Source organism: Streptomyces sp. NPDC001606 (assembly GCF_053596835.1).
Window position 1 is genome coordinate 53,427 of the sequence record NZ_JBSFHC010000019.1, and the last position, 53,470, is coordinate 106,896.

59 protein-coding genes, 1 tRNA gene and 1 pseudogene (2 of these 61 only partly in view) are annotated in these 53,470 nt (G+C 71.9%); 38 read left to right on the forward strand and 23 right to left on the reverse strand.

Going from position 1 to position 53,470, the window contains the following annotated elements:
• The 4 genes from ACWCV9_RS28950 to ACWCV9_RS28965 all read right to left on the reverse strand — a co-directional run.
• Positions 1–269: the 5' portion of a DUF1416 domain-containing protein gene (locus ACWCV9_RS28950; protein ID WP_385845536.1), read on the reverse strand. It extends 22 nt beyond the left edge of the window; the window shows 269 of its 291 coding nt (coding positions 1–269); its start codon is at positions 267–269; the stop codon falls past the left edge of the window.
• Positions 270–305: 36 nt separating this feature from the next.
• The gene (locus ACWCV9_RS28955; protein ID WP_450790899.1) at positions 306–1,151 is read right to left on the reverse strand and encodes a sulfurtransferase; all 846 of its coding nucleotides are present in this window, start codon (positions 1,149–1,151) and stop codon (positions 306–308) included.
• A gap of 145 nt (positions 1,152–1,296) precedes the next feature.
• Entirely contained in the window at positions 1,297–1,377 is an 81-nt protein-coding gene (locus ACWCV9_RS28960) for an Ms5788A family Cys-rich leader peptide (RefSeq protein ID WP_350751515.1), read from the reverse strand.
• A gap of 202 nt (positions 1,378–1,579) precedes the next feature.
• A complete protein-coding gene (locus ACWCV9_RS28965) occupies positions 1,580–2,323 on the reverse strand; it encodes an LmeA family phospholipid-binding protein (protein ID WP_450790900.1) in 744 nt (247 codons plus the stop codon).
• 132 nt (positions 2,324–2,455) lie between these two features.
• Here ACWCV9_RS28965 and ACWCV9_RS28970 point away from each other — a divergent pair, with 132 nt between their 5' ends.
• Positions 2,456–2,719, forward strand: coding sequence for a DUF3099 domain-containing protein (locus ACWCV9_RS28970; RefSeq protein WP_385845539.1), 264 nt, complete (start codon positions 2,456–2,458; stop codon positions 2,717–2,719).
• A gap of 4 nt (positions 2,720–2,723) precedes the next feature.
• On the opposite strand, the gene ACWCV9_RS28975 is transcribed toward ACWCV9_RS28970, so the two are convergent.
• Positions 2,724–3,086 carry a DsrE family protein gene (locus ACWCV9_RS28975; RefSeq protein WP_450790902.1) on the reverse strand — a complete coding sequence of 121 codons (363 nt, stop codon included), beginning with the start codon at positions 3,084–3,086 and terminating at the stop codon, positions 2,724–2,726.
• Positions 3,087–3,305: 219 nt separating this feature from the next.
• Here ACWCV9_RS28975 and ACWCV9_RS28980 point away from each other — a divergent pair, with 219 nt between their 5' ends.
• Positions 3,306–4,148 carry a helix-turn-helix domain-containing protein gene (locus ACWCV9_RS28980; protein WP_450790904.1) on the forward strand — a complete coding sequence of 281 codons (843 nt, stop codon included), beginning with the start codon at positions 3,306–3,308 and terminating at the stop codon, positions 4,146–4,148.
• Complete coding sequence (locus ACWCV9_RS28985; RefSeq protein ID WP_450790906.1) at positions 4,130–4,411, forward strand: DUF397 domain-containing protein; 282 nt, start codon at positions 4,130–4,132, stop codon at positions 4,409–4,411. The genes ACWCV9_RS28980 and ACWCV9_RS28985 overlap by 19 nt, the downstream gene beginning before the upstream one ends.
• Before the next feature lie 14 nt (positions 4,412–4,425).
• Here the strand turns inward: ACWCV9_RS28985 and ACWCV9_RS28990 are convergent, their stop codons facing one another.
• On the reverse strand, positions 4,426–4,830 hold the full coding sequence (locus ACWCV9_RS28990; RefSeq protein ID WP_450790908.1) for a hypothetical protein: 405 nt from the start codon (positions 4,828–4,830) through the stop codon (positions 4,426–4,428).
• Positions 4,831–4,966: 136 nt separating this feature from the next.
• The gene (locus ACWCV9_RS28995) at positions 4,967–5,485 is read right to left on the reverse strand and encodes a SixA phosphatase family protein (RefSeq protein ID WP_450790910.1); all 519 of its coding nucleotides are present in this window, start codon (positions 5,483–5,485) and stop codon (positions 4,967–4,969) included.
• A 303-nt stretch (positions 5,486–5,788) separates the two neighbouring features.
• On the opposite strand from ACWCV9_RS28995, the gene ACWCV9_RS29000 reads away from it, so the two are divergent.
• The 3 genes from ACWCV9_RS29000 to ygfZ are packed head-to-tail and all read left to right on the forward strand — an operon-like array spanning position 5,789 to position 7,794.
• Positions 5,789–6,364 carry an FABP family protein gene (locus ACWCV9_RS29000; protein WP_385845544.1) on the forward strand — a complete coding sequence of 192 codons (576 nt, stop codon included), beginning with the start codon at positions 5,789–5,791 and terminating at the stop codon, positions 6,362–6,364.
• A 16-nt stretch (positions 6,365–6,380) separates the two neighbouring features.
• Positions 6,381–6,818 (forward strand): Fur family transcriptional regulator, encoded by a 438-nt coding sequence (locus ACWCV9_RS29005; RefSeq protein WP_385845545.1) that lies wholly within the window; start codon positions 6,381–6,383, stop codon positions 6,816–6,818.
• A 10-nt stretch (positions 6,819–6,828) separates the two neighbouring features.
• On the forward strand, positions 6,829–7,794 hold the full coding sequence (ygfZ, locus tag ACWCV9_RS29010) for a CAF17-like 4Fe-4S cluster assembly/insertion protein YgfZ (protein ID WP_450790913.1): 966 nt from the start codon (positions 6,829–6,831) through the stop codon (positions 7,792–7,794).
• Positions 7,795–7,808: 14 nt separating this feature from the next.
• Here ygfZ and dtd read toward each other — a convergent pair whose 3' ends face one another.
• Entirely contained in the window at positions 7,809–8,234 is a 426-nt protein-coding gene (gene dtd, locus ACWCV9_RS29015) for a D-aminoacyl-tRNA deacylase (RefSeq protein ID WP_450790914.1), read from the reverse strand.
• 157 nt (positions 8,235–8,391) lie between these two features.
• Between dtd and ACWCV9_RS29020 the strand changes: the two genes are divergently transcribed.
• From ACWCV9_RS29020 to ACWCV9_RS29050, 7 genes are all read left to right on the forward strand, one after another.
• Positions 8,392–8,988 carry an RsiG family protein gene (locus tag ACWCV9_RS29020; RefSeq protein ID WP_385845548.1) on the forward strand — a complete coding sequence of 199 codons (597 nt, stop codon included), beginning with the start codon at positions 8,392–8,394 and terminating at the stop codon, positions 8,986–8,988.
• Positions 8,989–9,382: 394 nt separating this feature from the next.
• The gene (locus ACWCV9_RS29025) at positions 9,383–10,222 is read left to right on the forward strand and encodes a winged helix-turn-helix domain-containing protein (RefSeq protein ID WP_450791101.1); all 840 of its coding nucleotides are present in this window, start codon (positions 9,383–9,385) and stop codon (positions 10,220–10,222) included.
• Positions 10,223–10,317: 95 nt separating this feature from the next.
• On the forward strand, positions 10,318–11,202 hold the full coding sequence (locus ACWCV9_RS29030; RefSeq protein ID WP_450790916.1) for a winged helix-turn-helix domain-containing protein: 885 nt from the start codon (positions 10,318–10,320) through the stop codon (positions 11,200–11,202).
• On the forward strand, positions 11,199–11,924 hold the full coding sequence (locus ACWCV9_RS29035; protein WP_450790917.1) for an HAD family hydrolase: 726 nt from the start codon (positions 11,199–11,201) through the stop codon (positions 11,922–11,924). The genes ACWCV9_RS29030 and ACWCV9_RS29035 overlap by 4 nt, the downstream gene beginning before the upstream one ends.
• A 137-nt stretch (positions 11,925–12,061) precedes the next feature.
• Positions 12,062–14,311, forward strand: a complete 2,250-nt coding sequence (locus ACWCV9_RS29040) for a phosphotransferase family protein (protein WP_450790919.1) — start codon at positions 12,062–12,064, stop codon at positions 14,309–14,311.
• Between the two features lie 9 nt (positions 14,312–14,320).
• Entirely contained in the window at positions 14,321–14,935 is a 615-nt protein-coding gene (locus tag ACWCV9_RS29045) for a TetR family transcriptional regulator (protein ID WP_450790921.1), read from the forward strand.
• Positions 14,936–15,015: 80 nt separating this feature from the next.
• On the forward strand, positions 15,016–17,064 hold the full coding sequence (locus ACWCV9_RS29050) for a HelD family protein (protein ID WP_450790923.1): 2,049 nt from the start codon (positions 15,016–15,018) through the stop codon (positions 17,062–17,064).
• 10 nt (positions 17,065–17,074) lie between these two features.
• Here ACWCV9_RS29050 and ACWCV9_RS29055 read toward each other — a convergent pair whose 3' ends face one another.
• The gene (locus ACWCV9_RS29055; RefSeq protein ID WP_450790925.1) at positions 17,075–19,438 is read right to left on the reverse strand and encodes an ATP-binding cassette domain-containing protein; all 2,364 of its coding nucleotides are present in this window, start codon (positions 19,436–19,438) and stop codon (positions 17,075–17,077) included.
• 162 nt (positions 19,439–19,600) lie between these two features.
• Here ACWCV9_RS29055 and ACWCV9_RS29060 point away from each other — a divergent pair, with 162 nt between their 5' ends.
• From ACWCV9_RS29060 to ACWCV9_RS29070, 3 genes are all read left to right on the forward strand, one after another.
• Positions 19,601–20,074 carry a helix-turn-helix domain-containing protein gene (locus ACWCV9_RS29060; RefSeq protein WP_450790927.1) on the forward strand — a complete coding sequence of 158 codons (474 nt, stop codon included), beginning with the start codon at positions 19,601–19,603 and terminating at the stop codon, positions 20,072–20,074.
• An 81-nt stretch (positions 20,075–20,155) separates the two neighbouring features.
• Entirely contained in the window at positions 20,156–20,749 is a 594-nt protein-coding gene (locus ACWCV9_RS29065) for a hypothetical protein (RefSeq protein ID WP_450790929.1), read from the forward strand.
• A gap of 124 nt (positions 20,750–20,873) precedes the next feature.
• On the forward strand, positions 20,874–21,221 hold the full coding sequence (locus tag ACWCV9_RS29070) for a DUF2516 family protein (protein WP_385845692.1): 348 nt from the start codon (positions 20,874–20,876) through the stop codon (positions 21,219–21,221).
• Between the two features lie 34 nt (positions 21,222–21,255).
• Here the strand turns inward: ACWCV9_RS29070 and ACWCV9_RS29075 are convergent, their stop codons facing one another.
• From ACWCV9_RS29075 to ACWCV9_RS29085, 3 genes are all read right to left on the reverse strand, one after another.
• Positions 21,256–22,557 (reverse strand): PP2C family protein-serine/threonine phosphatase, encoded by a 1,302-nt coding sequence (locus ACWCV9_RS29075; RefSeq protein WP_450790931.1) that lies wholly within the window; start codon positions 22,555–22,557, stop codon positions 21,256–21,258.
• 281 nt (positions 22,558–22,838) lie between these two features.
• Positions 22,839–23,918, reverse strand: a complete 1,080-nt coding sequence (locus ACWCV9_RS29080; RefSeq protein ID WP_450790933.1) for an NlpC/P60 family protein — start codon at positions 23,916–23,918, stop codon at positions 22,839–22,841.
• Positions 23,919–24,080: 162 nt separating this feature from the next.
• Positions 24,081–24,899 carry a class I SAM-dependent methyltransferase gene (locus ACWCV9_RS29085; RefSeq protein WP_450790935.1) on the reverse strand — a complete coding sequence of 273 codons (819 nt, stop codon included), beginning with the start codon at positions 24,897–24,899 and terminating at the stop codon, positions 24,081–24,083.
• 161 nt (positions 24,900–25,060) lie between these two features.
• Here ACWCV9_RS29085 and mshA point away from each other — a divergent pair, with 161 nt between their 5' ends.
• Both mshA and ACWCV9_RS29095 read left to right on the forward strand, forming a co-directional pair.
• Entirely contained in the window at positions 25,061–26,398 is a 1,338-nt protein-coding gene (gene mshA / locus ACWCV9_RS29090; RefSeq protein WP_450790937.1) for a D-inositol-3-phosphate glycosyltransferase, read from the forward strand.
• Positions 26,391–26,894: a YbjN domain-containing protein gene (locus ACWCV9_RS29095; protein WP_450790939.1), complete on the forward strand. Its 504-nt coding sequence runs from the start codon at positions 26,391–26,393 to the stop codon at positions 26,892–26,894. The genes mshA and ACWCV9_RS29095 overlap by 8 nt, the downstream gene beginning before the upstream one ends.
• On the opposite strand, the gene ACWCV9_RS29100 is transcribed toward ACWCV9_RS29095, so the two are convergent.
• Positions 26,863–27,687 (reverse strand): AraC family transcriptional regulator, encoded by an 825-nt coding sequence (locus tag ACWCV9_RS29100; RefSeq protein WP_450790941.1) that lies wholly within the window; start codon positions 27,685–27,687, stop codon positions 26,863–26,865. The two genes, ACWCV9_RS29095 and ACWCV9_RS29100, sit on opposite strands and share 32 nt — an antisense overlap.
• A 49-nt stretch (positions 27,688–27,736) precedes the next feature.
• Between ACWCV9_RS29100 and ACWCV9_RS29105 the strand changes: the two genes are divergently transcribed.
• Complete coding sequence (locus ACWCV9_RS29105; RefSeq protein ID WP_450790943.1) at positions 27,737–28,162, forward strand: DUF2000 family protein; 426 nt, start codon at positions 27,737–27,739, stop codon at positions 28,160–28,162.
• Between the two features lie 22 nt (positions 28,163–28,184).
• Here ACWCV9_RS29105 and ACWCV9_RS29110 read toward each other — a convergent pair whose 3' ends face one another.
• Together ACWCV9_RS29110 and ACWCV9_RS29115 are read right to left on the reverse strand one after the other, a co-directional pair.
• Positions 28,185–28,658 carry a carboxymuconolactone decarboxylase family protein gene (locus ACWCV9_RS29110; RefSeq protein ID WP_450790945.1) on the reverse strand — a complete coding sequence of 158 codons (474 nt, stop codon included), beginning with the start codon at positions 28,656–28,658 and terminating at the stop codon, positions 28,185–28,187.
• Positions 28,659–28,806: 148 nt separating this feature from the next.
• Positions 28,807–29,412 carry a hypothetical protein gene (locus tag ACWCV9_RS29115; protein ID WP_450790947.1) on the reverse strand — a complete coding sequence of 202 codons (606 nt, stop codon included), beginning with the start codon at positions 29,410–29,412 and terminating at the stop codon, positions 28,807–28,809.
• A gap of 319 nt (positions 29,413–29,731) precedes the next feature.
• Here ACWCV9_RS29115 and ACWCV9_RS29120 point away from each other — a divergent pair, with 319 nt between their 5' ends.
• Complete coding sequence (locus ACWCV9_RS29120; RefSeq protein ID WP_450790949.1) at positions 29,732–30,028, forward strand: ribosomal protein L7/L12; 297 nt, start codon at positions 29,732–29,734, stop codon at positions 30,026–30,028.
• An 80-nt stretch (positions 30,029–30,108) separates the two neighbouring features.
• Here ACWCV9_RS29120 and ACWCV9_RS29125 read toward each other — a convergent pair whose 3' ends face one another.
• A complete protein-coding gene (locus tag ACWCV9_RS29125) occupies positions 30,109–30,870 on the reverse strand; it encodes a phosphoglyceromutase (protein ID WP_385845565.1) in 762 nt (253 codons plus the stop codon).
• A gap of 189 nt (positions 30,871–31,059) precedes the next feature.
• On the opposite strand from ACWCV9_RS29125, the gene ACWCV9_RS29130 reads away from it, so the two are divergent.
• From ACWCV9_RS29130 to ACWCV9_RS29155, 6 genes are all read left to right on the forward strand, one after another.
• Positions 31,060–32,316, forward strand: a complete 1,257-nt coding sequence (locus ACWCV9_RS29130; protein WP_450790951.1) for an MDR family MFS transporter — start codon at positions 31,060–31,062, stop codon at positions 32,314–32,316.
• 88 nt (positions 32,317–32,404) lie between these two features.
• Positions 32,405–33,298, forward strand: coding sequence for an AAA family ATPase (locus ACWCV9_RS29135; RefSeq protein WP_385845568.1), 894 nt, complete (start codon positions 32,405–32,407; stop codon positions 33,296–33,298).
• Between the two features lie 122 nt (positions 33,299–33,420).
• Positions 33,421–34,158, forward strand: a complete 738-nt coding sequence (locus tag ACWCV9_RS29140) for a VOC family protein (RefSeq protein WP_450790953.1) — start codon at positions 33,421–33,423, stop codon at positions 34,156–34,158.
• A 175-nt stretch (positions 34,159–34,333) separates the two neighbouring features.
• Positions 34,334–35,263, forward strand: a complete 930-nt coding sequence (locus ACWCV9_RS29145) for a GAF and ANTAR domain-containing protein (RefSeq protein WP_450790955.1) — start codon at positions 34,334–34,336, stop codon at positions 35,261–35,263.
• On the forward strand, positions 35,263–35,997 hold the full coding sequence (locus ACWCV9_RS29150; RefSeq protein WP_450790957.1) for a GAF domain-containing protein: 735 nt from the start codon (positions 35,263–35,265) through the stop codon (positions 35,995–35,997). Before ACWCV9_RS29145 ends, ACWCV9_RS29150 begins: the two co-directional genes overlap by 1 nt.
• A 96-nt stretch (positions 35,998–36,093) precedes the next feature.
• The gene (locus tag ACWCV9_RS29155; RefSeq protein WP_450790958.1) at positions 36,094–37,299 is read left to right on the forward strand and encodes a GAF domain-containing protein; all 1,206 of its coding nucleotides are present in this window, start codon (positions 36,094–36,096) and stop codon (positions 37,297–37,299) included.
• A 64-nt stretch (positions 37,300–37,363) separates the two neighbouring features.
• Here the strand turns inward: ACWCV9_RS29155 and ACWCV9_RS29160 are convergent, their stop codons facing one another.
• Complete coding sequence (locus ACWCV9_RS29160) at positions 37,364–37,519, reverse strand: hypothetical protein (RefSeq protein WP_385845583.1); 156 nt, start codon at positions 37,517–37,519, stop codon at positions 37,364–37,366.
• A gap of 157 nt (positions 37,520–37,676) precedes the next feature.
• Complete coding sequence (gene phoU / locus ACWCV9_RS29165; protein ID WP_450790960.1) at positions 37,677–38,369, reverse strand: phosphate signaling complex protein PhoU; 693 nt, start codon at positions 38,367–38,369, stop codon at positions 37,677–37,679.
• A 213-nt stretch (positions 38,370–38,582) separates the two neighbouring features.
• On the opposite strand from phoU, the gene ACWCV9_RS29170 reads away from it, so the two are divergent.
• A complete protein-coding gene (locus tag ACWCV9_RS29170; RefSeq protein WP_450790962.1) occupies positions 38,583–39,830 on the forward strand; it encodes a sensor histidine kinase in 1,248 nt (415 codons plus the stop codon).
• Positions 39,827–40,507 carry a response regulator transcription factor gene (locus ACWCV9_RS29175; RefSeq protein ID WP_046419660.1) on the forward strand — a complete coding sequence of 227 codons (681 nt, stop codon included), beginning with the start codon at positions 39,827–39,829 and terminating at the stop codon, positions 40,505–40,507. The genes ACWCV9_RS29170 and ACWCV9_RS29175 overlap by 4 nt, the downstream gene beginning before the upstream one ends.
• Before the next feature lie 97 nt (positions 40,508–40,604).
• Here ACWCV9_RS29175 and ACWCV9_RS29180 read toward each other — a convergent pair whose 3' ends face one another.
• Positions 40,605–41,297, reverse strand: a complete 693-nt coding sequence (locus ACWCV9_RS29180) for a DUF461 domain-containing protein (protein ID WP_450790963.1) — start codon at positions 41,295–41,297, stop codon at positions 40,605–40,607.
• 660 nt (positions 41,298–41,957) lie between these two features.
• Between ACWCV9_RS29180 and ACWCV9_RS29185 the strand changes: the two genes are divergently transcribed.
• From ACWCV9_RS29185 to ACWCV9_RS29215, 7 genes are all read left to right on the forward strand, one after another.
• On the forward strand, positions 41,958–42,440 hold the full coding sequence (locus tag ACWCV9_RS29185; RefSeq protein ID WP_003953493.1) for a CarD family transcriptional regulator: 483 nt from the start codon (positions 41,958–41,960) through the stop codon (positions 42,438–42,440).
• Between the two features lie 279 nt (positions 42,441–42,719).
• On the forward strand, positions 42,720–43,472 hold the full coding sequence (gene ispD, locus ACWCV9_RS29190) for a 2-C-methyl-D-erythritol 4-phosphate cytidylyltransferase (RefSeq protein ID WP_450790965.1): 753 nt from the start codon (positions 42,720–42,722) through the stop codon (positions 43,470–43,472).
• On the forward strand, positions 43,462–43,995 hold the full coding sequence (ispF, locus tag ACWCV9_RS29195) for a 2-C-methyl-D-erythritol 2,4-cyclodiphosphate synthase (protein WP_450790967.1): 534 nt from the start codon (positions 43,462–43,464) through the stop codon (positions 43,993–43,995). Before ispD ends, ispF begins: the two co-directional genes overlap by 11 nt.
• 177 nt (positions 43,996–44,172) lie before the next feature.
• Entirely contained in the window at positions 44,173–44,577 is a 405-nt protein-coding gene (locus tag ACWCV9_RS29200) for a PPOX class F420-dependent oxidoreductase (protein ID WP_450790969.1), read from the forward strand.
• A 114-nt stretch (positions 44,578–44,691) separates the two neighbouring features.
• Positions 44,692–46,092, forward strand: coding sequence for a cysteine--tRNA ligase (cysS, locus tag ACWCV9_RS29205; protein WP_450790971.1), 1,401 nt, complete (start codon positions 44,692–44,694; stop codon positions 46,090–46,092).
• Positions 46,093–46,189: 97 nt separating this feature from the next.
• Entirely contained in the window at positions 46,190–47,131 is a 942-nt protein-coding gene (rlmB, locus tag ACWCV9_RS29210; protein ID WP_385845596.1) for a 23S rRNA (guanosine(2251)-2'-O)-methyltransferase RlmB, read from the forward strand.
• 128 nt (positions 47,132–47,259) lie between these two features.
• Complete coding sequence (locus tag ACWCV9_RS29215) at positions 47,260–48,954, forward strand: DoxX family membrane protein (RefSeq protein ID WP_450790973.1); 1,695 nt, start codon at positions 47,260–47,262, stop codon at positions 48,952–48,954.
• Positions 48,955–49,587: 633 nt separating this feature from the next.
• Here ACWCV9_RS29215 and ACWCV9_RS29220 read toward each other — a convergent pair.
• The 3 genes from ACWCV9_RS29220 to ACWCV9_RS29230 all read right to left on the reverse strand — a co-directional run bounded on the left by ACWCV9_RS29220 (position 49,588) and on the right by ACWCV9_RS29230 (position 52,236).
• Positions 49,588–50,319, reverse strand: coding sequence for a nucleotidyltransferase family protein (locus tag ACWCV9_RS29220; protein WP_450790975.1), 732 nt, complete (start codon positions 50,317–50,319; stop codon positions 49,588–49,590).
• A 97-nt stretch (positions 50,320–50,416) separates the two neighbouring features.
• Complete coding sequence (locus tag ACWCV9_RS29225) at positions 50,417–50,890, reverse strand: hypothetical protein (protein WP_450790977.1); 474 nt, start codon at positions 50,888–50,890, stop codon at positions 50,417–50,419.
• Positions 50,891–51,099: 209 nt separating this feature from the next.
• Positions 51,100–52,236 carry an ABC transporter ATP-binding protein gene (locus ACWCV9_RS29230; RefSeq protein ID WP_450790978.1) on the reverse strand — a complete coding sequence of 379 codons (1,137 nt, stop codon included), beginning with the start codon at positions 52,234–52,236 and terminating at the stop codon, positions 51,100–51,102.
• Between the two features lie 215 nt (positions 52,237–52,451).
• Between ACWCV9_RS29230 and ACWCV9_RS29235 the strand changes: the two genes are divergently transcribed.
• Positions 52,452–52,525, forward strand: a tRNA-Thr gene (locus ACWCV9_RS29235).
• Positions 52,526–52,606: 81 nt separating this feature from the next.
• Here the strand turns inward: ACWCV9_RS29235 and ACWCV9_RS29240 are convergent.
• Positions 52,607–52,828, reverse strand: a pseudogene (locus ACWCV9_RS29240) (tyrosine-type recombinase/integrase); the annotation flags it as partial.
• Between ACWCV9_RS29240 and ACWCV9_RS29245 the strand changes: the two are divergent.
• The gene (locus tag ACWCV9_RS29245; RefSeq protein WP_450790980.1) at positions 52,784–53,218 is read left to right on the forward strand and encodes an ATP-binding protein; all 435 of its coding nucleotides are present in this window, start codon (positions 52,784–52,786) and stop codon (positions 53,216–53,218) included. The pseudogene ACWCV9_RS29240 and the gene ACWCV9_RS29245 overlap by 45 nt on opposite strands.
• Positions 53,212–53,470, forward strand: partial view of a hypothetical protein gene (locus ACWCV9_RS29250; protein ID WP_450790981.1) — the 5' portion only. The gene runs 125 nt beyond the window's last position; 259 of the gene's 384 nt are visible here — the first part of the coding sequence; it begins with the start codon at positions 53,212–53,214; its stop codon lies beyond the right edge, outside the window. Before ACWCV9_RS29245 ends, ACWCV9_RS29250 begins: the two co-directional genes overlap by 7 nt.

The following is a 53,470-nucleotide window of genomic DNA, read 5'->3' on the forward strand; positions in this document are numbered from 1 at the left end:
GCCAGCGCGCCCTGCTCCGCCACGACGACCGTACGGTCGGCCGTGCCGCCGGGGACGAGCGCACGGACGGTCCAGGTGCCCTCCGCGGCGTAGAAGCGGAACTGACCGGTCGCCGAGGTCGGGACCTCGGCGGTGAACTCGCCGGTCGAGTCGAGCAGCCGGACGTAGCCCGTCACCGGCTCGCCGTCGCGGGTCACCTGGCCCTGGATCGTGGTCTCACCGGGCTTGATCGTGGAAGCGTCCGGGCCACCGGCCTTCGCACCGCACATGTCGAACTCCTTGAGGGGTAAAGGTCGTGGCCTGGGTTACTTGTTGGCGCCCAGCTCGATCGGCACGCCGACGAGGGAGCCGTACTCGGTCCAGGAGCCGTCGTAGTTCTTGACGTTCTCGACGCCGAGCAGCTCGTGCAGCACGAACCAGGTCAGGGCCGAGCGCTCACCGATGCGGCAGTAGGCGATCGTGTCCTTGGCGAGGTCGACCTGCTCCTCGGCGTAGAGGGCCTTCAGCTCCTCGTCCGACTTGAAGGTGCCGTCGTCGTTGGCGTTCTTCGACCACGGGATGTTCCGCGCGGACGGGACGTGGCCCGGGCGCTGCGACTGCTCCTGCGGCAGGTGGGCCGGGGCGAGCAGCTTGCCGGAGAACTCGTCGGGCGAGCGGACGTCGACCAGGTTCTGCGAGCCGATGGCGGCGACGACGTCGTCACGGAAGGCGCGGATCGAGGTGTCCTGGGCCTTCGCCTTGTAGTCGGTCTTCGGGCGCTCGGGAACCTCGTCGCCGGCGACCAGCTCGCGGGCGTCCAGCTCCCACTTCTTGCGGCCGCCGTCGAGCAGCTTGACGCTCTCGTGGCCGTAGAGCTTGAAGTACCAGTAGGCGTACGACGCGAACCAGTTGTTGTTGCCGCCGTAGAGGATCACCGTGTGGTCGTTGGCGATGCCCTTCTCCGACAGGAGCTTCTCGAAGCCCTCCTGGTCGATGAAGTCACGGCGGACCGGGTCCTGGAGGTCCTTGGTCCAGTCGATGCGGATCGCGTTCTTGATGTGGTTCTTCTCGTAGGCGGACGTGTCCTCGTCCACCTCGACGATGGCGATGGTCGGGTCGTCCAGGTGCTCCTGGAGCCAGTCGGCGTCGACCAGGACGTCGCTGCGGCTCATGCTCTTCTCCTCCGGGGCAGTCGCGGCGGGGCGTGCGAATGTGCGGGGGCGCGGCGCGCCCGTGAGCGGGCGGCGCGCGATCGCCCTTGAGCAGGGCGGTCGCCCTTCGACAGGGCGGGGGTGATGCGGAAGTCGGGACTTTCGCTCAGAAGGGGCGACAGAGCATGGCGGCAACGCGGCACAGGTCCACTGCCCGCCGCTTGGTGAGATCCGCCTGTCGCTTCATGGCCCCGATCGTAGGGACGTCCGGGCGCGCGTGTCACCGGTGTGTCATATCGCGAGACGCGATCGTCCGAATCCCGGGACGCTTGAGCCCGTTCGGGCTGCTCCACCCCGCATCTGGCACTCGTCCGGGTGACAGCGGGCTACTGAACGGACGACACCGTCTCGCCCCTCGGACAGAAGCCGTCCACGACGGCCTCCGGGTCCTACCCCGCCAGCTTGACGTCCGAACCCTTCACGCTGATCCGTACGCCGTCCTCGGCGGCCTGCACCTTGTCCAGCGTGATGCCGCCGGGCAGCCGGTCGATGGCCTGCTGGAAGTCGGTGATGTTGCGGATGCGGTTCTCGGCGAGGGAGACGGCCGCCAGCTTGGGCAGCGAGTCGGCGTGCACCTCGACCTTGTTGTCCGCCACGGTCACGCTGCTCAGCACGGACACCGTCCGGTTGATCGGCACGGACAGGAAGCTGCCGGTCACTCGCACCGCGACCTTGATCTTCCCGTTGCCGCCGTCGGACAGCCCCACGACCTTCGCCTCGATCCCCGGGGCGACCTCGGTCGGCTGCGACTTGGCGGTCCTCAGCAGCTCGGCGTAGGAGATGGTCGCCGTACCGGTCGCGCTGGAGGCGGTGGCGGAGCTGTAGTCGCCGGAGAAGGAGACGCCCTTCATGTCCGCCTGGAGGTCGTCGATGCGGATCGTCTTGCCCGCGGTGCCGGTCTGGGCCTCGTAGTTCTTGATCCCGACGTGCACGTCGTCCAGCGAGCCGCTCGCGACCTGGGTCAGGAAGGGGAAGCCGTCGATGCTGACGTCCGGGGTGGTGGCCAGGTTCTCCGTCGACTTCAGCTTGTCGGCGGCCTCGCCCTCCGCGAAGTGCACGGCGATCCGGTCCGCGATCACGAACAGCCCGCCCAGGATCACGACGATGATCAGCAGTATTCGCAGGGCGCGCATGTGGTGTTTCCCCCGGGGTCGGCGTTGGTCGTCGGCGCTGTGGACGCGCACGCCACGGTAACTCCGTCGGCCCGTCGCACGCCGTGATTGTCGATCAGTTGTGACAGCCCCGCCCCGGCCTACCCTGGACCTATGTACGCGCGACGGCGCCACATCTACTTCGCCATGATGGGCACGTGCATCGGGCTCTTCGTCCTGGCCTGGGCGGTCGTACGGCTCTGGTCGATCCCGGCGGCCGTGGGTATGTGCGTGTTCGCCATGGTCATCCCGCCCGTGGCCGCGATGATCGCCAACCGCCGGGGCCCGGAGGACCGCTGGTGGGACGACCCCTCCGGCGATCCCCAGTCCGACGAGTGGTGGGACGAGCTGGACGGCAAGAAGCGCCCCCGGCAGTGAGCGGTCAGTAGACGAGCGCCTGCACGCCGTCCCCGAGCGCCTCCTGTACGAAGACCTGCGCGCCGGCGATCCGAACGCCCTCGATGACGTCCTTCTCCGTGATCTCGCGCCGCGCGGCGCACTGCGTGCACAGCGTGATCCGTCCGGCCGCCAGGATCGCCTCGATCAGATCCGGCAGCGGCGCCGCGTGCGGCAGCTCGAACTCGGCGGCCCGCCCCGGCAGCGCGAACCAGGACGACTCCCCGGTCAGCCACAGCGACACCTCGACCCCACTGGCCACGGCCACGGCGGCGACGGTGAAGGCCTGCGAGCAGCGTTCGGGGGCGTCCGCCCCGGCCGTCACCTTGATCACGAGCTTCTTGGTCATACCGGCAGCGTAGCCGCGAGGGGCAGGGTGGCCGGATCCGTTCCCAGCGGTTTTGCGCCTTTCCTCACTGTCTATACGGAATGCGCCAGTTGCACTACTCTGCGTGTTCCTGGGCTGGTACGAGGATGGCCCGGCGCGGAGGCGGATACGGGCGGAACGGGCGCTCCTTCCATGGCGGGCGGCCCATATTCCACAAATTCCACAAGCAGGGAGGGCGCGGTGCCGCAGCGGAGGGCGATCACGGGTCGCAGTCAGGAACCGAGGGTGCGGTTCGCGGAGGAGCTGCGGTTACTGCGGGCCGAGCGGGGGGTGAGCCTGCGGGCGCTGGCGGAGGTGCTGGGGTGGGATTCCTCGCTCCTCGGCAAGATGGAGCACGGCCATACGCTGGGCGGCCCGGAGGTGGTGCAGGCGGCGGACCAGTACTACGGCACGGGCGACAAGTTGCTCACGCTGTGGGAGTTGGCGGTGGCCGACCCCATGCAGTTCCGGGAGGCGTATCGGCCGTACATGCTGCTGGAGGCCGAGGCGGTGAGCGTGTGGCATTACGGCGGCAGCGTTCTGCACGGTCTGCTGCAAACCCGCGAGTACGCCCGTGAGTTGCTCGCAGCAGGTGGCCTCAGTGGAGATGAGCTGGAGCAACAAGTCGAAGCTCGTCTCGGTCGCCAGAGCGTGCTGGACGGCGACTATGCACCGCCGTTTCGAGCCATTCATTCCGAGGCGGTGCTGCGGAACTCGCTGTCGGACCCTCAGAAGTGGCGGCGCCAGCTGGGGCACCTGGCGATGCTCTCGGAGCGCTTGAACGTCACCCTCTACGTGGTGCCGTTCGGTGCCGGGCTGCACGGGCTGATGGACACCGCAGTCACCTTCCTGCGGCTTCCGAACGGCCGTACCGTGGCCTATCTGGAGAGCGCCGTACAGGGCGAACTCGTCCAGGAAGTAAGCGAGGTTGAGGACTTGCAGCGCAGATATGATGCGATTCGTGACGCGGCCCTCGACCCTGCTGCATCACGGATGTTCATCTTGCGGATGTTGGAGGAAGCGCCATGCGATCCATCGAGCTGAGCACCATCACGTGGCGCAAGAGCAGCTACAGCAACCAGGACGGCGGCCAGTGCGTCGAAGTCTCGGACCAGCTCCTCCACACTGCCGACTGGCGCAAGAGTAGCTACAGCAACTCGGACGGCGGCGCCTGCGTCGAAGTCTGCGACGGCCTCCTCCACACCGCCGTGCGGGACAGCAAGGACACCACCCGCACCCCCCTGCTGATCGGCGCTGGCGCCTGGGCCGCCTTTGTGGGCGGGGTCAAGCAGGAGGGTGCGCTGTAGCCCACGGCGGAGCCTCACGCGTCGAGGGCGGCGGTGATCTTCGCGGTCATCGCGGTGAGGGCCGGGCCGGGCTCGCCCTTGTGGGCCTTGGTGCCCGCCTCGACGGCGACGAGGATGGTGCTGCGGAAGTTGTCCGCCTCGGCCGGGTCCTGCTTCTTCAGGACGTGCATCGTGGTGGTGAGGGCGGGCAGCACGTGGTCGGCGATCTCGGCGGCCGACTTGCCGCCCAGGTCCTTGATCTTTCCCTTCTCGGCGAGGACGTGGCCGACCTCGCCGGTCGCGGCCATGAGGGCGAGGACGCCGTGGGTGGCGACCTTGTGCGGGGAGCCGGCGGCGTCGGCGGCGGCCAGGAGTGCGATGGCGCCGTGGGCGGCGGTGCGGAGGGTGTCCTTGTCCTGGGCGGTGAGGGCGAGAGACATGGTGTGGGCTCCTTCAGGGGGTTTTTCCTGCGGTCTTGCTGACAGGAAGAAGCCTGCGCCCCGCCGGTTTCACGGCGCCCTCACCGCGCTTTCAGCCGCCCGGCCGCGATGAAAGCCCGTGAAAGCGGACGGCGTCCTATGCGTGCGGGGTCCAGAAGGCGGCCAGCCGTCCGACGCCGTGCTCGACGGCCTTCCACGAGCCGTTGAAGGTGAGTACGGCGATCGAGGAGGTGGGGAAGCCGCTGCGGTTCATCCGGGCCAGGAGGTCACCGTCCGCCTCACCCGCGAGGGCGTCGGCGAGTGCGTGCGTGCCCGGGTTGTGCCCGATGAGCGCCAGGTCGGTGACCTCGTCGGAGATCTCGTTCAGGCAGGCGATCAGCTCGCCCAGCGACGCCTCGTACAGGCGGTCGTCGTACACGGTCCGGGGCCGCTCCGGCAGCTCGGCCCCCGCGAGCTTCCATGTCTCGCGGCAGCGGGCCGCCGTCGAGCACAGGGCCTGGTCCGGGGTGATGCCGGTGCCCGCGAGCCAGCGGCCGGCGACGGGGGCGTCCTTGCGGCCGCGGTCGGCGAGGGGACGCTCGTGATCGTCGCCGTCGTCCTGCTCGGCCTTGGCGTGGCGGAAAATCACTACACGGCGGGTGATGTCGGTACTCATGGCACCGCATCCTGCCGCGCGGGACCGGCCCGGGCCGGGGCGGCGGTGCGGATTCAGCCGTACGGGTCAGACGCGACCCTCGCCCCTGGTCGGCCCACCTCGCAGGGAGAGGCCGGGCCCGGCCGCGTAAGCTGGGATCCGGCCTCTGTGTACCTACGCTCACCCCGCTCAAGGAGCACCCGTGGAGACTTTCTTCGAAGCACTGCTGATCCTGGTCTGCGTCGGCGTGCTCGCCTTCGCCGGTCTGACCGTGAAGAAGCTGTACCAGGGCCAGCGCTGAACCACCGCTAGGAATCGCCTCTCATGATCGAGATCCCGTCCGACCTGCACAAGGACCTCGTCCCGCTCGCCTTCCTGCTCGGCAACTGGGCCGGCGCGGGCGTGCACGACTTCCCCGGGTCCGAGAAGTGCAACTTCGGCCAGGAAGTCACCTTCAGCCACGACGGCCGGGACTTCCTGGAGTACCAGTCCCACACCTGGGTCCTGGACAACGACGGCAACAAGGTCCGCCCGCTGGAGTCGGAGCACGGCTTCTGGCGGATCGACGCCGACCGCAAGGTCGAGGTCACGATGACCCGCGACGACGGTGTCATCGAGATCTGGTACGGCGAGATGGCCCCGAAGAAGCCGCAGATCGACCTGGTCACGGACGCCGTCGCCCGGACGCCCGCCGCGCAGCCGTACACCGGCGGCAAGCGGCTGTACGGGTACGTCAAGAGCGACCTCATGTGGGTCGGCGAGAAGCAGACCCCCGAGGTCGAGCTGCGCCCGTACATGTCGGCGCACCTGAAGAAGGTCGTCACGCCGGAGGACGTCGAGCGCTGGGCGAAGGCCCTGCCCGACGACATGCCCGACGACGGCATCGCTTTCTTCCGTTAGTCCTAGACTTGCCGGTGTGGTGAGCACCGACTGGAAGAGCGACCTCAGGCAGCGCGGCTACCGGCTGACGCCGCAGCGCCAGCTTGTCCTCGAAGCCGTGGACACCCTTGAGCACGCGACCCCCGACGACATCCTCGCGGAAGTGAGGAAGACGGCGTCGGGGGTCAACATTTCCACCGTCTACCGCACGCTGGAGCTGCTGGAGGAGCTGGGCCTGGTCAGCCATGCCCACCTCGGCCACGGTGCGCCCACCTACCACCTGGCCGACCGCCACCACCACCTGCACCTGGTGTGCCGGGACTGCGAGAACGTCATCGAGGCCGATGTCGCCGTCGCCGCCGAGTTCACCGCCAAGCTGCGCGCGCAGTTCGGTTTCGACACCGACATGAAGCACTTCGCGATCTTCGGCCGCTGCCAGGACTGTTCCCTGAAGGGTTCAAGTACCGCGTCGTAGGCTTGCGTACATGAAGAGCCCCCTGCTGTCCCTGCCCGGCGCCGTCTCAGCCGAGGGTGTGGACGAAGGCGTCGCCGCCCACTACGGCGACCTGTTCCGCGAGCAGCGCGCCCTCGCCGAGGGCAACGGTTTCGTCGACCTGTCCCACCGCGGGGTCGTCACCGTCACCGGCGAGGACCGTTTGAGCTGGCTGCACCTGCTGCTCACCCAGCACGTCAGCGAGCTGCCCGCCGGCCAGGCCACCGAGGCGCTGATCCTCTCCGCCCACGGGCACATCGAACACGCCCTGTACCTGGTCGACGACGGTACGACCGTCTGGGCGCACGTCGAGCCCGGCACCCAGGACGCGCTGCTGGCGTACCTGGAGTCGATGAAGTTCTTCTACCGGGTCGAGGTCGCCGACCGCACCGCGGACTTCGCGGTGGTCCACCTGCCCGCCGGGTCCATCGCCGAGGTGCCGGAGGGCGTCGTCGTACGCGAGACGCCGTACGGCCGTGATCTCTTCCTGCCCCGTGCCGACCTGGAGTCCTTCGCCGCCACGCACGGGCCCGCCGCCGGGATCCTCGCGCACGAGGCGCTGCGGGTCGAGCAGCACCGGCCCCGGCTCGGCTTCGAGACCGACCACCGGACCATCCCGCACGAGCTGGGCTGGATCGGTACGGCGGTCCATCTCCAGAAGGGCTGCTACCGGGGGCAGGAGACGGTCGCCCGGGTGCAGAACCTGGGCAAGCCGCCGCGCCGGCTCGTCTTCCTCCACCTCGACGGCAGCGAGGTGCACCTCCCGGCGCCGGGTACCGAGATCCGGCTCGCGGAGGAGGGCCCCGACGGCCGCAAGATCGGCTTCGTGACGACCTCCGTCCGCCACCACGAGCTGGGCCCGGTGGCCCTGGCCCTGGTCAAGCGGAACATCCCCCTCGACGCGCAGCTCCTGGCCGGAGAGACAGCGGCGGCCCAAGAGGTTGTGGTTGCGCCCTAAGGGAGAAGCTCGGACTAGATCTCCAGCAGCACCGTGAACGGGCCGTCGTTCGTCAGAGAGACCCGCATCTTCGCGCCGAAGCGGCCCGTCGCGACCGTCGCGCCCAGCGCTCTCAGCTGGGCCACCACCTCGTCCACCAGGGGTTCGGCGACGTCGCCGGGCGCCGCCGCGTTCCAGGTCGGGCGGCGCCCCTTGCGGGCGTCGCCGTACAGCGTGAACTGGCTGATGACCAGCAGCGGCGCCGAGACGTCACTGCACGACTTCTCGTCCTGGAGCATCCGGATCGACCACAGCTTGCGAGCCAGCTGTGCCGCCTTCTCCTTGGTGTCCTCGTGGGTCACGCCGACCAGGACGCACAGGCCCTCGCCCTCGATCGCGCCCACCGTCTCGCCGTCCACGACGACGCTCGCGCCGTCCACTCTCTGCACCACCGCACGCATGCGGACCATCATGCCGGGTGCCCGGCGGGCGTTCGCCGGGGGCCCATTATGGATCTCTTGACGCTGGTCTGGGCCGTTCGGGGGCACTCGGTCACGTAGTGCCCGGTTGGGGTGGCACCATGCTGTGCACCACCGGTCGAGGGGACGGTCAGAAGCAATGAGCACACCGAGCACCAGGGGGCGGCTGGGCCCGCAGGGCACGAGCTTCCGGCCGCCCGCCCCGCGAGGCGACGGCCCGGCCGAGCCCGCGCTGCCGGAGCCGCCCGAACCGGCCCGGCTGAGCCTGCCCGAACTGCGCGCGCTGCGCCGCGACGCCCAGCGGGACGAGGCCGACCTCAGCTATGTGCGGCGGCTGCTCCAGGGCCGGATCGACATCCTGCGCGCGGAGCTGGCCCGGCGCGGGCGGGCGGCCGTACCGGCGCCGAAGGACGCGTCCGTGGTGGAGCGGCTGCCGGAGATCCTCACCGACGCCCCGGCCCGGCAGCGCTCCTCGGCCCGCCATGTCACCCTCGGCACCCCGCACAACGAGGAGATCCGGGGGCTGGCCGCGGAGATGCTCGCCGAGGTCGAGCTGAGCGATCTCACCGCGCGGACCGATCTGGAGCTGACCGCGGCGATGGGCCGGTTGGTGCGGTACGAGCAGGAGGTGTCCCGGCGGCGGCAGCGGTTGCAGCGGACGACCGACGAGTGCAGCGGGGAGATCGCCCGGCGGTACCGGGAGGGCGAGGCGCAGGTCGACGACCTGCTGAGCTGAGAAAGGGCGCCGCCCTCGAGGCCGACGCCCTGTTCCGCTGTATCCGTAGCGTGCTGTTCAGTTGTGGCTGTGCGCGTCGTGTTCAGTTGTGGCTGTGCGGTGATGCCCTGTGCAGTTGTGGCTGTGCGGTCTGTTCGGTTGTGGCTGTGCGCTTCGGTGGCCGTCCCCTGTCCGGGTTCCCGGCTCCCCTCCGGAGGGGGAACCCGGTCGGCCAACCACTGGGAAGCTCGACCATGTCGGTTGAGTTGGCTGCCAACTCCACTGTACTTATCTCCGCGAATACCCGACTCATAACCAGCCTTCGGTGAACTGCCCTAAGTTGGCGGGAAGTTGTACCGTTCTCTCTGTGGACCCGGAGCAGAGGTCACAGCAGACCCGGCCGTCCCCCCGTCGGATAGCCGATGAACTGCGCCACCGGATCCGGTCCGGTGTGCTGCGGCCGGGACAGCGCATGCCCACCCAGGCCGAGCTGGCCGGCGAGTTCGGCGTCGAGCGCGGTGCCATACGGCAGGCGTTGCGCATCCTCCAGTCGGAGCGGCTGCTCACCAATGTTTCCAAGGGCAGCCCCGCCACCGTGGCTCCGGTGCCGGGGGCCGGGCCGGTCGTGGACGCGGCCGCGCTGGCGCCACAGCCGACCTTGGCGGCCCTCGCGCCCCGGATGGCGGCGGCCTTCGCCGTGCCGCACGTCCGGATCGACGCGCTCTGCCTCACCTCCGTCTCGCTCACCCTTGCGATCGGAGAGCCGCTCCGGATGATCCACGCGGGGGAGCTGAAACCGGCCAAGATCGAGGTCCGGGTGCTGCTCCCGAGCCGGGACATCGCCCTGGCCTTCCCGGCACCGGTGGCCGCCGACGACGGCGGTCTGCTGCACCGGCGCTGGCTGGCCCAGCGCAACGCCCAGGGCCTGGTGCTGCGGGAGAACCTGCTGGCGCTGCGCACCACGCACGGCATCGACGTGCGGGTCTCCTTCCGCGCGCTGCCGTTCACCCCGCCGGTCAAGCTGTATCTGCTCAACGACTCCGAGGCGCTGTTCGCGTACTACACGCTCCGGCGCCACGAGCGGGAGATCGAGGACGAGCGGGTGGAGCTGTACGACGCCGACGGCACCCGGTCGGTGCTGTTCCCGTTCGAGGAGCCGGCCGGGCAGCGGGACGCGGTGTTCGTGGCCCAGTCGCGGCTGTGGTTCGAGGCGCTGTGGGGGACGATCAGCTCGGATCTGGTGCTCGCGTCCTGACGCGGTGAACCAACTCGGGCCGACTTGGTCGACGTTGCCGGTGTTCACGAACAACTTCCCGACAACTGCCCTCAGATGGAGCAGAGTTGTAGCGTTTGGTTGTGACCCACGACCACGCGGCAGTGAACGGCAGCAGAAGGCGCACGCCCGAGGAGATCGCCGGCGCCCTGCGCGAGCGCATCCGCAGCGGTGTCCTCCGTCCGGGTGAACGGCTGCCGACCCAGGCCGAGCTGGCCGAGGAGTTCGGCGTGGAGCGCGGCACGGTCCGCCAGGCCCTGCGGGCACTCCAGCAGGACGGGCTGCTCAGCGGGGTCACCAAGGGCAGCCCGCCGCGGATCGCCGCGCCGCCGGCCGCCCGGGAGGAGCCCCAGCCCACCATGGTGGCCCTCGCACCCCGGCTGACCGAGGCCTTCGCGGCCCCGCAGGTGCGCATCGACGCCGTGTGCCTCACCGCGCAGAGCCTGATCCCCGCGCTCGGTGAGCCGCTGCGCCTGATCCACGAGGGCCGGCTGCGTCCCGAGCGGATCGACGCCCGGGTGCTGCTGCCGTCCCGGGACATCAACCTGGCCTTCCCGGTCTCGGTCGACGCGGGCAGCGCCGAGGACGACGCCGTGCACCAGCGCTGGCTGGCCATGCGCAACGCCCAGGGGCAGGTGCTCCAGTACAACCTCCAGGCGCTGCGCGCCACCCACGACATCGACGTGCACGTCACCTTCCGGGCGCTGCCGTTCACCCCGCCGGTGAAGCTGTATCTGCTCAACGGGTCCGAAGCGCTGTTCGGCTACTACAAGATCGAGCGCCGTGCGGAGCCGACCGACGGCGGCACGCTGGAGATGTACGACGCGCTCGGCTCGGAGTCGCTGCTGTTCTCCTTCGAGCGTCGGGCCGGGCAGCGGGACGCGGCGTTCGTGGAGCAGTCGCAGAACTGGTTCGACGCCCTCTGGGAAACCATCACCACGGACCTGACACTCTCCTCGTGACTTCTGATGTGCAGGAGATAGAGAAGCTTCGTGGACTGATCACCTCTGCCCGTTTCGTGCTGTGGGACTTCGACGGGCCGATCTGCCGGCTGTTCGCCCGGCACAAGGCGGAACGGATCGCCGCCGACCTGGTGGCCTGGCTGGAGCGGCAGGGGCTGCGCGGGCTGCTCAGCGAGGCCGAGCGCCGGACGCTGGACCCGCAGGTCGTGCTGCGCGCGGTGGGCCGCCGGCGGCCGGGCAGCGACCTGGTCACCGGGCTGGAGGAGCGGCTCACCCAGGAGGAGCTGAAGGCCGCCGCCTCCGCGCTGCCCACCGCCTACGCCGACCCGCTCATCCGCACCTGGACGGCGGTCGGCGCCCGGCTGGCCGTCACCACCAACAACTCCGCCCGGGTGGTCCGCAGCTACCTCGAGGGCCGCGGCCTGGCCGGCTGTTTCACCCCGCACCTGTACGGCCGTACCGAGCAGCTGCACCACCTGAAGCCGGACCCGCACTGCCTCGTCCGGGCGCTGAACGCGATGGGCGCCGCCCCCGCGGCCGCACTGATGATCGGGGACGCGACGACCGACCTGCTCGCGGCCCGGAAGGCGGAGGTGCCCTTCCTCGGCTACGCCCGCGACGAGGCGAAGGAGCAGGTCCTGCGGGCGGCCGGCGCCGAACACGTCGTACGGTCGCTGGAGCCGCTGCTGACGGTGCTCCGGAGCGGGCGCGCGGTCGGCTAGCATGCGGACACACCCGACACAGCCGACACAGCCGGCAGGTTCGAGTCACCGCTCGGAGCCCCGGATACGGCCCTGTGTCCGGCACCACTCCTTGCCGGGCTGACCTTCTTTTTCGCGCGATCGACCCGGAGCAGCCAGTGGGCGCACCGTCCGTCCCCCGTGCCGCGGCCGGGGCCCCCCGCGGCGACCGGACGGCTGCCGCCGTCCGGGAGTTCGTGGCCCACGCCCTGGCCGGGGGCGGGGTGCGCGGCGGCCTCCACCACCGCAACCACGTCGTCCCGCTCACCGAGCCGGCGGCCGGGCTGCTGGGGCGGGCCGCCGGCACCCGGGTGATGGTGCGGGTGCCGCGCGCGGACGTGCCGCCGGTGGTGATCCGGACCTGGCCGGCCGAACCGGAGATCCTGCGGGCGGTCGGCCGGGTGCTGCCCCGGGTGCCGGAGTGCCTGGCCGCGGGCGAGGGCTACGCCGTCCACAGCTTCGTGGACGGGGACGTACTCGCCGAGGTCTGCCCGCCCGGCGAACCCGTCCCCGGCCCGCTGCTCCGGGACCTCGCCGGGCTGCTCGCCGCCCTCACCCCGGTGCGCGGCGGCGCGCTGCCGCCCCGGCCGGCCGACTGGCCCCGCCACCACACCGACTCCCAGGGTTTTCTGCGCACCCTCGCGCACCTCGCCGACCAGCAGATCCGGCGGCCCAACTGGCGCCGCTACGGCGGCCTGTTCACCGCGCTCGGCGTGCCCGAGGACGCCCTGACCCGGTTCGCCGACCGGGTCCCGGCGCTGACCCGGCGGCCGTACGGCCTGTTCCACGGCGATCTGCACCGCGGCAACCTGGTGCTGCCGTACGACGGCGGTCCGCCGCTCGCCGTGGACTGGGAACTGGCCGGATACGGCGACCCGTTGCACGACCTCGCCGTCCACCTGGTGCGCATGCGCTACCCCGACCACCAGTGGACCGAGGTGACCGACGCCTGGGCGGACGCGGTGCGCCGGGTGCGGCCCGCGGCCGCGGCCGGGCTGGGCAAGGACCTGCGCCACTACGTCGCGTTCGAGCACGCGCAGTCCCTCTACGCCGACGTCGTCCGGGCCGTACGGTCGCTGGAGGACTCCGCGGACGCGTTCGACCAGGCCCGCGTGGAACGGGCGACCACGGCCGTGCGGGCCGCCCTGCGCCGCGCCGCCGAGCCGCTGGGCCTCGGCCGGGTGCCGGAGGCCGGCGAGATCGAGCGGATCCTGTTCCGGCGGGGCGCCTCGGCCGCCGTCCGCAGGCCGAGCTGCCGGGCGGCCCGGGCCCTCGGCTGGACCCCGGACGGACGCGTCCCCGAACACCCCCGCTTCCCGCACCCGGCCGTCGCCGACGCGCTGTTCCTGGAGGGCGCCGCCCCCGCCGACCGGGTCTTCAAGGGCGCCGCGCACCTCAACACCGTGCTGCGGGTGCCCGGCACCGGTTTCCCCGTCGTCGTCCGCCGCGAGCTGACCGTACGGCTGCGCCGGGAGCGGGGCTTCCTCAGCGAACACGCCGTTCTGCGGGCGATCGAGCGGTCCGGGGTGGAGGTGGCCGCGCCCCGGGTGCTGGCGCTGGGCACGAGCCACGCCGTACGGCCCGGCCACCGCTACCGCGGCGACCGGTTCGCCGTGCACACCTACGAGGGCGCCCGCGACCTCGGCCGGCGGCCGCGGCACCCGGTGGACGGGCTGCTGCCGCACGAGGCCGACTGCCTGGTCGACCAGCTGGCCGCGCTCACCGGGGTCGACCACGCGCAGATCGACCCGGTGGCCGGCCGGCCCGGCTGCTCCTTCTACGGCTGGCTCAGCGAGCAGCTGGTGGCGCTGGTCGCGGGCCTGCCCAAGGAGTCCCAGCAGCTGGCCCGGCTGCTCGGCCTGCCCGACGCGCCCCGGCTGCGCGAGATCCTCGCCCGGCACCGGGTCACCGAGCGCGACCCGGCCCTGCTGCACGGCGACCTCAACCCGTGGAACCTGGTCCGCCGCGACGACGGTCCGGCGCTCACCCTCATCGACTGGGAGATGGCCCTGGTCGGCGACCCGCTGTACGAGCTGGTCCGGCACATGCACCTCACCCCGACCCGGCCGGAGATCCGGGACCGGATGTTCCGCCGCTGGGAGGCCCGGCTGCCGGAGCGGTTCACCCGCCAGTGGCGGGAGGACTGGCGGGTGTACCGCTGGACCGAGATCGTCCGCTCCGCCTATGTCGACCTGGACCGGCTGGTCACCGGGGTGAGTCTGGACGCGCCGAACGTGCGCCGCGCGCTGGACTCGTACGCCATGACGCTGGCCGCGGCGACCGCCTCGCTCGGCCTGTCCGCCCGCAGGCGCGGCGGCCCCGGTCCGGCCTGGACCGTGGGCCCCGCCCGCCCCACCGGCACTGCGTAGGCTCGCCCCATGGCTGAGATGGGTCTGCGGGAGCGCAAGAAGCAGCGGATGTACCAGGAGGTGTCGGACACCGCCGTACGGCTGTTCCTGGAGCGGGGCTTCGACGCGGTGTCGGTGGCCGAGGTCGCGGCCGCGGCCGGGATCTCCAAGCCGACCCTCTTCCGGTACTTCCCGGCGAAGGAGGACCTGGTCCTGCACCGGATCGCCGACCACGAGACGGAGGCGGCGCGGGTGGTCTCCGGGGCGGCCGACCCGGTGGACGCGCTGCGCCGGCACTTCCTGGCCGGGCTGGAGCGGCGCGACCCGGTCACGGGCCTGAACGACCATCCCGACGTGCTCGCCTTCCACCGCCTGCTGTACGGCACTCCGGCCCTGGTGGCTCGGGCGCACCGGCACCTGCGGCGGCAGGAGGAGGCCCTTGCGGAGGCCCTCGGCGGGGGGCTGGACGCCCGGCTGGCGGCGGGACAGATGATCGCCGTGCAGCGGATCCTCGCGGAGGAGAACTGGCGGCGGATCGCGGCGGGGGAGCAGGTGGCGGAGGTGGCACCGGATGCGGTCCGGGCTGCGGAGCGGGCGTTCGGGCGGCTGAAGCGGGGGCTGCCGGAGCTGGGGTCCGGTCGCTGAGACGCGGCCACTGAGGCGGGGTTTAACCGAGACTCGGTTAAAAACGTAACTCGGTAACGCTATGGCGGTAGGCTGGCGCCATGACGGCACTCGACCCCACCCCCGGCCCCGCCCTCACCGACACCCTGCACACCGAGCGCGCCCACCACGACGCCTGCCGCGCCGCTCTCGCCGCGATGGTCGAGGGCGCCGCCGAACAGGTCGTCTCCGGCGAGGACGTCTCCGCCTCCGGCGCCGACGCCGAGGTGCTCGGCTACCAGTTGCGCAGCCGGGCCAAGGCGATGCGCGAACTGCCGCCCGGCCCGCTCTTCTTCGGCCGCCTGGACTTCGCCGCCGACCACCCCGCGCACGGCGGGCAGAGCTACCACGTCGGGCGGCTGCGGATCACCGAGGACCCGGCCGCCCCACCCCTCGTGATCGACTGGCGGGCCCCCGTCTCCCGCGCCTTCTACCAGGCCAGCGCCCGTCATCCACAGGGTGTGGACGTCCGCCGCCGGTTCGGCTGGGCGCCCGGCACCCAGGGCGACTCCGCCGACCTCACCGGCCTGGAGGACGAGCACCTGGGCCGGGGCGAGTCCCGGACCAGCGACATCGTCGCCCGCGAGATCGAACGGCCGCGCGTCGGACCGATGCGGGACATCGCCGCCACCATCCAGCCCGACCAGGACGACCTCGTCCGGGCCGCCCTCACCGACTCCGTCTGCGTCCAGGGCGCCCCCGGCACCGGCAAGACCGCCGTCGGCCTGCACCGCGCCGCCTACCTGCTCTACACCCACCGCAAGCGCCTGGACCGGGCCGGGCTGCTCGTCCTCGGCCCCAACCGCACCTTCCTGACCTACATCGCCCAGGTACTGCCCGCCCTCGGCGAGACGGACCGGGCCGTCAGGCAGTCCACCCTCCTGGAGGAGATCGCCTCCCACCCAGCCACCGGCACCGACCCCCAGGAGACGGCCGCGCTCAAGCACGACCCCCGGATGGCCGAGGTGCTGCGCCGCGCGCTGTACGCGCGGGTGACCCCCGACGGCGTGACCGACCTGGTGGTGCCCGACGGCAGCTACCGCTGGCGGGTGCCCGCCGGCCGGCTCGCCGCGATCGTCGCCGAGGTCCGCGCGGAGGAACCGCCGTACGCCGTCGGCCGCGAGCGGGTGCGCACCCGGGTGGTGGCGCTCCTGCGCGAGCAGGCCGAGCGGCGCTCCGGGGTACGGCCCGCCGCCTGGGTGCGCCGCATGGAACACGCGCGGCCGCTCACCGCCCACCTCGACGCGGTCTGGCCGAAGGTCCGCCCCGAGGAGGTCCTCCCCGGGCTCCTCGGCGACGCCGAAACCCTGGCCCGGGCGGCCGGGGGCCTGCTGGACCCCGCCGAGCAGGCCGCCCTGCTCTGGCCGCGCCCGCCGCGCTCCTTCAAGTCGGCCCGCTGGTCGGCCGCCGACCTGGTCCTCCTGGACGAACTCGGCGGGCTGATCGAACACCCCGAGGGGTACGGCCACATCGTCGTCGACGAGGCGCAGGACCTGTCGCCCATGGAGTGCCGGGCCATCGCCCGCCGGGCCGCCTTCGGCTCCCTGACCGTCCTCGGCGACCTCGCCCAGGGCACCACCCCCTGGGCCGCCCGCGACTGGTCCGTCCAGCTGCGCCACCTCGGCAAGCCGGACGCGGCGGTGGTCCCGCTCACCACCGGCTTCCGGGTGCCGGCGGCGGTCCTCGCCCTCGCCAACCGGCTGCTGCCCCGGCTGGGGGTGGCCGTCCCGGCGGCCCACTCCCTGCGCGCGGACGGGGAGTTGCGCGTCCGCGCGACCGACGACCTCCTCGCGACGACGGTCACCGCCGTCACCGAGGCCCTCGCCCGCGAAGGGTCCGTCGGGGTCGTCACCGCGGACGCGGACCTGGACCGGGTCCGGCGGGCCCTCGCCGCGGCAGGCCTCTCCCCGGCCGGACCGGACCGCCTCGGCGCCCGGCTGACGGTCGTACCGGCGAGCATGGTGAAGGGACTCGAGTACGACCATGTGGTCGCCGTGGAACCGGCGGCGGTCGCGGAGGCCGAGGAGCGGGGCGCGCACCGGCTGTACGTGGTGCTGACCCGGGCGGTGTCGAGGCTGGACGTGGTGCACGAACGGCCGCTGCCGTTCTGAGCGGGCGGCGCTAGCGGACGTACTCCGCCAGGTGCTCCGCCGTCAGCGTGGACCGTGCGGCGATCAGGTCCGCCGGGGTGCCTTCGAAGACCACGCGGCCGCCGTCGTGTCCCGCGCCGGGGCCCAGGTCGATGATCCAGTCGGCGTGGGCCATGACCGCCTGGTGGTGCTCGACGACGATCACCGACGTGCCGGAGTCGACCAACCGGTCCAGCAGGCCCAGGAGTTGCTCGACATCGGCGAGGTGCAGACCGGTCGTCGGCTCGTCCAGGACGTAGATCCCGCCCTTCTCGCCCATGTGCGTCGCCAGCTTCAGCCGCTGCCGCTCACCACCGGAGAGCGTGGTGAGCGGCTGGCCCAGGGTCAGGTAGCCGAGACCCACGTCGGCCAGCCGGCCGAGGATCCGGTGCGCGGCCGGGGTGCGCGCCTCACCGGTGCCGAAGAACTCCTCCGCCTCGGACACCGGCATCTGGAGCACCTCGCTGATGTTCCGCCCCGCGAGCTTGTACTCCAGCACCGACGCCTCGAACCGCCGCCCCTCGCACTCCTCGCAGGTGGTGGCGACCCCGGCCATCATCGCCAGGTCGGTGTAGACGACCCCGGCGCCGTTGCAGGTGGGGCAGGCGCCCTCGGAGTTGGCGCTGAACAGGGCCGGCTTGACGCCGTTGGCCTTGGCGAACGCCTTGCGGATCGGTTCGAGCAGCCCGGTGTAGGTCGCCGGGTTGCTGCGCCGGGAGCCGCGGATCGGGGCCTGGTCCACCGAGACCACCCCCGCGCCGGCCGGGATCGACCCGTGCACCAGCGAACTCTTGCCGGACCCGGCGACGCCGGTGACGACGGTCAGCACGCCGAGCGGGATGTCGACGTCGACGTCCTGGAGGTTGTGCGTGTTCGCCCCGCGGATCTCCAGCGCGCCGGTGGCCTTGCGCACGGTCTCCTTCACCTTCGCCCGGTCGTCCAGATGGCGCCCGGTGAGGGTGCCGCCCGCGCGCAGCCCGGCCACGGTCCCCTCGAAGCAGATGGTGCCGCCCGCCGCGCCGGCGCCGGGGCCGAGGTCGACGACATGGTCGGCGATGGCGATCACCTCGGGCTTGTGCTCCACCACGAGCACGGTGTTGCCCTTGTCCCGCAGGCGCAGCAGCAGCTTGTTCATCCGCTGGATGTCGTGCGGGTGCAGACCGGCGGTGGGCTCGTCGAAGACATAGGTGACATCGGTGAGCGAGGAGCCGAGGTGCCGGACCATCTTCACCCGCTGCGCCTCACCGCCCGACAGGGTGCCCGCGGGCCGGTCCAGCGAGAGATAGCCGAGGCCGATCTCCACGAACGAGTCGAGGGTGTGCCGCAGCGAGTCGAGCAGCGGCGCGACCGACGGCTCGTCCAGGCCGCCGACCCAGGCGGCCAGGTCGCTGATCTGCATCGCGCACGCGTCGGCGATGCTGATCCCCTTGATCTTGGACGACCGGGCCGTCTCGCTGAGCCGGGTGCCCGCGCAGTCGGGGCAGGTGGTGAAGGTGACCGCCCGGTCCACGAACTCCCGGATGTGCGGCTGCATCCCCTCCCGGTCCTTGGCGAGCATCGACTTCTGGATCCGCGGGATCAGCCCCTCGTACGTCATGTTGATGCCCGCGATCTTCATCCGGGTCGGCTCGCGGTGCAGGAAGTCGGCCAGTTCCCGCTGGGTGAAGTCGCGGATCGGCTTGTCCGGGCCGTACAGCCCGGACTCGACGTACAGCCGGTAGTTCCAGCCGCCGGACTTGTACCCGGGGATGGTGAGCGCACCCTCGTTCAGGGACTTGGAGTCGTCGTAGAGCTGGGTGAGGTCGATGTCGGTGACCGTGCCCCGGCCCTCGCAGCGCGGGCACATCCCGCCGAGGATGCTGAAGCTGCGCCGCTCCTTGACGGTCCGGCCGGCCCGCTCCACGGTGACCGCGCCCGCGCCGCTGATCGAGGCGACGTTGAAGGAGAACGCCTTGGGCGAGCCGATGTGCGGGGTGCCGAGCCGGCTGAAGAGGATGCGCAGCATCGCGCCCGCGTCGGTGGCGGTGCCGACCGTGGAGCGCGGGTCGGCGCCCATCCGCTGCTGGTCCACGATGATCGCGGTGGTCAGTCCGTCCAGCACGTCGACGTCGGGCCGGGCGAGCGTGGGCATGAAGCCCTGTACGAAGGCGCTGTACGTCTCGTTGATCAGCCGCTGCGACTCGGCGGCGATGGTGTCGAACACCAGCGAGCTCTTGCCCGAGCCGGACACCCCGGTGAACACCGTCAGCCGGCGCTTGGGGATCTCGACGCTGACGTCCTTGAGGTTGTTCTCCCGGGCGCCGTGCACCCGGATCAGGTCGTGGCGGTCGGCGGCGTGCGGTGCGGTGACGTCCATGGCGGCCAACCTAGCGGCGCGCGGTGCCGGGCGCTTCTCCGTTCCTGACCGATCCGTTCACGGGAGGGGCGCCGTTCACGGGAGGAGCGCAACACGAGGGTCGCGACACTCTTGCAAGCAGGGTGCTTGCAATTGTTAGCGCGAGTGCGGCAAGGTGGGGACATGGCATCGCTGAACGTCGGCAATCTCGGTGAGTACCTGCGCGAGCAGCGGCGGACCGCCCAGCTCTCGCTGCGGCAGCTCGCCGATGCCGCCGGGGTGTCCAATCCGTATCTGAGCCAGATCGAGCGCGGGCTGCGCAAGCCCAGCGCGGAGGTGCTCCAGCAGGTCGCCAAGGCCCTGCGCATCTCCGCCGAGACGTTGTACGTCCGCGCCGGCATCCTCGACGCCGAGCGGGACCGGGAAGAGGTGGAGACCCGGGCGGTCATCCTCGCCGATCCCTCGCTGAACGAGCGGCAGAAGCAGGTGCTGCTCCAGATCTACGAGTCGTTCCGCAAGGAGAACGGATTCGGGGTCGGCGAGCCCGCCGCGGACGGGGACGGCATGGCGGACGCGGAGCGGGAACCCGACGGCACCGGCACACCCCGTGCCGAGGGCGGCGATGCCGATGCGAGTCCGCGGCGGACGGCCGGATAAGAGCCGGACCAGGGCTCCGGACGCACCACCGCGGACCACACCCACCTCAGCCGAACGCGAATCCGGGAGGACCAGATCACGATGGCCATCACCGACGACCTGCGCAAGACCCTCAGCGACCCGACTCCGCTCTACTTCGCCGCCGGCACCGCCGACCTCGCCCTCCAGCAGGCCAAGAAGGTGCCCGCGCTGGTCGAGCAGCTGCGCACCGAGGCCCCGGCCCGTATCGACAAGGTGCGCAACACCGACCCGAAGGCCGTGCAGGAGAAGGCCACGGCGCGGGCCAAGGAGGCGCAGGAGACGCTCCAGACCAAGGTGAACGAGTTCTTCGGCCTCCTCGACGGGGACCTGAAGAAGCTGGGCGAGCAGGCCCAGGACTTCGCGCTGCGCGGGGTCGGCATCGCCGCCGAGTACGCGGTCAAGGCCCGCGAGACCTACGAGAAGGTCGCCGAGCGCGGCGAGCAGACCGTGAAGACCTGGCGCGGCGAGGCCGCCGAGGAGATCGAGGAGCTGGCGATCGTCGTCGAGGGCAAGCCCGAGCCGGTCGAGGTCCGGGAGGAGCACCCGGCGGCCGACGCCTCCGCCGAGGCCGGCGCGGAGAAGCCCGCGGCGAAGAAGACCCCGGCCGCCCGCAAGGCCACCCCCGCGAAGAAGACGACCCCGCCGGCCAAGTGAGCCGGACCGCCGTGGCAGGGCCGGGCCGGGCACCTTTGGGGTGTCCGGCCCGTTCTATGGGTACGGTGGCGTACGGACCGGCACACCGGTTCGCGGTGGAAGAGGACGGCGGGTGGTGGGCAGCATGCTGATGTTGGGCTTCGCGGGATTCCTGGGGATCCTGAAGATCATCCTCATGGCGCTGGCGGCGTTCGGCCTCGCCGATGCCGCGTTCCGCCGCGAGGACGCCTTCCGCGCCGCCGACAAGCAGAACAAGGTCTTCTGGCTGATCATCCTCGGCATCGCGCTGATCGTCAGCTACCTGTTCTCGATCCTGTCGATCCTGCCGATCGCGGGCGTGGTCGCCAGCATCGTCTACATCGTCGACGTCCGCCCCGCCCTCAAGCAGGTCTCCGGCGGCGGCAGAGGCTGGGGCCGCGGCCGCGGCAGCAGCAGCGACGGCCCGTACGGCCCGTGGAACGGCGGGCGCTAGCCCCTTCCGGGCCCGCCCCCTGCTCGCGAGATCCTTACGGCGCCCGGTCCAGGAGGACCACGGCGACGTCGTCGGTCAGTTCGCCGCCGTTGAGGTCCCGCACCTCGTGGACGGCGGCGCGCAGCAGCTCCTCGCCGCGCAGGCCCTCGCCCAGCTGCCGGCGGATCAGCTCCACCATGCCGTCCTGGCCGAGCCGATCACCGCCGGCCCCGACCCGGCCCTCGATCAGTCCGTCGGTGTAGAGCATCAGGCTCCACTCGGCGCCCAGCTCCACCTGCATCCGCGGCCAGCGGGCGCCGGGCAGCAGGCCGAGGGCGGGGCCGTTGTTGTCGTAGGGGAGCAGCGTGGCCGGGCGGCCGGGCCGGGCGAGCAGCGGCGCCGGGTGACCGGCCAGGCACAGGCCCGCGCTGCGTCCGTCGGGCGCGATGTCCACCGTGCACAGCGTCGCGAAGATCTCCTCGTCCGAGCGCTCGTGCTCCAGCACCTCCTGGAGCGTGCCCAGCAGCTCGTCCCCGCTCAGCCCGGCCAGGGTCAGCGCGCGCCAGGCGATGCGCAGCTCCACGCCGAGCGCGGCCTCGTCCGGGCCGTGCCCGCACACATCGCCGATCATGGCGTGCACGGTGCCGTCGGGGGTGCGGACCGCGTCGTAGAAGTCGCCGCCGAGCAGGGCCCGGGAGCGGCCCGGGCGGTAGCGGGCGGCGAAGCGCAGCGAGGAGCCCTCCAGCAGCGGGGTGGGCAGCAGACCGCGTTCCAGCCGGCGGTTCTCCTGCGCGCGCAGCCGGCCCTCGGCGAGGCGTCGCTCGGCCGTGTCGGATCGTTTCCGCTCCACGGCGTAGCGGATGGCGCGGCTGAGCAGCCGGCCGTCCAGTTCGTCGCGGAAGAGGTAGTCCTGGGCGCCGACGCGCACGGCCTCGGCGCCGCGCTCGGCGTCCGCGGAGGCGGTCAGCGCGAGCACGGCGTGCCGGGGCGCGAGCCGCAGCACGTGCTTGAGCACGGCCAGCTCGTCCTCGGTGCCGCTGTTGCCGGGCGCCGGGAGCGCCAGGTCCAGCAGGATGCAGTGGACGTCGTCGGTGAGCAGCCGCTCGGCCTCGGTGAGGTTGCGGGCCGTGCGGACCCGGATCGGCTTGCCGGCCGAGTCCAGCAGGTCGGGCACGATCGGCGAACCGGCCGGATCGTCCTCGATCAGCAGCAGGGTGAGAGTGGCGCCGGTGCCGCCGGTGGCGGTGGCGTCGCGGTGGGCCTCTTCCTTGAGGGGGCCGCCGACTGCGGAGGCGGCCTCAGCCTGACCACTCTCCACGGCCGGGATCGCTCTCTGCCGCGGTACGGGTACGGGCATTGTCTTGGATTCCTTCCCTCCCCCCGAGGGCACGGCGGCGTCGAGGGGTCTCGAGCCACCGACGGGTGACCATAGCGGGTGTCTCCACCCCGATGGAATGGTGTGAGCCGCGTCGCCTCGGCGCAGGCTGCCGTCATATGCCGCGTTCCGTAGCGCAGTTGGACACCTCGGCGGACCGTCCGGGATGACGAAGCTCACGTCCTGGGCGGGTTTGTGCGGGCGTTGGCCGTGGAGTGGGTCACATGACCTGTGTCACCGGGCAGATGGTGATCCGTCCCGGCTCAGGCGTCCGGCCGTACGACGCCCAGGATCGGCATGGAACCGGCGCCCGCGATCGTCACCGTGCGCCCCGGGCGGGGGGCCTGGATGATCGCGCCGTCGCCGATGTAGAGGGCGACATGGCTGGCGTCGGAGAAGTAGATGATGAGGTCGCCGGGGCGCATGTCCTTGATGTCGATGTGCTTGAGCTGCCGCCACTGCTCCTGCGAGGTGCGCGGGATGGGATGGCCGGCGGCGGCCCAGGCCTGGGAGGTCAGGCCCGAGCAGTCGTAGGCGCGCGGGCCCTGGGCGCCCCACACGTACGGCTTGCCGATCTGGGCGCCGGCGAAGGCGACGGCCTTCTCGCCCTGCGCGGAGGCCTTGCCGTGGATCTTCTTGAGGATGCCGGTGTCCAGCCAGGCGGCCTGCGCCTTCTGCGCGGCCTGCTCCTCCAGCTGGGCCAGCCGGTCCTTCTCCTTCTGCTGGAGCTGCGACTCCAGCTTCTTGGCGTCGGCGATCCGGCGCTGGATGCGCTTCTTGGCGGCGGCCTTGGCCTCGCGGTCGGCGTCCAGCTTCTTCCACTCGGCCGCGGCGGCGTCGGCGTACCCCTGCAAGGTCTTCTGGGTGCCGGTGAGTTCGCCGATCAGGTGGTTCGCCGCCTGCTGTCCCTGGAGGACCAGTCCGGCGCCGTCCAGGACCTGTTCCGGGTCGTCGCTGAGCAGGAACTCGGCGGTGGGGGACACCCCGCCGGTGCGGTACTGCTCGCGGGCCGCGGCGCCCGCCTGGTTCTTCAGCTTGGCCAGCCGCTGCTGCCCCTGGTCGATCTTCCTGGCCAGCGCGACGATCGCGGCGGACTGCTTCTTCGCCTTCTCCTCGGCGGCGTTGTAGGCGTCGGTGGCGACGGCCGCCTCGTGGTACAGCTTGTCGAGCTTGGCGCGGACCTGTTCGAGCCCGGAGTCCGTGGCGGTCGAGGGGGCCGGGCTCGGCGTGCTGCTCGGCGTCGGCACCGGAGCCGCGAAGGCCGTACCGGGTGCCGCCAGGACGGTCACCGCGCAGACCACGGTCAGAGCGGCCGTGAGCAGACCGCGCTTCCCCGAACCCATACGTCGCCCCCAACTGATTTACCGTCAGTAACTTGCGGCTTGTCTGGGGGATCGTGCCACGACTGACCGCAAATCGACAGGGGGCATAGGTGATCTCGGCTGGGTGGTGCCGGTACTGGTCCGGAACCCGGCGGGATGATCTCAGCGGCGAGGGCGGTGATCTCAGCGGCGCGGCGCCAACGCCTCCCACGTGACCGTCACTTCGCCCTGGCGCCAGCGCGCCGGGCGGTCCGTCACCGGCCAGTCCGTGGTGAGGGCGTGGATGGTGCGGAGCCAGCGTTGGCGGGCGCCGTAGGAGGCGTAGGGGGAGGCGGCGGACCAGGCGCGGTCGAAGTCGCGCAGGAAGGCGTGCACCGGCTCGCCCGGCACGTTCCGGTGGATCAGCGCCTTCGGCAGCCGCTCGGCGAGGTCCGAGGGGCGTTCCAGGGAGCCCAGCCGGGTCGCGAAGGTGACGGTCCGGGGTCCCTCCGGGCCGAGCGCGACCCAGACGTGCCGTCGCCCGATCTCGTCGCACGTGCCCTCGACCAGCAGCCCGCCGCGCGAGCCCGCGCCCGCCGGGGCGAGCCGCGCGCACAGCCGCTCCCAGACCGCGGCGACCTGGTCCTCGTCGTACTGCCGCAGCACATTGGCGGCCCGGATGAGCAGCGGCCGGCCGGGCACCGGCACCTCGAAGCCGCCGTGCCGGAAGGCCAGGCCCTCGCGCTCGTACGGCCGGGCCGCGGCTACCCGCTCCGGCTCGATCTCGATGCCGACCACGCGCGCGCGGGGGGCGACGGTACGCAGCCGGCCGAGCAGCTCCACGGCGGTCCAGGGCGCGGCGCCGTAGCCGAGGTCGACGGCCAGCGGATCGGCGGCGCGGCGCAGCTCGGCGCCGTGCACGGCCGCGATCCAGCGGTCCATGCGGCGCAGCCGGTTGGGGTTGGTGGTCCCGCGGGTCACCGTTCCCACGACGGGGGTGCGGGTCGCTGCGCGGGCTTTCATGCGTACGAGGGTAAGGGCCGCCGGGGCGGCAGCGCGGCTCGGGTAATGATTGGGTAAAGCCGATTGATCGGGGAAGGGCGGGCCCGCATCCGCTGTTGCATCCCCTGGAGGGCGCGGTCGGTCCTCTGTGTCGGCATGTCCGCAGCAAGGAGGATCGCCACGTGAGCCAGTACGTCAGCAGGCTCGGGCGCCGCTCCCCGGCGGCCACCCCCCGCCTGCGACTGCTTCGCAGGCCCCGCCGGGTCGCCATGCTCTCCGTGCACACCTCCCCGCTCCACCAGCCCGGCACGGGCGACGCCGGCGGCATGAACGTCTACATCGTGGAGCTGGCCCAGCGGCTGGCCGCGATCAACATCGAGGTCGAGATCTTCACCCGGGCCACGGCGGGCGGCCTGCCCCCCTCCGTCGAACTCTCCCCCGGCGTGCTCGTCCGGCACGTCGACGCGGGCCCCTACGAGGGGCTGGCCAAGGAGGACCTCCCGGCCCAGCTGTGCGCCTTCACGCACGGCGTGATGCAGGCCTGGGCCGGCCACCGCCCCGGCTACTACGACCTGGTCCACTCCCACTACTGGCTCTCCGGCCACGTCGGCTGGCTCGCCGCCCAGCGCTGGGGCGTCCCGCTCGTGCACGCCATGCACACCATGGCCAAGGTCAAGAACGCCAACCTGGCCGACGGCGACACCCCCGAGCCGGCCGCCCGGGTCATCGGCGAGACCCAGATCGTGGCCGCCGCCGACCGGCTGATCGCCAACACGGACGAGGAGGCCGAGGAGCTGGTACGGCACTACTCCGCGGACCCCTCGAAGGTCGCCGTCGTCCACCCCGGCGTGAACCTCGACCGCTTCCGCCCCGCCGACGGCCGCGCCGCCGCCCGCGCCCGCCTCGACCTGCCCCAGGACGCCCTGATCCCGCTCTTCGCCGGCCGTATACAGCCCCTGAAGGCCCCGGACGTGCTGCTGCGCGCGGTCGCCGTGCTGCTGGACCAGCGCCCCGAGCTGCGCCGCCGTATCGTCGTCCCGGTCGTCGGCGGACCGAGCGGCAGCGGGCTCGCCAAGCCGGAGGGGCTCCAGAAGCTCGCCGCCCGGCTGGGCATCGCCGATGTCGTACGGTTCCGCCCGCCGGTCGGCCAGGAGCAGCTCGCCGACTGGTTCCGGGCCGCGTCCGTGCTGGTCATGCCGTCGTACAGCGAGTCCTTCGGGCTGGTCGCGATCGAGGCGCAGGCGACCGGCACCCCGGTGCTCGCGGCCTCCGTCGGCGGACTGCCGGTCGCCGTGCGCGACGGCGCCACCGGCTTCCTCGTCCAGGGCCACGACCCCGCCGACTACGCGCGCGTGCTGGGCCGGTTCGCCGACGACCCGGCCCTGTCCACCGTCATGGGCGAGGCCGCCGCCCGGCACGCCCAGTCCTTCGGCTGGGACACCGCGGCCGCCGCCACCGCAGACGTCTACACGGCCGCGACCCACTCCCACCGCCGTCGCGTACGCTCCCACCATGGGTGATGCGCAGAAGGCGGCCGGACAGGTCCTGGAGGAGGTCTTCGGGGAGGCCGGACTCGACTGGGAGAGCCCCGAGCCCGGCAGCTACGTGGTCAAGCTGCCCGGCACCCACAAACTCTCCACCACCGTCTCCTTCCTAGTGGGCCGCCACTCCCTCTCCCTGAACGCCTTCGTCGTCCGCCACCCCGACGAGAACGAGCCGGCCGTGCACCGCTGGCTCCTGGAGCGCAACCTCCGGCTGTACGGCGTGAGTTACGCCGTCGACCAGCTGGGCGACGTCTACCTCACCGCCCGCATGGCCCTCTCCGCCGTCACCCCCGAGGAGATCGACCGCCTCCTCGGCCAGGTCCTGGAGGCGGCCGACGGCGCCTTCAACACCCTCCTGGAACTGGGCTTCGCCTCCGCCATCCGCAAGGAGTACGCGTGGCGGGTCTCCCGCGGGGAGTCCACCCGGAACCTGGAAGCCTTCAGCCACCTGCTGGAACGCCCGGCGGACTGACCCCGCCGCGGCCGTACCGGCCCGGGGTCACCCCGACCAGGCGCTTGAAGTGCCGGGTGAGATGGGCCTGGTCGTAGAACCCGGTGGCGGCGGCCGCCGCGCCCGGCGACGTCCCGGCCAGCAGCAGCCGGCGGGCCCGCCCGATCCGCCGTGACATCAGGTACTGGTGCGGGGCGATGCCGTACGCGCCGCTGAACGCCCGCACCAGATGGGCCGGATGGGCGTGCAGCAGCCGGGCGGCCTCCTCCAGCGGTACGCCGTCCACCACCCGGGCGTCCAGCAACTCCCGCAGCCGGCGCGCGAGTCCGGGGTCCCGGCGCGGGTGCGGCACCTCGGGCCGCCCCCGCAGATGGTCCCGCAGCCGCTCCCCGACCAGGGTCAGCCGGCTGGCCGCCTCCAGCTCCTCGCCGGGCCGGGCGAGCGCGGTGTGCAGCTGTCCCACCCGGCGCCGCAGCAGCGGGTCCCGCAGCTCGGGACCGTCCACGGCGGCCCCGATCAGCTCCTCGCCCAGCGTGCTGGTGTCCAGGTAGACGACCCGCTTGCGGAAACCGCCCGGGGTGGCGGGGGAGCCGTTGTGCGGCACGTGCGGGGGCAGCAGGGTGACGGTGTCGTGCGGGGTGCCGTGCTCGTGCCGGTCGAGGTCGTACCGTACGGCGCCGTCGTCCACGATGAGCAGCGTCCAGGCGTCGTGGACGTGCATGGGGTAGGCGTACTCCGTGAAGCGGGCGTGGAAGACCTCCGTGACGCCCGGGACCCGGGGACGCCACGCGCTGACTTCCTGCCCGGCGGCCACGCAAAGAACGTACAAGACGACACGGCGGGCCGCCCGGCAGTCTCACTCCATGACCACGCAACCCGTTCGTTTCGACACGAAGATCGCCGTACTGCTGCGCGAGGACCTGGAGCCCTGGCAGCGGCTGAACGTCACCGCGTTCCTGGTGAGCGGCCTGGGCAGCCAGGTCCCCGAGGTGATCGGGGAGCCGTACAGGGACGCGGACGGCGTGGGGTACCTGCCGATGTTCCGGCAGCCCGTGCTGGTCCTGGAGGGCACCAAGGAGGTGCTGACGGCGGCGCACGGCAGGGCGCTGAGCCGTGCGCTGCCCCGCGCCGTCTTCACCGCGGACCTCTTCACGACGGGCAACGACGACGACAACCGGGCGGCCGTCCGCGCGGTCCCGACGGCCGACCTGGACCTGGTCGGGCTCGCGGTGTACGGCCCCAGGAACGGCGTCGACAAGATCCTCAAGGGCGCGCACCTGCACCCCTGAGCCCCGCGGGGACGGGCCCGGGTCAGCCGTGCATCCCCGGCCGGTAACCCCCGGCGGGCAGCCGGACCAGCACATTGACGCGGTTGTAGGTGTTGATCAGCGCGATCAGCCCGACCAGCCCGGCGAGCTGCTCCCCGTCGTAGTGCTTGGCGGCGTTGTCCCACACCTCGTCACTCACCCCGCCCGCCGCGTCGGCGATCCGGGTGCCCTCCTCGGCCAGCTCCAGCGCGGCCCGCTCCGCGTCGGTGAACACGGTGGCCTCCCGCCAGGCGGCGACCAGGAACAGCCGGGTCGGATCCTCCCCGGCGGCCAGGGCGTCCTTGGTGTGCATGTCGGTGCAGTACCCGCACCCATTGATCTGACTGGCCCGCAGCTTCACCAACTCCTGCGTCGCCTCCGGCACCCCGGCCTCCGCGAGGGCCTTCCCGGCGGAGTTGAGGTGCTTGAGGAACGTCCCGAGGACGGGGCTGGCGAAGAGATCGATACGAGCGTCCATGGCGTCTCCTCCGGTGTCGTACAGCGACGGCCCCCGCCGCCTCCACCTGTACGACGGCCGGGCCGGAGGAAATGTGACACCGGGGCATTGGCCACTGTCGAGCGGCCTCGGACGGCCCAGGGACGGCCCAGGCTCATACGGGACCCGCTCACCGGCGGGCGCCCCCGGCCATCTCCCTCCTCGCCCGGGCTCGGTCGAAGCACCACGCGCCCAGACCCACCAGTACGGCCGCCCCGAACCCGTATGCCGGCAGCCACAGGGTCGTCGTAGTCGACAGGCAGTCGGCAACAGCGTCATGGATCTTGATTTCCTGCGCGTGAGCCAAGGCGGCTCTGTCGCGACCGACCAGGTCGGCCAGCGCGGCCTCCGCTTGGAGGCCCTCGTACTTACCCACGTCAGGGCACTCGCGTCGAGTGCCCGGCATCGGAAACAACCACGCTGAGCGCTGTAGCGCGGGAGCCAGTGTGATCGCTACGCACAGGCCGACGACCAATGAAAACGCGGCCAGATTCCGCATGTACGCAGATCCAAGGCCGGGCGTCCATGTCGGCAGTCGGTAGAAGGAGAAGACCACCGCAAGAAGCGTCACCCCAAGGTAAGTGGACCACCACTGCCAGGAACCCTGCGCGAGTGCGGCCGTCAGCACGGCGGCGAGCGCAATGCCGATGACCCCTGGCTGACCGGGAGGAGTGTCATGGACCGCACCCATGGATGCCGATTGCCGGGCTCCTTGAGGTCCGGGGTGGTCGTCCATGGTCCCTCCTGCATGGTTCGGAGACCATCAGCATCGGGGCACAGTGCGGTTCACCATGGCGCCATGCCGGACCGGAGCCGAGGCCCCGCCCGATTGGCTGGGACTCCAGGCCCGGCGCTGCCACCGAGTGCCGAAGCCGCGCGAGACCCTGGGCGTGGCCGTCGGTCCAAGTGCTCCTGGACGCGGGAGACGGACCCTGGCCTGACGCTCCGGGTGTACGCGCGCACCTCATGCCGTCGAGCCAGGAGCGGACCCGAAAAGCCGTGGCTGCCGTTTTCGAGGGCGCATACGCTCCCGTTCGCTGAGCCAGGAGGGCGAGATGTCCGACGAAGAGTCCACCGAGTACTACACGCTGCTCTGCGACGACCCGTCCCACGAGGTGGTGCTCATCGACTGCGGGCCCCGCGAGATGGATGTGATCCGAGCGGTGCGCAAGGTGACCGGGCTGAGCTTGTGGCACAGCCGGGTCCTGGCGCGCCAAGCGCCCGTCACCCTCCTTGAGGGTCTGTCTGCGTACAGGGCCCGGTCCGCTGTCGCTGTGCTCCAGAGCGTTGGCGCCAGAGCGGAGTGGAGACAGGAGCCGGAGCCCGCAGAGCGCACGGCCCCCTCGCCCTGACGGCCCGGAGACGGCCCAGGGCGAGAGAAAAGCCCCCTCCCCGCGGAGAAACCGCAGGCAGGGGGCTTATGCGTGGGCGGTTACTTCTTCTTGCCCTGGTTCTTGACCGCTTCGATCGCCGCCGCGGCCGCCTCGGGGTCGAGGTAGGTGCCGCCCGGGGTGACCGGCTTGAAGTCGGCGTCCAGCTCGTAGGAGAGCGGGATGCCCGTCGGGATGTTCAGGCCCGCGATGTCGGCGTCGGAGATGCCGTCCAGGTGCTTGACCAGGGCGCGCAGGCTGTTGCCGTGGGCGGCGATCAGGACCGTGCGGCCGGTCAGGAGGTCCGGGACGATCGCGTCGTACCAGTACGGGAGCATGCGGACGACGACGTCCTTCAGGCACTCCGTGCGGGGGCGCAGCTCCGGCGGGATCGTGGCGTAGCGGGCGTCGTGCGCCTGGGAGAACTCGGAGTCGTCCGACAGCGGCGGGGGCGGGGTGTCGTAGGAGCGGCGCCAGAGCATGAACTGCTCCTCGCCGAACTCGGCCAGCGTCGCCGCCTTGTCCTTGCCCTGGAGGGCGCCGTAGTGGCGCTCGTTCAGGCGCCAGCTGCGGTGGACCGGGATCCAGTGGCGGTCGGCGGCCTCCAGCGCGAGCTGGGCGGTGCGGATCGCGCGCTTCTGGAGGGACGTGTGGACCACGTCGGGCAGCAGGTCGGCGGCCTTCAGGAGCTCGCCACCGCGGACTGCCTCCTTCTCGCCCTTCTCGTTCAGGTTGACGTCCACCCAGCCGGTGAACAGGTTCTTCGCGTTCCACTCGCTCTCGCCGTGGCGGAGGAGGATCAGCTTGTACGGTGCGTCGGCCATGGGAAAGAGCCTAATCCACGCGTTCGGGGCCCCGCCCGGCCCGGCCGAGGGGTGGACAGCCGGCGGGACAGTTGACGGGGTCTGTTAATCCAGTGGTCACCCCGGCTCCCGTTTCGGTAAGTTGTGCTCGCCGCTTGAGCCGCTTACAACGCCCATACCGGGGCGTTGCACACACTGGGGGTCCCGTTGATGTCCGCCGCCCGTCTCAGACGTGCCGCCAGGGAGTCCGTCGCCGGCCTCCCCCGTGAGTTCTGGTGGCTGTGGACCAGCACCCTCGTCAACCGGCTCGGCGCGTTCGTGGCCACCTTCATGGCCCTGTACCTCACCATCGACCGGGGCTACTCGGCGTCGTACGCCGGTCTCGTCGCCTCCCTGCACGGGCTGGGCGGCGTCGTCTCCGCCCTCGGCGGCGGCGTGATGGCCGACCGGCTCGGACGGCGGCCCACCCTGCTCATCGCCCAGTCGGCGACGGCCGCCTCGGTCGCGCTGCTCGGCTTCATGACCGACCCGGTCGCCATCGCCGGCGTCGCCTTCCTCGTCGGCATGGCCTCCAACGCCTCCCGGCCGGCCGTGCAGGCGATGATGGCCGACATCGTGCGCCCCGAGGACCGCGTCCGCGCCTTCTCCCTCAACTACTGGGCCATCAACCTCGGCTTCGCCGTCTCCTCCGCGGCCGCCGGCTTCATCGCCGAGTACAGCTATCTCGCCGGGTTCCTGATCGAGGCCGGGATGACGGCCCTGTGCGCGCTCGTCGTCTTCCTCAAGGTCCCCGAGTCGCGGCCCACCGCCCAGGCGAAGGACACGGGCGGCGACGGCGTCAGCCTCGGCACCGTGCTGCGCGACGGGCGCTACATGGCCGTCGTCGGGCTGTCCTTCCTCGTGGCGCTGATCTTCCAGCAGGGTTCCGTCGGCCTGCCGGTGGCCATGGGCCGGGCCGGGTTCTCGCCCGCCGACTACGGCCTCGCCATCGCCGTCAACGGCATCCTGATCGTCGCCCTCCAGATCCCCGTCACCCGGTTCATCGAGCACCGCGACCCGCGCACCCTGCTCGTCCTCTCCTCCGTCCTCGCCGGCTACGGCTTCGGCCTCACCGCCTTCGCCGGGTCCGTCGGCGTCTTCATGCTCACCGTCTGCGTGTGGACCCTCGCCGAGATCGTCAACGCCCCGACCCAGACCGGCCTCGTGGTCCGGCTCTCCCCGGTGCACGGCCGCGGCCGCTACCAGGGCATGTACACCCTGTCCTGGTCCGTGGCCTCCCTGGTCGCACCGCTGATGTCCGGCGCCGTGATCGACCGGCTGGGCGCGGGGTGGCTGTGGGGGATGTGCGCGGTCATCGGGACGGGCGCGGGGCTGGGGTACGGCGTGCTGATGCGGGGGCTGCCGGCTGAGCGGCCGACGGCGGCTGCGCAGGACCGGCAGCCCCGCACGTCCGAGCAGGCCGCCTGATCCGACGCCCGGTAGCTACCTAGTGCGAGCGCCGGGCGGGGGCAGCGGTGTCATCGCGGGCCGCTGCCGCACCCGGCAGGATGGGCTCGTGCCGAAGGACCCCCCGGAATCGATGCAGCACCACCTGCGCCGGCGTCTGAACCGCCACGCCCGCGCACGCTGGCCCCACGTGGACGCCATCACGGTCCGCTTCCGCACAGGATTCGCCTACGTGGCAGCCGAGTTGCCCGGCGGAAAGAGCCTGCCGCTGTGCCGACTGCGCTTCACCGGCGTGCCGCACACCTGGGGCTTCGCCCTCTATCTGGCCGGCAACGACAGCTACCGGGACAGCCTCCTGCCCAGCGGACTGCCGGCCGGCTCCCCGGAGGAAGCCCTCGACTGCGCAGCCGAGCTCTACCTCAACGCTCTCGACCTCAACGCTCTCGCGCCCGCCATCCGGGTTCCGGCAGGACTCGTCGTCCTTGTCGGCCCACCGGCCTCGGGCAAGACCAGCTTCGTTCGGGCACTGATCGCACGCGGGCAGATCGACGCGGAAGCCGTGGTGTCCAGCGACGAGATCCGCGCGGAGCTTTTCGGCACCTCACCCGCACCAGCGGAATCCGACGCGGCGGACGCACGGATCTTCGAGGAACGTGACCGCAGGGTCGTCGCCAGGCTCGCCGCCGGACACAGCGCAATCGCCGAGTCGACGAATGTCACGCCGCAGGCACGCGCACGGCTCATCGCCATCGCCAGGCGCTTCAACGCCCCGGTGACCATGCTGCGCTTCACCCCGGACGTCACCGACCTCCTTCAGCAGTACACCGAGCGAGGCCGCAAGGACCTCACCGCCGCGGACGTCCGTGCCTACGCCGCCGTCATGGCCCGGGAGGCCGGTGCCGACCAGCTTCGCTCCGAGGGCGCAACCAGCGTCCACGATGTCCCCGGACGCCGCCAAGCGACCACGCCCAGCGAAGCCGCCGCACGCTTCTCCTTCGCCTGACACGACCGACGTGGTCCTGTGCAGCTTCTGGAGGTAGCTGAATCGAACGGCGTTGGGTCGGACAGAACGAGCCCGGAAAATCGGCCCGGCCGTACGCCCCGCCGACTTCTAGGATCCTCGGCATGGCAACGCGACTCGTGCAGATCAACATGAAGGCCCGGGACGACTCCGCGCTCGGCCGGTTCTGGGCGGAGGCACTCGGGTGGGGTGTCGACAGCGAGGGGCCCGGCGTGACCAACCTCGAGCCCGTGGGCTTCGCCTACCCCGACCCCGCGGCCGTCTGCATCGACCTCATCGCCCGCCCGGAACCCAAAACGGGCAAGAACCGCGTGCACCTCGATCTGGCCACCACCTCGGCCGCCCATCAGGCGGAGTTGGTCGCGCGCCTGAAGGATCTCGGCGCGACGCCCGCCGATGTCGGCCAGGGAGACGTCCCCTGGACGGTCCTGGCCGACCCCGAAGGCAACGAGTTCTGCGTGCTGGAGCCCCGTCCGGTCTACCGGGACACCGGGCCGATCGCCGCCGTGGTGGTCGACTGCGCCGACCCGCGGCGGATGGCCCGGTTCTGGGGCGAGGCGATGGACTGGACGGTGCACGAGGTCACCGACGACCACGCGACCCTGCGCTCCGCCAAGGGCGTCGGCCCCTACCTGGAGTTCCTCCGCACCCCCGACACCAAGAGCGGGTGGAACCGCGTCCATCTCGACATCGCCCCCTACCCCGGTGACGAGATGACCGAAGAGGCGGCCCGCTTGTGCGCCCTGGGCGCCACCTACCCCGACATCGACCGGTCCGCGATCCACTGGACGGTCCTGGCCGACCCGGAAGGCAACGAGTTCTGCCTCCTCACCCCTCGCTGAGCGCCGCAAGCGGAACGCGCCGCGGGAGTGCTGATCGGCGCAGCCAGGGAACCCGTTCTGTGTGGCCGGGGAGCCCGTCGGTTGCCCGGCAGCCCATCGGCCCGGAATCCCGTCCCCGGGGCCGATACTGATGGATCATGTCTGCTGAGAGCGCGTCACGACGGGGGTGTTGACCATGCCGCCGGAGGAGCCCGAGTCGCCGGCCGGAGGGCCTGGGCCGCCCGACGGCCGAGCGCGGCTGCGGGTCACCGAGACGCTGGCCGCCGCGGCGCGCGGAGCCGTGGGTCCGGAGCAGGTCCCGGGCGCGCTGTGCTCGGCATGCGTACGGCTGCTGCCCGTCACCGGTGCCTCCGTGTCGATCTCGGGCGGCAAGGGCGTACGACTCACCTGGTGCGCCAGCGACGGGACCGCCGCGCGGCTGGCCGAGCTTCAGTACACCATCGGCGACGGCCCCTGCCAGAGCGCGCTCGACCAGGGTGCCCCGGTCCTCGCCGCCGACCTCACCGACGGCCCCGCCGCCGGCCGCTGGCCGATCTTCGCGCAGGAGGCCGTGGGCCTCGGCGTCCGTGCCGTGTTCTCCCTGCCGCTCGGTGTCAGCGGCGCGGCCATCGGCACCCTCGACCTGTACAGCCACCGGGTGGGCGGCCTGGGCGAGTCGGACCTGCGGATCGCGGCGTGGGTGCGGGACGCGGTCACCTACGCGCTGATGGGCCTCCAGACCGCCACCCCCGATCTCGCGGCGGAGGCGACGGACGACGGTGTGGCCACCTGGGTGGCCGCCTCCGAGGCCGAACACACCGAGGTCTACCAGGCGGTCGGGATGGTGATGGTGCAGCTCGACCTGGACCCCGAGCAGGCGCTGGACCTGCTGCGGGCCCATGCGTACGCCGAGAGCCGCACGGTCAGCCAGGTGGCCCGGGACGTCCTCGCCCGCAGACTCCGCTTCCACCCGGAGCCGGAGGGCGCGGAAGGCGGCGGGGGCGCGGACGCGGACGCGAGCGGCTGGGGTGGAGAATCCGCCGTGGACGGGGTGCGGGATCCGGACGACGGCCCGCAGGACCCCGACGACGACCGCGGTGACGAGGGAAGGGACGGTGCACGGTGATGATCCGTGAACAACAGCTCGCCGAAGCACTCGTCGGGCTGGCCGACTTCCTGGCCGACGACGTCGACCCGGTCGTCCTGGGCGAACGGCTGGCACGGCACTGCATCGAGCTGACCGGTGCGGACGCCGCCGGGATGATGGTGCTCTCCGCCCGGGGCGGCCTGCGCCCGCTGGCCGTCACCGAGGAGGAGGCCGCCCTCCTGGAGCTCTTCCAGCTCCAGGCCGACGAGGGCCCCTGCCTGGACTGCTTCCACGAGGGGCGGCGCATCGACGCCCCGGCGCTGGCGGACAGCAGCGACCGGTGGCCCCAGGTCGCCCCGTTCGCCCTGCGCCAGGGCTACCGCTCCCTGCACGCCCTGCCGCTGCGCGTCCACGGTCAGCCCATCGGCGCGGTGAACCTCCTGCTCCGCACGCCCGGCGGGCTGCCCCCGCTGGACCTGGAGCTGGGCCAGGCACTCGCCGACGTGACGTCCGTGGCCCTGGTCAACTGGACCCCCCAACCGCTGCGCCCCACCGACGTCGCCACCCGGGTGCAGGCCGCCCTCGCCGCCAAGGCGGCCGTCGACGTGGCCACCGGCATGCTCGCCGCGGCCGGCGACCCCACCCTGCCCGCCGCCCGAACCGCCCTGACCGCCTACGCCGACCGCCACCACCGGCGCGTGGTGGACATCGCCCGCACCCTGGTCGACCGCACGCTGAGCCCGAGGGACCTGCTGGCCGGGGCAGGGGCCTGACGGCCCACTTCCTGGTGAACGTCCCGCGGCTACGCTGGCAGGGGGGCCGCCCCGGGGACCCGATGATGCCCGGGACTCACAGGCAGGGGGCCCGCCATGCCGTCGTACTTCACCTGCCGGACCGTGGTGGATCTGGCCCTTCCGGGCCTGCCGACGGGACGGCTGACCGTGCTCGCCCTGTGCGGCGACGACGACGCCGGTGCCGAACTGGACGCGGCACTCTCGGCCACCGGCCCCACCCAGCTGGTCCTCGATCTGAGCAGTCTGCGCCGGCTGTCCCCGGCGGGCGCCGCGCTGCTGCACCGCTTCACCGCCCCGCCCGGCCGGCGCCTGTTCCTGGCCGGCTGCACCGCCGGCGTCACGGCCGTACTCGACCGGGCCCGGCCGCTCGATGCCGCCGGGCCCGAGCTGTACCCGACCGTCCCGGACGCCCTCGGCGCGGTCATCGGGGCGGCCGCCGCCGCGGGGCCGGTGGCGATCGGTCCGCAGCTGCGGCCGCGCGCCCTGGAGCTGCGGCACACCCTGGCCGCCCGTGCCCTCGTCGCCCAAGCGCAGGGGCTGCTCATGGAGCGGTACGGCCTGCCGGATGCGCAGGCGGCGGACGCGCTGCTGCGCGCGGTCGGCCGGGCGCACGGGCTCGCACCGGCGGGGCTGGCGGTGGCCCTCGTACACGCACCGCCGCCGCGCCCCGGCGAGCCGTGGTTCCCCGGCGGCCGGCGGAGCGACCCACCCGCGGTCGGCTTCCTCCCGCCCAGCCGGTCGGCACCGGCACCCGCGCATGCGCCGACGCCTGCGTCCGTGGCTCCGCTTTCCCGCTTTCTCGCCGCGCTGCGGGACGCCGCCTGCGCCATCGCCCACACCGACATGGCGAACGTGCAGCTCATCGACGCCGGTGACAACACCCTGCGGCTGGAGTCCCACTGCGGTTTCCCCGCCGAGTTCGTGCGCTTCTTCGCGGTGATCGACGACACCGGTACGGCCTGCGGCCAGGCCGCGCGCAAGAGGCAACGGGTCGTCATCGAGGACGTCGCCACCGCGCCGGTCTACGACGAGGCCAGCCGCGCCGTCATGCTCGCCGCGCACAGCCGCTCGCTCCAGTGCACGCCCATCCCGGGCCCCGCCGGACGGCCGCAGGGCGCCTTCTCCACCCATCACCACCAGCCGGGGCACACCTACACCGAGGCGGAACTCGGCGCGCTGGACACCGTCGCCCGGGAGGCCGGGGCGTGGCTGGACTGGTACCGGGAGACCACTGTCCAGGAGGCGCTGGCGGATCTGCACCGGCGAGCCGCAACGCACTGACAACAGACAAGGCCGGTGTGAATCGAGTTCACGCCCGATCCACACCGGCCACAGTCGACCGTGCTCAGCCGCACTGGCAGGGGCTGCCCGACTGGCAGCCGCAGCCGCATCCGGAGCCGCAGCCGCACGCGCCGAACAGCGGCAGGCTCCTGATCTCGGCGGGCTGCTCGGTGTCGCGCTCCTGCGTGGGATCGGGCGTGGTGCTGGGGGATTCGGCCATGGGTCCCTCCTGGACGCTGGGGCAGGGATGCCCTCGTCCATTGCATGCCCGTTCCGCCGGGCGCATCAACGGCGCACGGAGGCGCCCCCGCGCCCCCGCACCCCACCGGGGCGGACCCTGCCGGATCTCACGCCGCCACACCGGACCCGGCCCGAGGTCACGCCCCCTCGGGGCCCGCCACCGGCTGGATGGTGTCCTGCTGGAGCTCGTCCGCGTGCTCACCGGTGACCAGGTAGACGACCCGCTTGGCGACGGCCACGGCGTGGTCGGCGTACCGCTCGTAGTAGCGGCCGAGCAGCGTGACGTCGACGGCCGTCTCGATGCCGTGCTTCCAGCGCTCGTCGATCAGGTGCTGGAAGAGGGTGCGGTGCAGCAGGTCCATCTCGTCGTCGTCCTGCTCCAGCTGGAGCGCCAGGTCGACGTCCTTCGTGACGATCACCTCCGCCGCCTTCGCCATCAGACGCTGCGCGAGCTGGCCCATCTCCAGGATGGTGGCGTGCAGGTCGTGCGGGATGGTGCGCTGCGGGAAGCGCAGCCGGGCCAGCTTCGCCACGTGCTGGGCGAGGTCGCCGGAGCGCTCCAGGTCGGCCGACATGCGCAGGGACGTGACGACGATCCGCAGGTCCGTCGCCACCGGCTGCTGCCGCGCCAGCAGGGCTATCGCCCGGGCCTCCAGCTCGTGCTGGAGCTCGTCGACCTTCTTGTCCGCCTCGATCACGCTCTCGGCCAGCTTCAGGTCGGCGTCGAGAATGGCGGTCGTGGCGCGTCCGATCGCCGACCCGACCAGCCGGGCCATCTCCACCAGGCTGTCGCCGATCGAGTCCAGTTCCTCGTGGTACGCGTCCCGCATCAGGCTTCCCTCTCGTACGTGTGCTCAGGGGTTCCGGGTGACCCCCGACGGTCCCCACCTTTCCCAACGCTCCCACGTTCTGCCCCGTACGCGTCCGTTTCCGCCACCCCGAATGAACCAAGACCGGCTCCCAGGTGAACTCTGGGCGACGAGTGTTCGAGGTCGCACTGCGACGGCTGTGGTCATGTCGTACGCCATGCCTAACCTGGAGGCATGGACGTGAACGCGGCGGTCGCCGCAGCGGCAGCGATCGCCGGGGTACTGACCGGTGTCATCGCCATGCTGGCGTTCCGCTGGAGCGAACGCGACCAGAAGCGACCGACCAGGACTTCCTTGCACACTGACCCTGTACTCCCGCCCGGCGTGGACACCGTGCTGTCCGTGCTCCGCTCCTCCGCCGTCGTGCTCGACGAGGCCGACGCCGTCGTCAAGGCCAGCTCCGCCGCCTACGCCCTCGGGCTGGTCCGCGGCGGCAAGCTCTCCGTGGAGCCGATGCTCCAGATGGCCCGCGACACCCGCAGAGACGGCGAGATACGCCAGGTCGAACTGGATCTGCCCCGGCGCGGCACCGGGCGCGGCGAGGCCCTCGCGGTCTCCGCGCGGGTGGCCCCGCTCGGCTCCCGCCTGGTCCTGCTGCTGGTCGAGGACCTGACGGAGGCCCGCCGGATCGAGGCGGTGCGCCGCGACTTCGTGGCCAACGTCAGCCATGAGCTGAAGACCCCGGTCGGCGCGCTCTCCCTGCTCTCCGAGGCCGTGATGGACGCCTCCGACGACCCCGAGGCCGTACAGCGCTTCGCGGGCCGGATGCAGATCGAGGCGACCCGGCTGACCAACCTGGTCCAGGAGCTGATCGACCTCTCCCGGGTGCAGAACGACGACCCGCTGGAGGACGCCGAGCCCGTCGGCGTGGACGAGCTGGTCGCCGAGGCGATGGACCGCTGCCGCCACCAGGCGGGCACCAAGCAGATCACCATGGCCGCCGGCGGCACGGCCGACCTGCGCGTCTGGGGCAACCGCGGCCAGCTGGCCGCCGCCCTCGGCAACCTGGTCGAGAACGCCGTCAACTACTCCCCGGCCCGCACCCGCGTCGGCATCGCCGCCCGCCGGGTGGCCGCGCCCGGCGGCGACCTGATCGAGATCGCCGTGACCGACCAGGGCATCGGCATCTCCGACAAGGACAAGGAGCGCATCTTCGAGCGCTTCTACCGCGTCGACCCGGCCCGCTCCCGGGCCACCGGCGGCACCGGCCTGGGGCTCGCCATCGTCAAGCACGTGGTCGCCTCGCACGGCGGCGAGGTCACGGTCTGGAGCGCGGAGGGCCAGGGCTCCACCTTCACGCTTCGACTGCCGGAGGCGGCCGCGGCCCGCGACCGCGCCCAGCAGCACCCCGACCTCGACGACGAGGCGGGCACCGATCCATCCCCGTACGAACCGCTTCCCGCCCCGGAGGTCCTTCCGTGACCCGAGTGCTCGTCGTCGAGGACGAGGAGTCCTTCTCCGACGCCCTGTCGTACATGCTGCGCAAGGAGGGCTTCGAGGTCGCCGTGGCCGCGACCGGCCCCGACGGACTCGACGAGTTCGAGCGCAACGGCGCCGACCTCGTCCTCCTCGACCTGATGCTGCCGGGGCTGCCCGGCACGGAGGTGTGCCGGCAGCTGCGCGGCCGCTCCAACGTCCCCGTGATCATGGTGACGGCCAAGGACAGCGAGATCGACAAGGTCGTCGGCCTGGAGATAGGAGCCGACGACTACGTCACCAAGCCCTTCTCCTCGCGTGAGCTGGTGGCCCGGATCCGTGCCGTGCTGCGCCGCCGCGGCGAGCCGGAGGAGGTCACCCCGGCCGCGCTGGAGGCGGGCCCGGTCCGGATGGACGTCGACCGCCATGTGGTGACGGTGGCGGGCGCCAAGGTCGACCTCCCCCTCAAGGAGTTCGACCTGCTGGAGATGCTGCTGCGCAACGCCGGCCGCGTGCTGACCCGGATGCAGCTCATCGACCGGGTGTGGGGCGCCGACTACGTGGGCGACACCAAGACGCTCGACGTCCACGTCAAGCGCCTCCGCGCCAAGATCGAGCCGGACCCGGGGGCGCCGAGGTACCTGGTGACGGTCCGCGGCCTTGGCTACAAGTTCGAGCCGTAAAGAGCAGTAGAGAGTCGTAGGCGTACGAAGAGGGCGGCACCCCTGGCCGGGGGTGCCGCCCTCTTCGTCGTGCGTGCGTACGACCGTCTGCCGCTGCCTACCGGCCGGCCGCCGACTGGGACGCGGAGTCGCTCGGGGTGGCCGCGGCGCCGGTGCCCGTGGAGGCGCTCGCGCCCGCCGACGGGGTGGCCTTGCCGTTCTTGCCGTTCTTCGCGGGCTTGCCACTGCCCGACGGGGTGGAGCCCGGGGCCGCGGAGGCGGTCGGCGAGGCGGACGGCATCTGGCTCGGGCCCCACTTGTCGAAGTACTCGGTGGCCGGCACCACGTAGGCGCGCAGGCTCACGGCACCGGTCGTGCTGAAGGTGAAGGTGACCTTCTGGGCGTTGCCGTCCTGCACGGACGCGCGGCCGTTCGGGATCTCCGCGGAGGCGTTGCCCTGGCCGCCGAGGATCAGCGAGCCGTGCGCCGGGACGGTCAGGTCCTTGCCCTTGGCCGGGGTCAGCTTGACGGTCTCGTTGCTGCCCGGGATGGCGATCGACTGGAGGGTCTGGTCCTTGGCGCCGGTGTTGAACAGCGTCGCGGAGACCACGGCCGGACCGGTCGACTTCAGGTCGGGCTGCGTGATGACGGTGGCGTTCTGGATCTTGATGTCACCGACGCTGGTCGCCGCGCTGTTCGGCTTGACCTCCAGCGTCTGCGAGTTGTTTCCGGCGCCGCAGGCGGCGAGCGAGGCGATCGAGAAGGCGATGGCGGAGGCGGCGAGGGCGCCGCGTCGAAGGCTGCTGCTCACGGCGGCGGCAACTCCTTGAACGCAGGGGCGGCCTTCCTTATAAAGCCGCCCTAAGGGTCTGTCAGCGGCCTTAGGTTACCGAGCCGTTCCTGAGCGTCCGCACCCGACCCTCCCCCTGGCCCGCGGTTCCCTCCGGCTGGGGGTACGGCGTTCCTGTTCTCCCCGTCCTCTGTCCCGGCAGTCACTCCCGTCACAAGTGACTCATCAGTCACTTTGCCGAGCGCTCGTCCGTCATTCACATAACCACTCGCAAATGTTCCGTGAAGGAATGCGCGACCGTCTGATGTCCCCCCGGATCTGCTCGCCGAAATTGATCACCTGATGTGCACCCGGGACCCCTTCCGGGGCGCGTTGATCAATTTTGGAATCGGCTCACATCGGCCGGAGGCCACCGAACGGAGTAGCGGAACTCGCACGCCTGGAACCGGACAAAACGGGATGTTCAACCACTTGGAACGGGCTCGCGGAGTGTGTAACGTACCCGTTTCGTCCCGCGCGAAGAGCCCCTCCGACCTGCGAATACCTGCTTCCGTGGGCCCCTCGCAGCACGTTCCGGTTACTGTTGTCAAGCCCCGAGATATGCCCTGACCTGCGAAAACGCCATTCAGAAGACGCCGTATCCGTGTTACCCTGGATAGCCACGGAAGGGGTACCTGTCACATGACGTTCAAGGTTGGCGACACCGTGGTCTATCCCCATCACGGGGCCGCGCTGATCGAGGCCATCGAAACTCGCCAGATCAAAGGCGTGGACAAGACCTACTTGGTGCTGAAGGTCGCCCAGGGTGACCTCACGGTGCGTGTGCCAGCGGACAATGCGGAGTTCGTCGGCGTGCGTGATGTGGTCGGTCAGGACGGGCTGGACCGGGTCTTCGAGGTGCTGCGCGCGCCGTACGCGGAGGAGCCCACGAACTGGTCCCGTCGCTACAAGGCAAACCTGGAGAAGCTCGCCTCCGGCGATGTCATCAAGGTCGCCGAGGTCGTGCGCGACCTGTGGCGTCGCGAGCGCGAGCGCGGACTGTCCGCCGGCGAGAAGCGCATGCTCGCCAAGGCACGCCAGATCCTGGTGAGCGAGCTGGCGCTCGCGGAGAACACGAACGAGGACAAGGCCGAGGCCCTGCTCGACGAGGTGCTCGCCTCCTGACGCGCGACGGCAGCGAACCTTCGCTTCCGGCACGCCCAGCACACTGAAATGCCGCGGTGCCCGATGACACTGAACTGTCGCCGGGCGCTGCGGCATCTTCATACCCGCAGTGTCCCCACTCGGTGAGCCCGCGCCTGTGAGAGCCCCCGATACTTGAGGTGCCGGGCCCGGGCGGATGGCTCGACCAGGGTCACGGAAAGGGTCCGGTCAAGGCGTCGCGCCCGGCACTCCTCCAGGCCATACCCACCTAGGTCGAGCACACAAACCTGACAGGAACCGATGTCTGACGAATCGCGCCCCTCGCCCGCGCCGACCCCCGTCGCCGCCGTGATTCCCGCCGCCGGCCGGGGTGTACGCCTCGGTCCGGGCGCCCCCAAGGCGCTCCGCGCGCTGGGCGGCACGCCGATGCTCATCCACGCGGTGCGGGCGCTCGCCGCCTCCCGCCATGTCTCCCTGGTGATCGTCGTGGCCCCGCCGGACGGCGCCGCCGAGGTCAAGTCGCTCCTCGACGTCCACGCCCTGCCCGAGCGCACCGACTTCCTCGTGGTGCCCGGCGGCGAGTCCCGCCAGGAGTCGGTCCGGCTGGGCCTCGACGCCCTGCCCCCCGAGTACGGCATCGTCCTGGTCCATGACGCGGCCCGCCCGCTCGTCCCCGTCGACACCGTCGACGGGGTCATCGAGGCGGTACGCGACGGCGCCCCCGCCGTGGTCCCCGCGCTGCCGCTGGCCGACACCGTGAAGGAGGTCGAGCCCGCGGCCGTGCCCGGCGACCCCGAGCCCGTCCTGTCGACCCCCGCGCGGGCCCGGCTGCGCGCCGTCCAGACGCCCCAGGGCTTCGACCGCGCGACCCTGCTGCGCGCCCACGAGTCGGTCACCGAGAACGTCACCGACGACGCGAGCATGGTCGAGCAGCTGGGCCTGACGGTCGTCGCCGTCCCCGGCCACGAGGAGGCCTTCAAGGTCACCCGCCCCCTCGACCTCGTCCTCGCCGAGGCGGTCCTGGCCCGCAGGAGGCTCAACGATGGCTTCTGATCAGACCTCTCCCCTGGCGCAGACCCCTTCCGTGCCGCAGGCCTTCCCCCTGCCGCAGGTCGGCATCGGCGCCGACATCCACGCCTTCGAGGAGGGCCGCGAGCTGTGGTGCGCGGGCCTGAAGTGGGAGGGCGAGGGGACCGGGCTGGCCGGCCACTCCGACGCCGACGTGGTCGCGCACGCCGCCTGCAACGCCCTCTTCTCCGCCGCCGGCCTCGGTGACCTCGGCCAGCACTTCGGCACCGGCCGCCCCGAGTGGTCCGGCGCCTCCGGCGTCACCCTCCTCACCGAGGCCGCCCGGATCGTCCGCGAGGCCGGCTTCACCATCGGCAACGTCGCCGTCCAGGTGATCGGCCCCCGCCCGAAGATCGGCAAGCGCCGGGACGAGGCCCAGAAGATCCTCTCCGAGGCGGCCGGCGCACCCGTGTCGGTCTCCGGCGCGACCACGGACGGGCTCGGCTTCCCCGGCCGGGAGGAAGGGCTCATGGCGGTGGCGACGGCCCTCGTGGTGCGCACCCGCTGAGGTCGTACCCACTGAGGGTGTGGCGCCGTACCCACTCAGGGTGTGGCGCCGTACCCGCCAGGGTGATGTCCGGGCGATCCCTGATGCGGGTGGGCCGTGGGCGTGCGAGGGTGAACGGAGAGTCACCCCGCATGTCGGCCGAGTGACCGCCGGCCCCTCGCTCTCCGGAGGTACCCCATGACCGCCGCCCTCTCCGACGACCTCAAGAGCGTGCTCGACGAGAAGGTGTTCATCGTCGTCGGCACCGTCCAGCCCGACGGCAGCCCGCAGATGTCCCCGGTCTGGGTGCAGCGCGACGGCGACCACGTCCTCTTCTCCACCACGGTCGACCGCCGCAAGTACAAGAACCTCCAGCGGGACCCCCGGGTGACCGTGGTCGTCATGAAGCCCGACCAGCCCTACGCGTACGCCGAGATCCGCGGCACCGCCGAGATGACCACCGAGGGCGGTCCGGAACTGATCGACACCCTGAGCGAGAAGTACACCGGCAAGAAGTACCGCGAGTTCAACCCCGCCGCCGCGAACGACGCCCAGCGAGTGGTCGTACGGATCACGCCGCGGAAGGTCGTCGGAATGCTGTGAGCGAAGGGCGCCGGAATGCTGTGAGTGGCGGCCGGCCGGGACCAGCGGCGGGGCGCGGCGGCAATCCTCGGCAGTCGGCACATGGCACTCGCCCGCGCCCACTACTCTGGAGTCGTGACTATTCGCCTGTACGACACCAGCGCCCGGCAGATCCGTGACTTCACCCCGCTCACGCCGGGTTGTGTCTCGATCTACCTGTGTGGCGCCACCGTGCAGGCGGCACCCCACATCGGGCACATCCGCTCGGGCCTGAACTTCGACATCCTGCGCCGCTGGTTCGCGTACCGCGGCTACGACGTGACGTTCGTCCGGAACGTGACGGACATCGACGACAAGATCATCACGAAGGCCCAGGAGCAGGGCCGCCCGTGGTGGTCGATCGGGTACGAGAACGAGCGCGCCTTCAACGACGGCTACACCGTGCTCGGTTGCCTCCCGCCGACCTACGAGCCGCGTGCCACCGGCCATGTGACCGAGATGGTCGAGATGATGCAGACGCTCATCGACCGCGGCCACGCCTACGCCGCCGACGGCAACGTCTACTTCGACGTGCGGTCCTTCCCGGGTTACCTGGAGCTGTCCCGGCAGGAGCTGGACAACCTGCGCCAGCCGTCCGGCGACGGCGAGACCGGCAAGCGGGACCCGCGCGACTTCGCCCTGTGGAAGTCCGCCAAGCCGGGCGAGCCGACCTGGCCCACCCCGTGGGGCCCCGGCCGCCCCGGCTGGCACCTGGAGTGCTCGGCGATGGCGCACAAGTACCTCGGCTCCGCCTTCGACATCCACGGCGGCGGCATCGACCTGATCTTCCCGCACCACGAGAACGAGATCGCCCAGGCCAAGGCGTACGGCGACGAGTTCGCCCGGTACTGGCTGCACAACGCCTGGGTGACCATCGCCGGCGACAAGATGTCCAAGTCGCTCGGCAACAGCGTGCTCGTCTCCGAGATGGTCAAGCGGTGGCGTCCGATCGTGCTGCGCTACTACCTCGGCACCCCGCACTACCGCTCGATGATCGAGTACAGCGAGGAGTCGCTGCGCGAGGCCGAGGCCGCGTTCGGCCGGATCGAGGGCTTCCTCCAGCGCGTCACCGAGCTGGCCGGGAAGACCGTCGAGCCGGCGGCCGAGGTCCCGCCCGCCTTCGCCGAGGCGATGGACGACGACCTGGGCGTCCCGCAGGCCCTCGCCGTCGTGCACACCACGGTCCGGCAGGGCAACGCCGCGCTGGCCGCCGACGACAAGGAAGCCGCCGTCGCCCGCATGGCCGAGGTGCGGGCCATGCTCGCCGTCCTCGGCCTGGACCCGCTCGACGAGCAGTGGGCCGGGGAGGCGGAGCAGAGCGAGGACCTGCACGGCGTGGTCGACAGCCTGGTCCGGCTCGTCCTGGAGCAGCGCGAGTCCGCCCGGGCCCGCAAGGACTGGGCGACCGCCGACGCCATCCGCGACCAGCTCAACCAGTCCGGTCTCGTCATCGAGGACAGCCCGCAGGGCCCCCGCTGGACCCTCGGGCCCCGCTGACTCCGCCCCCGATCAGAAGATCGATTGTGCCGCCCGGCCCTCCGGGCGGCACACTGCATAGACGTACGCACACACTTCCGTAGAGAACAGGTAGGTCATGGCCACCAACAACCGCCGCATGTCCGGCAAGAAGGGCGCGCAGGTCGGCAGCGGCGGCCAGCGGCGCAAGGGCCTGGAGGGCAAGGGCCCCACCCCGCCCGCCGAGATGCGCAAGGGCCACAAGAAGAACCGCATCGCCAACGCCAAGGCCAAGCAGACGGTACGGCGCCCCGCGCCCCGCGGCCGCGGCGGCAAGTCCGCCTCCGAGCTGGTCGTCGGCCGTAACCCGGTGGTCGAGGCGCTGCGCGAGGGGGTGCCCGCCTCCACGCTGTACGTCCAGCAGTTCATCGACAACGACGAGCGGGTCCGCGAGGCCCTCCAGCTGGCCGCCGAGCGCGGGGGCATCAACCTCATGGAGGCCCCGCGTCCCGAGCTGGACCGGATGACGAACGGCCTCAACCACCAGGGCCTGGTCCTCCAGGTCCCGCCGTACGAGTACGCGCACCCCGAGGACCTGCTCGACGCGGCGGCCGACGAGGGCGCGGACCCGCTGGTCGTCGCCCTCGACGGCGTCACCGACCCGCGCAACCTCGGCGCCGTCGTCCGTTCGGTCTCCGCCTTCGGCGGCCACGGCGTGGTCGTGCCCGAGCGCCGTTCGGCCGGGATGACCGCCGGCGCCTGGAAGACCTCCGCCGGTACGGCCGCGCGCACTCCGGTCGCCCGCGCCACCAACCTCACCCGGGCTCTGGAGGCGTACAAGAAGGCCGGTCTCACGGTCGTCGGTCTGGCGGCGGACGGCGAGGCCGAACTCGGCGAGCTGGACGCGCTCCAGGGCCCGGTCGTCATCGTGGTCGGCAGCGAGGGCAAGGGCCTGTCCCGGCTGGTCGGCGAGACCTGCGACATCCGTGTCCGCATCCCGATGCCGGGCGGCGCCGAGTCCCTGAACGCCGGTGTGGCCGCGGGCATCGTGCTGTACGAAGCGGCGCGCAGGCGGAGCTGAACACCCGTCCGGGATTTCACCTGTGCGGGGTAATTCCGGTGTCCATGGGGTGTTCGACGGTGCTTTGACGGGGTCCGGACACATCCGGGCGGTCAAAGCAGTGTCCTAACTCCACGTCACTCGGTTAGATGAGTGTGGACACCAGAACACCCCGCACACCCACGGGGGACCGCTCGTCGGGATTCCGCTCCGGATTCGCTTCCGGGCCCGATGACGCTCCCGCGCTGAGCATGGTGAAGGTGCCGAGCGATCCGGCGCAGACCATCGTCAATCACGCCAGCTTCCGCGTGCAGCTGGGCGGATCGGCGAAGCGGCCCCAATCCCCGCGGATCGCCCGGCATCTGAGCGCCGCCCAGAACACCGCCCGGACGCCCGTCGTCGGTACGGCGGGCGTGGCGGGCGCCGGCGGCCGCCGCCGTCCCGTCGTGTGGAGCGGCAAGTCCGCCCCGGACGACACCGGCGCGCACCGGCTCCTCCAGGCGGTGCGGGGCAGCAGCGTCCGCCACGCCGAGGACGCCGAGCCGGGCGCCACCCAGGTCATCCCGCGCGTCCCGGCCGGGTACGCCGACACCTACGACGCGCTCGACCAGACCGTCGAGACCCCTGTCGTAGGCCACCAGCGCACCCCCGCGGACGCCGAGGGCACCCGCCTGCTGCCGCACATGCGCACGGTGACCAGCGCCTACGACGAGCCTGCGGGCGCAGGCACGGACGCCGCGGACGACGGCTACGCGGACGACGGCTACGCGGACGCCGAGTACGCGGCCGACGGATACGACGACTACGCCGACCCGCGTCCCCTCCGCCGCCAGAGCGACGACCCGGCCCGGCACGCGTACTACCCCGGCCGCCGGATGAACCTCGGCGTCGTCCTGCTCCCGCTGCGCATCTTCCTCGGCTTCATCTCCATCTACGCCGGCATGGGCAAGCTGTGCGACCCCGTCTACTTCGACGGCGGCAAGCGCGGCTCCATGGTCAAGTGGCTCAACACCCTGCACCCCTGGGACGTCGCCGAACCGCTGCGCCAGGCCGCCCTGCACCACCCGGTCGGCGCCGGACTGCTCATCGCCTTCCTCCAGGTGGTCGTCGGCGTCCTGACCGTCCTCGGCTGCTGGCAGCGGGTGGCCGCGGTCGTCGGCGCCCTGCTCTCCGCCGCGCTGATCGTGACGGTCAGCTGGAAGACGGTCCCCGCGTACGACGCCCCCGACATCATCTATCTCGCCGCCTGGTCCCCGCTGATCATCGCCGGTGCCCCGGTCTACTCGGTGGACGGCCGGCTCGCGGCGGGCGCCTGGCGGCGGCTCGGCCCGCGCGCCGACATCTGGGAGCTGCGCCGCTTCGTGCTGCGCCGCGGCGCCCTCATCACCGCGATCACCGTCGGCCTCACCCTGCTGGTCGGCTCGCTGCTCGGCGGCGCCGTCCGCGACTCCAGCCGTGTCGTGGTCCCCGGCCCCGGCGAGGCCCCCCGCAACAACCTCCCCGGCTCCCCGCTCCCGCAGCGGCCCGGCCAGCGGCACAGCAAGGCCCCGACGGCCACCCCCACGGTCGGCGCCACGGCCGGCGCCAGCCCCTCCGGCGCGGCGACGACCCCGGGCGCGACGCACACCACGGGCGGTACGACCGTCACGCCCAGCCAGACCCAGGGCACCACCGGCCAGATCCCGCCCCGCCGGTCCGCCCCGACCGGCGGCGCCCCGGCCACCACGGCGGGCCCGACCAGCACGGGCGGCACCAGCACCACCGGCTCGACCACGGGCGGCCCCACCTCCGGCGGCGCCTCCTCCTCCGGCCAACCCGGCCTGGTAGGCGGCCTCCTGGGCTGACCACCCCCCACCCAAAGGGCCCCCGCACCGACTCAGGTACGGGGGCCCTTCCAACGCCCGGGACTGCGCGCCCGGCCCCCGGGCGGCCACTGCCCGGGGTGGCAGGCTTCTTGGCACCCCGGGCGATATGGCGACGAGTGGGCGCACGTCGGCGGCCGGCCACCGCCGCCCGGGCCGCAGGCGCGCCCCCGGCGGCGGTACGGGTGGCGACAGCACCAGAGGTACGACGCCGGGTGCCCCCGCGCCACCGGCCCGGGCCGTAGCCCTGGGCGGCCGATGGCGGTAGAGGGCCGCCCTTCCAGCGACGGGGACCGTGTGCCCCGGGGCCGCCGAGCTCGGTTGATTCCGGCACTGTGCGGCTACCGCCGGGGCGGCAGGCTCCTTGGCACCGGGCGGCGTCCCCGCTGTCCGCCGTGCGGCGGCAGCGCCTCCGATACATGGCGACGGGTGGGCCCATGGCGGCGGCCGGCCACCGGGCCCCGGGCCGCAGCGGCGCCCCCAGCGGCAGTACCTCGCGCCCCCGTGCGGCCGCGGCACGCAGCACCTTCGCTGGAAGTTCCCGAGTTGCAGCAGAGGCCCCCCGGGGAAGGGGGCCTGGGCGGTGTGTGTGGGGGAGTGGCGGGTCGTAGGGGGCTAGCGGCCCAGGGAGGCCAGTTCCTTTGCCGCTTCCGACAGGTCCTTCGCCGTGTCGATGGCGCGCCAGTAGGAGCCCTGCGGGATGGTGAAGCCGGCCAGTTTCAGCTCTCGGGCCAGGCCGGGGAAGGTGGTCCGTTCGTGGTCGCCCCGCTCGGGCAGCAGACCGGCGAACTCGGGGGAGAAGACGTACACGCCCGCGTTGATCTCGAACGTCGACTGCGGGGCCTCGATGAAGTCGGTGATGCGACCGAACCCGTCGGTCTGCACCGCCCCCCACGGAATCCGCGGACGCGCCAGCGCGAGCGTCGCGACGGCGTCCCGCTCGGTGTGGAAGTCGGCCATGTCCCGCAGCGAGAACCGGGTCCAGATGTCGCCGTTGGTGGCGTACCACGGCCGGTCGGGGTGCGGCAGATGCGCCGCGGCGTACTTGAGACCGCCGCCGCGGCCGAGCGGCTCCGTCTCCACGACCGTGCGGACGGAGAGGGGGAGGTCGGCCGAGTCCAGCCATTTCTGGAGGACGTCGGCGAGGTGGCCGCAGGAGACCACCACGTCCGTCACGCCTTCCTCGGCGAGCCAGGCGAGCTGGTGCCCGATGATCGGAGTGCCCGTGCCGGGGATCTCGACCATCGGCTTGGGCCGGTCGTCGGTGTACGGACGCAGCCGGGAGCCCTGGCCCCCGGCCAGGATCACGGCTTGGGTGGGGCGCGACGCGGCGTTCGGATGGGTCATGACCGCACTGTACGTCGCGCCCCGCTCGGCCCGGCCGGTGGCGGTGCCTCCTTAAGGAGCCGTTAACCGACTTCCCAACCAGGTCTTGGCCGGGGCCTCAGCTGTGCGCGGCGAGCACGCCGGAGGCGAAGGCGGTGTCGCACACCGGGCGGGCGTACGACTGGGCGCGGGTGGCGCCGTAGATGTGCACGGCGGCCCGGCCGAGGGCGCGGGCGATGGTGGAGCAGTGCCGGGCCAGCGCGGGGTGCCCGTTGACGGCCTGCTGGAGGTGGGTCAGCACGACCCCCGGGTTCTCGTCCTGGAGCTCGTCCATCAGCTTGTCGCGGAGGACGTCCTCGGGGGCGCGGGAGACCGGCCCGGAGTGCACCTCCCGCGGGAGGACCTCCGTCGAGGAGATGTCGGTGGCGGTGAGCACCGAGCTGGCGGGGCTTCCCGTCCAGTTGACCCGGGTGACCGCGAGGGTCCCGGAGAGCACCAGGACGACGGGCAGGACGAGGGCGAGGGTGCGGCCGACCCGGCGGGCAGGGCCCCGGTGGCTGCGTCGCGTCTGTGTGGTGGTGGAGTGCTTCACGCGTGTGAGGGTAGCGCCCGGTAATGATTTGGCGACATTTAGTCACCCCTTCGGGGGAAGAACTCGCGCCTCTTTCTGGGTATGGGGTTGACGCGGGCCGTCCGAAATGATCGCTGTGCCGGGGTATATCTCCGCGCCGCGGCGCACGAAAGGGGTCCCGCGGTGCTCCGCGGGGCCCCTTGTCGTCAACTTCGTGCGAAAACCGCTGCTCAGTCGGAGAGTCGCTCGCCCGTGGACGTCGAGAACACGTGGGTCTCACCCGGCCGCGGTACGACGTGCAGGGTGGCGCCCTTCTCCGGCACCTGGCGGCCGTTGACACGGACGACCAGGTCCTTGACCTCGCCGCCGACCTCGGCGGTGCCGTAGACGTAGCCGTCGGCGCCCAGCTCCTCGACCACGTTCACCGAGACGGCGAGGCCGGCCGGGGCGTCGGCGCTGTCCTTGGAGAGGGACGCGGCCGTGCCGCCGTCCAGCTCGACCACGTCGAAGTGCTCGGGGCGGACGCCGACCGTGACGGTGCGGTCGCCCTTGTCCGCGGCGGCCGACAGGGCCTCCCGGCTGACCGGCACCACGCTGTTGCCGAACTTCACGCCGCCGTCGGTGATCGGCACCTCGACCAGGTTCATGGCCGGGGAGCCGATGAAGCCGGCGACGAAGAGGTTGGCCGGGCGGTCGTACATGTTGCGGGGCGAGTCGACCTGCTGGAGCAGACCGTCCTTCAGCACGGCCACCCGGTCGCCCATCGTCATGGCCTCGACCTGGTCGTGGGTGACGTAGACGGTGGTGATGCCGAGCCGGCGCTGGAGGGACGCGATCTGCGTACGGGTGGAGACGCGGAGCTTGGCGTCCAGGTTGGACAGCGGCTCGTCCATGAGGAAGACCTGCGGCTCGCGGACGATCGCGCGGCCCATGGCGACACGCTGGCGCTGACCACCGGAGAGGGCCTTCGGCTTGCGGTCCAGGTACTCGGTGAGGTCGAGGATCTTCGCGGCCTCCTCGACCTTCTGCCGGATCTCCGCCTTGTTGACGCCGGCGATCTTGAGCGCGAAGCCCATGTTGTCGGCGACCGTCATGTGCGGGTACAGGGCGTAGTTCTGGAACACCATGGCGATGTCCCGGTCCTTGGGCGGCAGGTGCGTGACGTCGCGGTCACCGATGCGGATGGCGCCGCCGTTGACGTCCTCGAGCCCCGCGAGCATCCGGAGCGAGGTGGACTTGCCGCAGCCCGACGGGCCGACCAGGACGAGGAACTCGCCGTCCTCGATCGCGATGTCGAGACCGTCGACGGCGGGCTTGGTGGAACCCGGGTAGATCCGGGTCGCCTTGTCGAACGTGACAGTGGCCATGGTGAATGGGCCCCCTTCTACCGGCAGGAACGTGCCGGACGATCCGTTGTAGGAAGGTGGTTGGTGTAGTCCACGCGAGTGAACCGGTCAGGACGCTACCTGGGGTTCACGCGCTCTGTCAGTACCTCGTCCCCTGTGAACTTCGCGGAAATTTTCGACAGGGCGGCCATGTGACGTGGGTACACTGCACAGGCACACACCCCCGGGGTGTGCACGCCTCCTTAGCTCAGCTGGTCAGAGCGCCGCTCTTGTAAAGCGAAGGTCGTCGGTTCGAATCCGACAGGGGGCTCTCATCCTGAGCAGCACAAACGCCCCGGCCGATGATCGGTCCGGGGCGTTCGACATCCACGGGTGACATCAACGGGGGCGGTCACTCACGGTCGACACGGCGCCTGAGCAGGCGGTCCATGTGGCTGATGGCCTCGCGCTGCGTCTCCGAGGTCACGTGCGTGTAGACGTCCATGGTGATGCTGATCTGGCTGTGCCCCAGGATCTCCATCACGACGCGGGGCGCGACACCGGCCGCGGTGAGGAGCGTGGCGCAGCCGTGCCGGGCGTCGTGCAGACGGATGCGCCGAAGGCCGGCGGCGTCGGATTCCCGGAAGAAGTGAGCCGGGCCCGCCGCTGGACCCGGGACATCCTGCGGGACTCCCCCCTGGCGGAGGACGCCGAGCTGATCGTCAGCGAGCTGAGCGCGAACGCGATCCTCCACACCGCCAGCGGCCGGCAGCACGGCAGCTTCCACCTGGCCGTCGCGGTCTCCGCTCAGGTGGTCGCGGTCTCGGTCACGGACGACGGCGGTACGGCCACGGTCCCGAAGGTCGAGGACCAGCTGCACCAGGTCGAGGCCGCCGAGCACGGGCGGGGTCTCGGCATGGTCAGCGCGATCGCGCACCGGGTCCTCGTCCACGACAGCGAGCAGGGCTGCACGGTGACGGCGGAGCTGTACGCGGATGCCCGGCGGGGAGGTCACCCGTGCTGAGCTACCCCCTCCGCCGCGGCTTCTGGTGCGAGTGCTGGACGGAAGACCTCACCCAGGAGCAGGGGCCGGTCCTCCATGCATCCTTCGACGCCTACTCGGCACTACAGGCCGACCGATGGGTCGCGGTCGCGCTCCGCACCATCTCGCCGGCCTTGGACTCGGATGCTTCGGACGAGGCGTGGGAGTGGCTCTACGAGGACCGCATCGAGACCCGACGAGCCTTGCTGCGCGCCGAGTCGTGCACAGTGTCAG

What these genes read in the sequence shown, in the direction of transcription:
- ACWCV9_RS29065 (WP_450790929.1), top strand. Translation starts at nt 20,156, where the DNA reads ATGGCCATCACCGACGACCTGCGCAAGACCCTCAGCGACCCGACTCCG.
- ACWCV9_RS28970 (WP_385845539.1), top strand. Translation starts at nt 2,456, where the DNA reads ATGTACGCGCGACGGCGCCACATCTACTTCGCCATGATGGGCACGTGC.
- ACWCV9_RS29070 (WP_385845692.1), top strand. Translation starts at nt 20,874, where the DNA reads ATGCTGATGTTGGGCTTCGCGGGATTCCTGGGGATCCTGAAGATCATC.
- ACWCV9_RS29075 (WP_450790931.1), bottom strand. Translation starts at nt 22,557, where the DNA reads ATGCCCGTACCCGTACCGCGGCAGAGAGCGATCCCGGCCGTGGAGAGT.
- ACWCV9_RS28960 (WP_350751515.1), bottom strand. Translation starts at nt 1,377, where the DNA reads ATGAAGCGACAGGCGGATCTCACCAAGCGGCGGGCAGTGGACCTGTGC.
- ACWCV9_RS29150 (WP_450790957.1), top strand. Translation starts at nt 35,263, where the DNA reads ATGATCCGTGAACAACAGCTCGCCGAAGCACTCGTCGGGCTGGCCGAC.
- ACWCV9_RS29170 (WP_450790962.1), top strand. Translation starts at nt 38,583, where the DNA reads ATGGACGTGAACGCGGCGGTCGCCGCAGCGGCAGCGATCGCCGGGGTA.
- ACWCV9_RS29140 (WP_450790953.1), top strand. Translation starts at nt 33,421, where the DNA reads ATGGCAACGCGACTCGTGCAGATCAACATGAAGGCCCGGGACGACTCC.
- ispD (WP_450790965.1), top strand. Translation starts at nt 42,720, where the DNA reads ATGTCTGACGAATCGCGCCCCTCGCCCGCGCCGACCCCCGTCGCCGCC.
- ACWCV9_RS29125 (WP_385845565.1), bottom strand. Translation starts at nt 30,870, where the DNA reads ATGGCCGACGCACCGTACAAGCTGATCCTCCTCCGCCACGGCGAGAGC.
- ACWCV9_RS29095 (WP_450790939.1), top strand. Translation starts at nt 26,391, where the DNA reads ATGGGTGATGCGCAGAAGGCGGCCGGACAGGTCCTGGAGGAGGTCTTC.
- ACWCV9_RS29220 (WP_450790975.1), bottom strand. Translation starts at nt 50,319, where the DNA reads ATGACCCATCCGAACGCCGCGTCGCGCCCCACCCAAGCCGTGATCCTG.
- ACWCV9_RS29160 (WP_385845583.1), bottom strand. Translation starts at nt 37,519, where the DNA reads ATGGCCGAATCCCCCAGCACCACGCCCGATCCCACGCAGGAGCGCGAC.
- ACWCV9_RS28965 (WP_450790900.1), bottom strand. Translation starts at nt 2,323, where the DNA reads ATGCGCGCCCTGCGAATACTGCTGATCATCGTCGTGATCCTGGGCGGG.
- ACWCV9_RS28975 (WP_450790902.1), bottom strand. Translation starts at nt 3,086, where the DNA reads ATGACCAAGAAGCTCGTGATCAAGGTGACGGCCGGGGCGGACGCCCCC.
- ACWCV9_RS29120 (WP_450790949.1), top strand. Translation starts at nt 29,732, where the DNA reads ATGTCCGACGAAGAGTCCACCGAGTACTACACGCTGCTCTGCGACGAC.
- ACWCV9_RS29055 (WP_450790925.1), bottom strand. Translation starts at nt 19,438, where the DNA reads ATGGACGTCACCGCACCGCACGCCGCCGACCGCCACGACCTGATCCGG.
- ACWCV9_RS29080 (WP_450790933.1), bottom strand. Translation starts at nt 23,918, where the DNA reads ATGGGTTCGGGGAAGCGCGGTCTGCTCACGGCCGCTCTGACCGTGGTC.
- ACWCV9_RS28955 (WP_450790899.1), bottom strand. Translation starts at nt 1,151, where the DNA reads ATGAGCCGCAGCGACGTCCTGGTCGACGCCGACTGGCTCCAGGAGCAC.
- ACWCV9_RS29060 (WP_450790927.1), top strand. Translation starts at nt 19,601, where the DNA reads ATGGCATCGCTGAACGTCGGCAATCTCGGTGAGTACCTGCGCGAGCAG.
- ACWCV9_RS29185 (WP_003953493.1), top strand. Translation starts at nt 41,958, where the DNA reads ATGACGTTCAAGGTTGGCGACACCGTGGTCTATCCCCATCACGGGGCC.
- rlmB (WP_385845596.1), top strand. Translation starts at nt 46,190, where the DNA reads ATGGCCACCAACAACCGCCGCATGTCCGGCAAGAAGGGCGCGCAGGTC.
- ACWCV9_RS29215 (WP_450790973.1), top strand. Translation starts at nt 47,260, where the DNA reads ATGAGTGTGGACACCAGAACACCCCGCACACCCACGGGGGACCGCTCG.
- ACWCV9_RS29105 (WP_450790943.1), top strand. Translation starts at nt 27,737, where the DNA reads ATGACCACGCAACCCGTTCGTTTCGACACGAAGATCGCCGTACTGCTG.
- ACWCV9_RS29085 (WP_450790935.1), bottom strand. Translation starts at nt 24,899, where the DNA reads ATGAAAGCCCGCGCAGCGACCCGCACCCCCGTCGTGGGAACGGTGACC.
- phoU (WP_450790960.1), bottom strand. Translation starts at nt 38,369, where the DNA reads ATGCGGGACGCGTACCACGAGGAACTGGACTCGATCGGCGACAGCCTG.
- ACWCV9_RS29020 (WP_385845548.1), top strand. Translation starts at nt 8,392, where the DNA reads ATGAGCACACCGAGCACCAGGGGGCGGCTGGGCCCGCAGGGCACGAGC.
- ACWCV9_RS28985 (WP_450790906.1), top strand. Translation starts at nt 4,130, where the DNA reads ATGCGATCCATCGAGCTGAGCACCATCACGTGGCGCAAGAGCAGCTAC.
- ACWCV9_RS28990 (WP_450790908.1), bottom strand. Translation starts at nt 4,830, where the DNA reads ATGTCTCTCGCCCTCACCGCCCAGGACAAGGACACCCTCCGCACCGCC.
- ygfZ (WP_450790913.1), top strand. Translation starts at nt 6,829, where the DNA reads ATGAAGAGCCCCCTGCTGTCCCTGCCCGGCGCCGTCTCAGCCGAGGGT.
- ACWCV9_RS29145 (WP_450790955.1), top strand. Translation starts at nt 34,334, where the DNA reads ATGCCGCCGGAGGAGCCCGAGTCGCCGGCCGGAGGGCCTGGGCCGCCC.
- ACWCV9_RS29155 (WP_450790958.1), top strand. Translation starts at nt 36,094, where the DNA reads ATGCCGTCGTACTTCACCTGCCGGACCGTGGTGGATCTGGCCCTTCCG.
- ACWCV9_RS29110 (WP_450790945.1), bottom strand. Translation starts at nt 28,658, where the DNA reads ATGGACGCTCGTATCGATCTCTTCGCCAGCCCCGTCCTCGGGACGTTC.
- ACWCV9_RS29200 (WP_450790969.1), top strand. Translation starts at nt 44,173, where the DNA reads ATGACCGCCGCCCTCTCCGACGACCTCAAGAGCGTGCTCGACGAGAAG.
- ACWCV9_RS28995 (WP_450790910.1), bottom strand. Translation starts at nt 5,485, where the DNA reads ATGAGTACCGACATCACCCGCCGTGTAGTGATTTTCCGCCACGCCAAG.
- ACWCV9_RS29045 (WP_450790921.1), top strand. Translation starts at nt 14,321, where the DNA reads ATGGCTGAGATGGGTCTGCGGGAGCGCAAGAAGCAGCGGATGTACCAG.
- ispF (WP_450790967.1), top strand. Translation starts at nt 43,462, where the DNA reads ATGGCTTCTGATCAGACCTCTCCCCTGGCGCAGACCCCTTCCGTGCCG.
- dtd (WP_450790914.1), bottom strand. Translation starts at nt 8,234, where the DNA reads ATGCGTGCGGTGGTGCAGAGAGTGGACGGCGCGAGCGTCGTCGTGGAC.
- ACWCV9_RS29000 (WP_385845544.1), top strand. Translation starts at nt 5,789, where the DNA reads ATGATCGAGATCCCGTCCGACCTGCACAAGGACCTCGTCCCGCTCGCC.
- ACWCV9_RS29115 (WP_450790947.1), bottom strand. Translation starts at nt 29,412, where the DNA reads ATGGACGACCACCCCGGACCTCAAGGAGCCCGGCAATCGGCATCCATG.
- ACWCV9_RS29130 (WP_450790951.1), top strand. Translation starts at nt 31,060, where the DNA reads ATGTCCGCCGCCCGTCTCAGACGTGCCGCCAGGGAGTCCGTCGCCGGC.
- ACWCV9_RS29050 (WP_450790923.1), top strand. Translation starts at nt 15,016, where the DNA reads ATGACGGCACTCGACCCCACCCCCGGCCCCGCCCTCACCGACACCCTG.
- ACWCV9_RS29230 (WP_450790978.1), bottom strand. Translation starts at nt 52,236, where the DNA reads ATGGCCACTGTCACGTTCGACAAGGCGACCCGGATCTACCCGGGTTCC.